Consider the following 57671-nt stretch of genomic DNA (forward strand, 5'->3'; position numbering starts at 1 on the left):
GCATCTGTCGGTTCTTCGGTCAGGGCGGCGGGCTCGGTGCCTGTCCTGGCGGCCCGGTGCTGGGAGGGCCATGCGACCAGGGCCGCGGGAGCGGTCCTCGTGTACCTGGCTGTCATCCCGCCCCAGCTCAACAGTGGTACCGCTGTCCGTGTCGGGCGTGCGGTCACCGACGGCCCGGTCAGCACCTGCCCCAGCATCTGCTCCAGCACGCGTTCCAGGACGCGTTCCAGCGTGTGTTCCACGCCCGTAGGACGCTCCGCCCCCGTGCTCACCTGCCCGCCCATACCCCGACCCCCTACCACCCTTAGAACTATCAAACTGTTCCCATGTGTCGAATATACGTTCGACCCCGGGTCGTCGCATCACCAGATCCAAATCTGTGGACAACCGTCGACGCCCAGGCCTGCGGCCCGAGATCCATCGCCGGTTCGCTGCTGCACCCGCCGAGGCAGAGATGCACCCACCCAACCTCCTCCGGAACACCGAGACCATGGTGTTATCTGCCCTCAATGTGGACGTAAGCCGCACCCTCTAGCGTTCCTGGATGCCTCACTCCCGGAGCATCGTCGACACGGTGATTCCGGCCGCCTCGATCCCGGTGGCCGTAGTACGTACTGCGCCGACACCGGCCGCCCGCCGGCAAGCCGGCACCGCCCGCCGGGTCGGGGCGGTCGACGGGCTGCGCGGGCTCGCGCTGCTCCTCGTCGTCGCGTTCCACCTGTTCGGGCACGGGCGCGTGTCGGGCGGCGTGGACGTGTTCCTCGTGCTCTCCGGGTACTTCGCCACGGGCACGCTGCTGCGCCGGGCCGAGGACGGCACGCTGCGGCTCGGCGCGCACTACGCGCGCACGCTCGCCCGGCTGCTCCCGGCCGCGCTCGTGGTCCTGGCCGCCGTGACGGTCACGCTGTTCACGCTCACGCCGCGCATGCGCTGGTCATCGGGGCTGCGTGAGGTCGGGGCGTCCGCGACCTTCTGGGAGAACTGGGAGCTGGTCCGCTCCGCGCTCGCGTACGGCGCCGCCGGCCCCGACGCGAGTCCGCTGCAGCACTTCTGGTCACTGTCGGTACAGGGCCAGTTCTTCGCGGTCTGGCCGCTGGTGGTGCTGGGCCTGGTCGCCGCCGCACGCCGCACGCGGCGCCGGGCCCGTGCCGAGCGGTCGCGGGCCGGCCAGACTCCGGCCGGGCACGGAGGGGCCTGGCATCCGTCGGGTGGACCGCCGCCGCCGGCTCGCGGCCTCCTGACGCCCCGGCAGCTCGTCACCGTCGTGACGCTCGCCGCCACCCTCGCGTCGTTCGGGTACGCCCTCTGGCTCGTCACCGTGGACCAGCCGGTCGCCTACTTCAGCACCTTCACGCGGTTCTGGGAGATCGGCGTCGGCGCGCTCCTCGCCCTGGCCCCGCGCCTCTCGGGCACCCTGCCCGGTCCGGTCCGGGCGAGCCTCGGGTGGTCCGGCCTCGCCCTGGTGGTCGGCTCCGGCTTCCTGGTCGACGGCGCCGTCGCGTTCCCCGGCCCGTGGGCCCTGGTCCCGGTCGCCGGGGCCGCGCTGGTCCTCGCGACGGCCCTGCCGGACACGCAACCATCCACCAAGGCCCACTCCGCCAGGACCCGCTCCGGCAACACCCAGCCCGGCAACACCCAGCCCGGCAACACCCTGTCCCGCAGGCCTCCGACCGGCGTCGTCCCGCCAAGCAGCACCCCGTCCACCAGCACCCCGTCCACCAGCACCCCACCCGACACCACCCCACCCCGCAGCACCACCACCCCCCGCTGGACCGCCGCAGCACTGCTCGACAGCGCACCCCTGCGGTTCGGCGCCCGCATCTCGTACGCGCTGTACCTGTGGCACTGGCCCGTCCTGGTCTTCTGGCTGCTGACCACGGGCGACCACCGGGCAGGGCCGCTCGCGGGTGCCGGCATCCTCGTCGTGTCGACCGCGCTCGCGTGGCTCACCACCCGCTACGTCGCCGAGCCGGCGCTCGCCCACACCGCGACCGCCCACACCGCGACCGCCGGCACCCGGCGACCGGCACCCGCCGGCGCGACGCCAGGCACCAGCCCCACAACCGGTCCGGACACCAGCCCCACAACCGGTCCGGGCACCAGCCCCGCACCCGACACCAGCCCCGCACCCGCTCCCGCCGGCGGCCGGACCCACCCACCGCGCACCACGCCGCCGGCCCGCTGGATGCCGGTGGCACTCGTCGGGGCCGCCGCACTCCTGCTCGGCGGCACCCAGCTCGCCGCCACCGCCCACGACGCGACGGTGCGGCACGACGTCGCCGACCTGCGCACTCCCTCGCCGGACCACCCGGGCGCCGCCGCGCTCGCCCCCGGCGCCGTCGACATCCCGCCGACCACGCCCTTCCGGCCCGCGACCTGGGTCGCGTTCGACGACCACCCCGGCCGCCCGGAGTGCGCGCAGAGCGCCGACCGGCCCGAGCTCCTGGAGTGCACGGTGGTCGCGCAGGACGACCCGACCGCCGTCGTCTACCTCGCGGGCGCGTCGCACGAGCTGCAGTACGAGGACGCGTTCGCGGCGCTGGCCCGGGAGCACGGCTGGGAGCTGCGCGAGATGCTCAAGCACGGGTGCCGGCTGGCGACGTCGGGCGCGGGCGGCCTGGCCTACCCGTCGTCGTGCGCCACGTGGAACGAACGGGCGCTGGACGCGCTCACCGCGGCCCGCCCGGACGCCGTCGTCGTCGTGGGGACGCGGACCTTCGAGGACGGGTCGCCCGAACGCGTCATGCCCGGCCAGGTCGGCGCGTGGCGCGTCCTGGCCGACGCCGGGGTCCGCGTGGTGACCGTCCGCGACAACCCCCGGTTCGAGTGGTTCGTACCCGTCTGCATGGAGGACGAGAGCATCCCGGACGCGTGCGGGCGGGCCCGCGCGGAACAGCTCGCGGCCGTCTCCCCCGTGACGACGGCGGACGACGTACCCGGCTCGGTCGTCCACCTCGACCTCACCGACTCGATCTGCGGGCCGGTCATCTGTTCGGCGGTGGTCGGCAACGTTCTCGTATATCGCGACGACGATCACCTGACCAGTACCTATGTGCGTACACTCACGCCCGTGATCCACGAGCAGCTGCGGTCGTCCGCCCCGTGGCTGTTCGCCGATACACCCGCCCCATAACCCCGACCTCTTTGGTAGGTTTTCGCGCGTGCCCGCCCTGACTGACTCCGCCGCCCCTCCGCCCCGCACGAAGCGCGCCCGGATGGGTGTCCTCGACGGGCTCCGGTTCCTCGCCGCGGCGGCGGTGATGCTGTTCCACTACACGGCGCTGGGCAACCCGTCGTGGGGCGTGCCGCCCACCCAGGTGTTTCCCGGGCTGTCCGACCTGACGGCGTTCGGAGCGTTCGGCGTCGACCTGTTCTTCGTCATCTCGGGCTTCGTCATCCTCCTGACGGCGTGGGGCCGGGACGTGCGCTCGTACGCCATCTCGCGCATCACCCGTCTCTACCCCGCCTACTGGGTGGCCGTGCTGCTCACCGGCTTCCTGCTGCTCGTGCTGTGGCCCGACCGCCGGGACGACATCGAGCTGACCACCGTGGGCGTGAACCTGACGATGCTGCAGTCGGCGTTCGGGATGCCGCACGTCGACGGCGTCTACTGGACGCTCTGGGTGGAGCTGCGGTTCTACGTGCTGGTCGGCGTGCTCCTGGTCGCCGGGCTCACCGGCGCACGCGTGCTCGCCTTCGCCGCCCTGTGGCCCGCCGCGGGCGCGATGGCGCACGAGGCCGGGCTGGACCTGGTGGCGAACCTGCTCGTCTGGGACTACGCCCCGCTGTTCGCCGGCGGGATGGCGCTGTTCCTGCTCACCAAGGACCGCCGCTCCCTGATCGCCTGGCTGGTGCTCGCCGAGAACGTGATCCTCGGCGCCGCGTGGTCCGGGCGCGAGACCGCGAACATCATCGTGTCCAACACCGGCCACGCCGTGCCCGACGCGCTGTCCGCGGCAGCGGTGGCAGGCTCCTTCGCCCTGGTGGCGCTCGCCACGCTCACGCGCCTGCGGCACGTCTCGGCGGCCTGGCTGACGACGGCGGGCGCGCTGACCTACCCGCTCTACCTGGTGCACGAGTACTGGGGCTGGTGGGTCATCCACCTCCTGCACGACGCCCTGCCACGCTACGTGGTGCTCGCGGTCGCCGTCGTCGTGGTGCTCGCGATGGCCTGGCTGATCCAGCGGTTCGTCGAGAAGCCGCTGGCGCCGGTGCTCCGGGACGGCCTGCGGGGTGCGTTCGCGCGGCTCGCGCTGATCGACCCTCCCACCGTCCGCCGCGGCGACGCGACGCACGGGGCCGGCCCGGGACCGGACGGCCGGGCCGGCGAGGCCGGGGCGGTGGAGCCCGCGGCGAGCGAACCTCCGACGACCGGGGCCGTCCCGGCAGTCACCGGCAGCAGCACCGGCAGCAGCACCGGCAGCAGCACCGGTACGGTCCGCGAGACCGCGGGAACCGCCGCGCGCTGACCGCGACGTCTGTTTCACCCCGGTTAAAAGGATGCCGGACCCACTGGCGATCCCCGCCAGGACGCGTAGGTTGCCCTACGGGTCCCACCCGGGGGCCCGCTTTCATCCAGGAGAGTGATCCATGCGCATCTCCCACGCCCGGCGAGCCGTCGCCGTCGCCACGGCGACGACGCTCGCACTGACCGCGCTCGGCAGCGTCGCCGGAAACGCGGCCGACGAGCCGGAGTCGACACCCGTCCCCATCGTGACCCCCGACGGGGCCTTGTTCTCCTACGTGGTCAACACCGACCGGGCCGGCGCCCACGACACCGCCCTCGCGGTGAAGGCGGTCACGCGCGCCGACGGCGTCGTCGTGCAGTCCTGGCCGCAGATCGGCGTGATCGTGGCGCACTCCGCCAACGGTTCCTTCCGGGAGGACGTGGTGGCGGCCGACCGGTTCGGTGTCATCGAGTCCGTCGGGGCCACCCGCACCGTCTCCCCCACCGAGGGCACCCCGGGCACCGACGCCCCCGCAGGCACCCAGCGGGAGAAGTCGGTGGTGGGCCAGGCGAAGAAGGAGTCCGTGGGCGGCACCGTCGACGGTCCGTCCCGCGCCGCCGCTGCCGACGACCCGGGCGAGGTCACGCAGTGGGACATGCAGATGATCAAGGCCGACCAGGCCCTGGAGGTCAACGACGGCTCGGCCCGCGTCACCGTGGGCGTGCTCGACTCCGGCATCGAGGCGTCCCACCCCGACCTGGCGAGCCAGGTCGACGCCGACCAGTCTGTGAACTGCACCGACGGCGGCCGGCCCGACCTGTCGGCCACCGGCTGGCTGCCCACCACGTCCGACCACGGCACGCACGTGGCCGGCACCATCGCCGCCGCGCAGAACGGCACGGGCATCGTGGGCGTCGCCCCCGGCGTCCGGCTGGCCTCCGTCAAGGTCGTGAACGACGACGGGTTCATCTACCCCGAGTACGCGGTCTGCGGGTTCGTCTGGGCGGGCCTGCGGCACATGGACGTCACGAACAACTCGTACTACGTGGACCCGTTCATGTACTGGTGCGAGGACCAGCCCGACCAGCGCGCCGCGAAGGAGGCCGTGCGCCGCGCGGTCGAGTTCTCGACGAAGCGCGGTGTGGTGCACGCCGCCGCCGCGGGCAACGCCGCGACCGACCTGGCGAACAACACCACCGACACGAGCAGCCCGAACGACTCGACGGCGGTGCAGCGGGTCATCAACTCCGGCTGCGAGGACATCCCGGCGGAGCTGGACGGCGTCGTGACGGTCTCGTCGCTGACCCAGACGGGGGCCCTGAGCTCGTTCTCGAACCGTGGCCTGGACAAGATCGACGTCGCCGCGCCGGGCAGCTCGATCCTGTCCACGACGCTCGACGGCGGCTGGGGCCTGAAGAGCGGCACCTCGATGGCGTCCCCGCACGTCGCGGGCGTGCTGGCGCTGCTCAAGTCGGCGCACCCGACGTGGGGCCCCGCCCGCCTGGAGGCGGCCGTCCGCGCCCAGGCCGACGACCACGAGTGCACCACCGCCTCGGGCCCGGCGTGCGTGGGCACGCCGTCGAACAACAGCTACTACGGCGAGGGCATCACCAACGCCCTGACCGCAGTCACCCCGTGACGACCCGCTGAGTGCGGGACGTTCGCCCTCCTGGCCACACGCCAGGGGCGAGCATCCCGCATTCAGCGGTCCGGCGTCAGAAGCGGGTGCGGATCTGCGGGGTGTCCGGGCGGTTCTCGAACAGCCACTTCGCCTTGGCACGGAGGGCCTGGTGGAGCGGGCGGGCCAGGGTCGTCGCGAAGGTGGCCGTCATGTGGTCGTCGTCGCGGTAGACCAGCACGTTGCCGACCACGCCCTCGCACATGGCCGGGCCGCAGATGAAGCGCGTCAGGTCCAGGTGGACCGCCGAGCGCGGCGACCCCTTGGCCTCGTGGACGGGGTTGACCGCCGAGAAGGCGTCGACCCGGGCGCGGGCACAGCCCGCACCGTCGGGGTGCTCCTCCACGCACGCGGGCACGTCGAACTCGAACCGGGGGTTGTCCCGCAGGGTGATCACCCGGATCCCGGCCTTGGCGAGCTGCTTCCAGGCCCGTGTCTCGGCCGGGTGCACCTTGTCACCCGGGGCGATGGTCGAGGTGCGGGTGCCGATCACCATCACGGCGTCGGGCCGCATCTGCTTCAGCCTCGCCATCGCGTTGACCCGCCAGCTCCAGCACATGTCGCTGACGTCCGCCTGCTCCCCCACGGGCGGCGCCTGGAGCCGGCACCCGCGCCGGGCCATGAGCAGCACGCGCCAGCCCTCGTCGGCGCCCACCTCCGCCATGGCCGGCGCCCACTGGATCGTGTGCGAGTCGCCCACCATGACCACGACCCGCCGGGGGTCGGGCGCGTCGGACAGGAGGCACGTCTCGGGCACGTCCGAGCCCGCCGTCTCCTCGTTCGACTGGATGCAGCCGTCGTCGTCGATCTCCGGCCGGTCCTGGGCCGCGACGGCCGCCGCGGGCAGCACCGGCACGTCCTGCGGCACGGGCTGCGCATAGCGCGGGTCCAGGGCCAGGGCACCCGGGTAGTCGGTCGCGCCGTCGTCGCCGGCGGCCTCCGCCACGGCCTCGGCCTGGGCCAGCAGCTGCGCGTCCTGCCGTTCCAGCAGCCGCACCCCGACGACGGCGCCGCCCGCCACGAGGGACACGCAGACGGCGGCGGCCACCAGTGCCCGCACCCCGCCGAACGCCTCCCGGAAGCGCTGCGCCGGGTCGGCCACGAGCTTGGTGGTGAGCCAGGAGAGCAGCACCGAAGCGGCCAGGATCGCCGCGGCGCCGAACCAGTCCACGCGCTCGAGCCCCGTGTGGTGCAGGTAGGCGATGAGCAGCGGCCAGTGCCACAGGTACAGCGCGTACGAGATGTCGGCCACGAACCGCAGCGGTGCCACCTGCAGCAGGCCGCGCGGCCCCCAGCCGGCGGTGCCGCCCGAGCCGAGCAGCACGAGCAGCGCCCCGCCGACCGGCCACAGCGCCCAGGCGCCCGGGAACAGGGCCCCGCCGTCGAGCACGAACCCGCTGGACACCACCAGGCCGAGCCCGGCCCAGCCGAGCAGGGGGCGCACGGCGCCGGGCAGGCGCAGCCAGGGCAGCGCCAGGGCGAGGAACCCGCCGATCCCGAGCTCCCAGAACCGGGCCCACGAGTGGAAGTACGCGACCGGCTGGTCCACGCCGTGCAGCTCCTGGGCGAACACGAACGACGCCACGCTCGCCCCGGCGACCACCACCAGCAGCAGGCCGCGCGCGCTGATCCGCACCAGGCGCGCCAGGGCGACGACGACCAGCACCGCCACGGGCCAGGCGAGGAAGAACTGCCCCTGGACCGACATGGACCAGAAGTGCTGGAGCGGGCTGGTCTGCGGGCCGGCCGCCCCGTAGGCGAGCTGGCCCGAGATCATCTCCCAGTTCACGTAGTACAGCGCCGAGGCGATGATCTCCCTGCCGGTCTGCACCCAGATGCCGCGCGGCATGACCAGCCAGGCCAGCACCGCCGTGGCCGCGAGCACCAGGAGCGCCGGGGGGACCAGCCGCGCGAACGTGCGGCCGTAGTGCTCACCCAGGCGCAGCTCGCGACGCTCGGCACGGCGCAGCAGCGAGCCGGTCGCCAGGAAGCCCGACAGCACCAGGAAGACGTCGACGCCGCCGGAGACCCGGCCGTTGCCGAACAGGTGGAACGCCACCACGAGCGCGAGGGCGAGGCCGCGCAGGCCGTGCAGCTCGGGGATGTGGCCGGACCGGCCGCGGGGCGCGGCGTGCGCGGGTGGGCGGGCGGCGCCGTCCGGCGCGGGCTGCGTGCCCGACGTGCCCAGAACTGCCGGCCCGAACACGGGCTGCGGCGGGTTCGAGACAGCGCTCACCTGGGGACCTCCGGATCGTTCTACGGGCCAGGGCGCCGCGCCGTGCGGCAGCCGGTCTGGCCCAGCCATTCTGCGGCACGATGCGGCCGCGACACAGGAAAGCCGCCGACGCGGGGTCGGCGGCCTTCCGGCGCTGCGGAGCGTATCAGGGCCAGATCACGATCCGGCCACCGGTGCGGGGCGGTACCCGCGGGTCAGTACTGGTGGGCCGCCCCGCCGATCATGCCCGCCGCCACCGTCTTGTTCGTCGCCTCGTCCACGAGGATGAAGGCGCCGGTCTGGCGATTGGCCTGGTAGGAGTCCACGAACAGCGGCTGGGTCACGCGCAGGCGGATGCGCGCGATCTCGTTCAGCTTGATCTCGGTCGCGTCCTCGTCCCGGTGCAGCGTGTTCACGTCGACGCGGTAGTTGATGTTCTTCACCATCGCGCGCGCCCACCGGGTGGTGTGCTTGATCGCGTACTTCTTGCCCTGCACCAGGGAGGCCGACTCGTCCATCCAGCAGATCTGGGCGTCGACGTCCTGCGTCACCGTCGGGGCGTTGTTCGGCCGGCAGATCATGTCGCCGCGCGAGATGTCGATCTCGTCGGCCAGGCGCACCGTCACGGACATGGGCGGGAACGCCTCGTCGACCGGGCCGTCGGCCGTGTCGATCGACGCGATGGTGGTCTCCAGGCCGGCCGGGAGGGCCAGCACCCGGTCGCCCGGCTTCATGACGCCGGACGCGACCGTGCCGGCGTAGCCGCGGTAGTCGCGCGTGTCGTTCTGCTGCGGCCGGATCACGTACTGCACCGGGAACCGCACGTCGACCAGGTTGCGGTCCGAGGCCACGTGCAGGCGCTCCAGGTGGCTGAGCAGCGGCGAGCCGTCGAACCAGTCCATGTTCTCCGACCGCGTCACCACGTTGTCGCCCGCGAGCGCGGACACCGGGATGAACGTCAGGTCGGGCACGCGCAGCCGGGAGGCGAACTCCGTGAACTCCTTGCGGATGTTCTCGAAGACGGCCTCGTCGTAGTCGACCAGGTCCATCTTGTTCACGCAGACCACCACGTGCGGCACGCCCAGCAGCGTGGCCAGGAACGTGTGCCGGCGCGACTGCTCGACGACGCCCTTGCGCGCGTCCACGAGGATCAGGGCCACGTCGGCCGTCGAGGCGCCGGTGACCATGTTCCGGGTGTACTGCGTGTGGCCCGGGGTGTCCGCGATGATGAACTTGCGCTTGGGCGTGGCGAAGTACCGGTACGCGACGTCGATCGTGATGCCCTGCTCGCGCTCGGCGCGCAGGCCGTCCGTCAGGAGCGACAGGTCGGCGTAGTCGTTGCCGCGGTCCTTGCTGACCTGCTCGACCGACTCGAGCTGGTCGGCGAAGATCGACTTGCTGTCGAACAGCAGGCGGCCGATCAGCGTCGACTTGCCGTCGTCGACCGAGCCGGCCGTGGCGAAGCGCAGCAGGTCGCCGCTGACGACCTCGCGCTCCGAGGAGCCGGCCTCGGGAAGAGTCGTCGTCATCAGAAGTAGCCTTCCTTCTTGCGGTCTTCCATGGCTGCCTCGCTCACCTTGTCGTCGCCGCGCGTGGCGCCGCGCTCGGTCAGGCGCACGGCCGCGACCTCCTCGACGACGTCGTGCAGCGTGGTCGCGGTGGACTCGACGCAGGCGGTGAGGTTCGCGTCGCCGACGGTGCGGTAGCGCGTGGAGAGGACCTTGGCGGTCTCGCCGTCCTTGAGCGGGGTGAAGTCGTTGACCTCGTAGAGCATGCCGCTGCGCTCCACGACCTCGCGCTCCTTGGCGAGGTAGAGGTCGGGCAGGTCGATGTCCTCGGCCTCGATGTAGGACCAGATGTCCAGCTCGGTCCAGTTGGACAGCGGGAACACCCGGATGGACTCGCCCTGGTGGACGCGGCCGTTGTAGAGGTTCCAGATCTCCGGACGCTGGTTCTTCGGGTCCCACTGGCCGAAGTCGTCGCGGAAGGAGAACACGCGCTCCTTGGCGCGGGCCTTCTCCTCGTCGCGGCGGCCGCCGCCGAACAGGGCGTCGAAGCCGTGCTTCTCGGCGGCCTCCAGCAGCACCGGCGTCTGGATGCGGTTGCGGGAGCCGTTGGGCTCCTCCTGCACCAGGCCGCGGTCGATGCCCTCCTGGACGGAGGCGACGACGAGCTGGACTCCCGTGCGCTCCACCCACCGGTCCCGGCAGTCGAGCACGGTCTGGAAGTTCAGGCCGGTGTCGACGTGCATGATCGGGAACGGCACGCGGGCCGGCGCGAACGCCTTGACCGCCAGGTGCAGCATCACGATGGAGTCCTTGCCGCCGGAGAACAGCAGGCAGGGCCGCTGCATCTCGGCGACCACCTCGCGCATGATGTGGATGCTCTCGGCCTCCAGGCTGCGCAGCTGGCTCAGGACGTGGCTCTTCACGGCTGGGCACCTTCCTTGCTATCTACCCCGACCACGGACGCGACACCGACGGTGTCGAGCAGCTCACGCAGGCGCGGAGCCAGTGCCGGGGGGCATACGAACAGGTCAGGGAGCCAGGGGTTCTCCCGGTTGTACTCGAGCTCGGATCCGTCCAGGCGGGTGCAGACGAGCCCGCGGGACCGGGCGACGGCGACAGGGGCCGCGGAGTCCCACTCGTACTGGCCGCCCCCGTGGACGTAGGCGTCCACTGTACCGTCGGCGACGGCGAGCACCTTGACGCCCGCCGAGCCCATCGGGACCAGCTCCACGTCGGGGCGCTCGGCGAGCGCCGCGACGAACTCTGGCGGGCGGCTGCGGCTCGCGGCGATGCGCAGCGGCCGGTCACCGGCGAGCACGGCGGCGCTGTCGTCACCCGGCACGAGGCCGTCCGCGGTGGTCAGGACCTGGCCGCGGGCCGGCAGTGCGACCGCCCCGGACGTGAGGCCCGCACCGCGCTGCCAGAGGGCGACGTGGACGGCGAAGTCGTCCCGCCACTGCCCGGCGGGCGCCTCGGCGTCGGGGCGCTCCGCGAACTCGCGGGTGCCGTCGAGCGGGTCGATGATCCACACACGATCTGCACGAGTGCGGGACGCGTCGTCCTTGGCCTCCTCGGAGAGGACGGCGTCGTCGGGCCGGGCGGCGGCCAGCGCGGCGGCGAGCCAGGCCTGGGCCGCGGCGTCCCCGGCGTCCTTGACCTCCTTGGCGACGAAGGATCCGCCGGCGGCGTCGACCTCGGCACGGAGGGCCAGGAGCACCTCGGCCGCTCCCGAGGCGAGCGCGTGGGCAAGGGCGTCGTCGTCGAGCGACGCCGGAGGGAGCATGGGAGAGGGCGAGTTCATCGATCTCCAGGTCTGCGGAATCTTCGGGAAGTCCGTGGCGGACGGCGCCCTGGCCCAGGAGGGGTGGCCCGACCCGTCCGGGCGGCAGCCGGGTGAACCCCGGCGAACGCGCCGAGGCTACCATTCGTGCATGCGATCCACTGCCAGGGGAGCCGTTCAGTGCTGATCGGCAACCTACGAGCATCATGGGACATAAAACCGACCGGAGTAGTCGGAATTGTGCCCGGCAGCACGACAGGCAGGGGCGACACCCGTGACCATTGACCCGGCTCTGATCCTCGGCGGCCTCGTGGTCGGCTTCATCGTGGGCCTCACCGGCATGGGCGGCGGGGCCCTGATGACCCCGATGCTCATCTTCGTGTTCCGCGTGGACCCGCTCGTGGCCGTCTCCAGCGACGTCGTCGCGAGCCTGTTCATGAAGCCCGCGGGCGCGTTCGTGCACCTGCGCCGCAAGACCGTCAACCTCCGGCTCGTGCTGTGGCTGTGCGTGGGCTCGGTGCCCGCGGCGTTCTCGGGCGCGCTGCTCATCCAGTACCTGCCGTTCGGCGACTCCCTGGACTCCGCGCTGAAGATCGTGCTCGGCTGCGCGCTGCTCCTGGCCTCGGCCGGCCTCGTCGTGCGCGCCGTGCTGCAGATGGTCCGCAGCCGCTCGGCGCTCGGCGAGGGTCCCACCCGGCCGTCGGCCCCCGAGCTGGTGATCCGCCCGGTCCCCACCGCGATCCTCGGCGCCGTGGCGGGCCTCCTGGTGGGCATGACGTCGGTGGGTGCCGGGTCGGTCATCATCGTGGTGCTCCTGCTGCTGTACCCGGCGCTCAAGGCGTCCCAGCTCGTCGGTACCGACCTGGTGCAGGCGGTCCCCCTGGTGGCCGCCGCCTCGCTCGGCCACCTGCTGTACGGCGACTTCTCGCTCGGCCTGACCACGTCGCTCCTCGTGGGCGCCATCCCGGGTGCCTGGTTCGGCGCCCACGTGTCGTCCCGGGCGCCGGGCGGCATCATCCGCCGCGCCCTCGCGATCCTGCTGCTCGCCTCGGCGCTCAAGCTCCTCGGCGCGAGCCTCCCGGTGGTGCTGGGTGCCGCCGGGGCCGCGCTGGTCGTCGGCAACCTGGTGTGGTTCTGGGTCAAGCGCCGGTTCTCCGGCGGCGCACAGACACCCGCTGCAGACTCGGTGGTGGACGAGATGACGGACGAGCCCGCCGCCCGCCCGGCCGACGACCCCGACCCCGCAGAATCGAGACCCCGCAGATGACCGACTCCCCCGCCCGCGTCCTGACCGACGACGAGCTGGACCTCCTCGAGCTGGCCCTCGGCGGCGCGCTGTCGCCCGCGGCCCTCGCGGCCGCCCTGCCGGACGCGCCGCCGGAGGTGCTCCTGACCGACGCCGAGAACACCCCGCTGGCCCGGCTCACGGCCGGTGGGGGCTCCGCCGTCGTGCTGGAGCCGCTCAAGCCGCTGGCGGGAGCGATCGGACCCCAGTGGGACGACGCCGTGCGGCGTCCGGCCCGCGACGTGCGGACGGAGGCCGGCGACGCGGGCGCCCTCGGCCTGCTCGTCACCGAGGCCCCGACACACGAGGACGCGGCGACGGCGGCCGCGCTCGCCTCCGCCGGCACCGTGCTGCTGCTCGTGCCCGTGGCGCGGCGGGCCCCGGAACCGGGCGCCGTCGGTGCCCCGGGGCTGGTCCGGGCCGCTGAGGGGCTGGCCGGCGACCTGACCCGGCGCTCTGGTGCACACGTGGTCACCGTCGCCGTGCCGTGGCCGGGCGGGAACGAGCCCGACGGCATCACGCTCGCCGACGTGGCCGCGGCGTACGGCGCCGGACGCGTCGAGACGCTCGCCGCGCACCGCTCGCCCGCCACGGCCCGGGCCGTGGCCGACCTGCCCCGCGTGCACGACGAGGCGGTGCGGGCGCTGTACCCCGCTGCGTCGGCCGCCGAGGTGAACCGCGCCGCCGCCGGCGCGCACCGGCGCGGCGCCGTCGTCTTCTTCACGGGCCTGTCGGGCTCGGGCAAGTCCACGGTCGCCCGGGCGCTGGCCGCCGAGCTGGACGACGACGGCCTGCGGACCACCCTGCTCGACGGCGACGCGGTGCGCCACCACCTCTCCAAGGGGCTCGGCTTCGACCGGGAGTCCCGGGAGCTCAACGTGGAGCGCATCGGGTACGTGGCCTCGCTGGTGGCGGGGCACGGCGGCATCGCCGTCGCCGCGCCCATCGCCCCGTTCGCCTCGGGCCGTGCACGCGTGCGCGCCCTGGCCGAGGTCGAGGGCGCGCACTACCTGCTCGTGCACGTGAGCACGCCCCTGGAGGTGTGCGAGGCGCGGGACCGCAAGGGCTTCTACGCCAGGGCTCGGGCCGGCGAGATCGCCGAGTTCACCGGGATCTCGTCCCCGTACGAGGAGCCGACGGACGCCGACGTGGTCATCGACACCTCCCACGTGCCCGTCGAGGAGGCCGTGCGGATCGTCCGCGCGGCCCTCTCGGCCCGGCTCGGCGAGCAGGACGGCGAGCAGGACGTGGACGCGCCGACCGCGCAGGGAGGTGTGTGACCCGGGAACGAACCACCCGGCCAGGAGACGCCGTGGCGCACCGCGTCACGGGAGCAGCACCAACGCATGTGAGGAACCAGCAGATGAATGACAAGCGCACGCCCGACCGGCGTCGCGGCTACGGCGAGGGCAAGGGCATCGGCGCCCGGTTCCGCGGCCAGTTCGGGCCCGTCACCGCGCACCGCACCGGCATCGACGACCTGCAGAGCAGGCTCACCGACCTGCTCGTGTCGAACGCGCGCGGCTCCCGGCCCACGGCCGAGGCCATCGAGGAGGTGCGCGGCCTGGCCGTACGCAACCGCACCCACGACTGGGCGGGCGTCTCGCTCGGGGCCGTGGCCACCCTCTGGCACGAGTTCGGCGACGCCGCCTCCGGCGCGTGGCTCCCCGTCATGCTCGCCGAGGCCGGCCGGTTCGAGGACGCCGCGGCCCTCCCCCGGCGTCGCGTGGCGGGCGGCCCGCCGGCCTTCGCCGAACCGGTCGTGGCGACCGCGCTCTGGGCGCTGGGCCGCGAGGACGAGGCCCGTGACCGGATGACGCAGCTCGTGGCGGCGTTCCCGGACCTCGACGAGCGGTTCATCAGCGCCTGGGGCACCGACGCGCGGGCCGACCAGTTCCGCGCCCTGCGGCGCGCGGCGGACCCGGAGGTCCTGCCGGTCTTCTTCCACCTGCCGTTCTCGGGCGGCACCAGCATGATCGTCTCGCTCAAGCGGACCATCCCCTGGGCCCGGATGATCGAGATCAACCGGCGCTTCGGCGAGCTCCAGGTCGAGCGCGCGCTCCAGTACTCCGCACAGGACCTGGCCCCGTTCCAGATGGTGCACCAGCACCACCCGTTCGGCTTCACGCTGCCGGGCCGCCGGCTGTCCTACTTCACGGTGCTGCGCGACCCGGTGTCCCAGATCCGCTCGGGGTACTTCAAGCGGCAGGCGTCGGAGCACATCATCGGCACGCGCGACAACTCGCCGACGTTCGACGACCACATCGCCTACACGGTCGAGAACGGTCTGACCAACATGCTGTCCCGCCAGCTCGTCACGACGCACCCGGAGATCCGCGCGCGGTACGCCGCCGAGTACCGCGGGCCGGGCGCGTACCGCCCGATCGCCGACGAGGAGGACATGTACTGGCTGGAGGCGACGGCGGACCTCGGCGAGGCCCGGCTCGAGCGCCTGTGCCGGGAGACCCTCGACGAGCAGTTCCACCTCGTCGGCACCATGAAGCACCTGGCGGCCAGCCACCTCGCGGCCGTCGCGAGCGTGGGTGTCCCCGTGGCGGAGCGCGTGGGCCACCAGGGCAAGTCGGGTCAGCCCAAGGAACGGGTCGAGGAGCCGGCGTCCATCGTCCGCCTGCGCGAGGCGAACGCCGTCGACCAGCTCCTGTACGAGGAGTACACGGCCCGGTTCGAGAAGGAGCACGACGCCCTGATCGACGCGGTCGAGCGGGTCCAGGCCGTCGAGAACGCCTGACCCGGGAACGCGCGAGGGCCCGGTGACCGAGTCGGTCACCGGGCCCTCGCGCTGTCGGGACTGTCGCGTCAGCCGCGGCCCGGGCCCTTGCCCGGCCCCTTGCCCGCAGGACGCTGGGCGCGGACGAACTCCTTGTACTCCTCCGCGACGACGTGCGCGGGGCCGTCCATGACGAGCTGCCCCTGGTGGATCCACAGGACCCGGTTGCACATCGCCTCGATGGTCGAGATCGAGTGGCTCACCAGGAAGACCGTGCCCGCGTTCTCCCGCACCTGCTCGATGCGCGCCTTGGACTTCGCCTTGAACGCGGCGTCGCCGGTGGCCAGCGCCTCGTCGATCATCAGGATGTCGGGCTGGGCCGACGACGAGATGGCGAACCGCAGGCGCGCGCCCATGCCGGAGGAGTACGTGCGCATCGGCATGTACACGAAGTCGCCGATCCCGGCGAACTCCACGACGTCGTCGAACCGCTCCTCGACCTGCTTGGGCGTCAGGCCCAGCGCGAGACCGCCGATCATGATGTTCCGCTCGCCCGACAGCTGCGGCATCAGCGCGGCGTTCACGCCGAGCAGCGACGGCTCGCCCGAGACGTGCACGCTGCCCGACTTGGCGGGCATCAGCCCCGCGATGGCCCGCAGCAGGGTGCTCTTGCCCGAGCCGTTGACGCCCACGATGCCCACCGACTCACCGTGCCGCACGGTGAAGGAGATGCCGCGCACCGCGTGCACCTCGCTCACCGCGCCGACGTGCTGGCGGCCCGAGCTGATCAGGCGGCGCAGGAACGACTGCTTCTCGTTCACCTCGGTGATGTGGGCGTCACCGGCGGCCTTCTTGCCCCGGGCGCCGATCACGCGGTAGACGATGTGCAGGTCGTCGACGACGAGGCACGGGTCCCCGAGCTTCGTCTCGGGCGCCTCCTCGTCCAGGTCCTCGGGCTCCAGCTCGAGGTCGAAGTCCATGTGTGCCTCGGCCTCAGTCACGTCCGTACCTCTCCTCGGCGCGCCAGAAGACGATGAAGCCGATGACGAAGAACAGCACCGCCCAGACGCCGCCCATGATCCACATCGTGCCGTCCTGCGGGATGGTCTCCTCGCTCATCAGCGTGGACCGCACCAGGTACAGGTACACGGAGACGGGCTGGTAGTCAAACAGCAGCTCGACGGCGGTCTGCCGCCACCCGCCCAGGTCGAGCTTGTCGTGCACGTAGTTCGTGACCGGGAAGATGACGCCGGACGCGTACATCACCAGGCGCATCACGAAGCTGATGATGTTGTCGAGGTCCGGCGTCGTGGCCACGAGCCGCGCCATGAGGAACGCGACGCCCATGTTGAACAGGCACAGCAGCGCCACGGCCGCGGGCAGCAGGAGCCACCACCACGTGATCCGCTCCGGCTCGTACCCCGGGATCAGGCCGCTGAGCAGCACGATCGCGCACATCACCACGATCGCGGGGATCAGCGTGGCGAGCTGCGAGAGCACGGACGACAGAGGCAGCACCGCGCGCGGGAAGTGCAGGGAGCGCAGGAGCTGGGACTTGCTGCTGATCGACTTGGCGCCGCCGGTGACGGAGGCCTCGACGAACCGGAACATGAACACGCCGATGACGATGTACGCCACGGTGTTGTCCACGCCGCGGCTCACGCCGAGGATGAGGCCGAAGATCAGCACGTACACGGCGGCGTTCAGGATCGGGTTGAGGACCGCCCAGAGCTGCCCCAGGTAGTTGTTCTGGTTCTTCGCGTAGGCGGTGGACGACGCCATGACCCGGATGAAGGGCCAGCGTCGCGCGACGTCCCGGATGTACTCGCCCAGCGACGGGCGGACGTTCAGGGGCTTCAGACCATACTTCGCGGCGAGCGCGAGCCGCTCGGCCGATGTCGTGCTCGGCACGATCGGCGGCGGGGGCTGCTTCTTGCCACCCTTGGCGGGCGGCGCCTTGGGCGCAGCCACATCGGTAGTCGGATTGCTCACGATGCGCAGGGATTCCTGTCTCTGTGGTGGGGCCGGGAGCGCACGGCCACCTCAAATCCTAGTCGGACCAGGGATGCTATCGGCCCGCACCGAAACCCTACTGCATCCATCGGATTCGTCTCCAGCCGGTCTTCGCGCAGGTGAGAGGCCCGCGTCCGCGCTCGCCCTCGGCCGGGCCGCGTGGCGCGCGCACACCTTCCCCACGCGTGTCGCACGCGGGCCCCACGCGCGCTCCACGCCGGGTGCCCCGCACGGCCCCGACGGGCCGCGTCCGCGCTCCGCACCGGGCGTGCGCCGCGCGCGCGAGCGCGTGAGAGACTGCACGGCGTGCTGACCGCCCGCCCAGTCCCGGCCGATCTGCCTGCCCGGCCGGCGCGGCCCGCCGGGGCACTGGTGGAGTCGCCGCTCCAGCTGCTGTGCACCATCGAGGCCCACGCCGCGGGATACGGCGGCGCCCCGACCCGGGTCCACGTGCGTGACGACGTGCCCGCCCTGGACGTCGCCCTGGAGGCCGTGCGCGGTTTCGGGCTGCCGGACGGGCTGGAGACCGACCTCGCCGGACGCCGCGCCGCCCTGTCCGCCCACGAGCCCGTCTGGCTGGTGGGCGATGCCTTCTCGGGCCTGTTCCAGGCCACTGCGCTGCTGCGGCGCGGCCTGGAGCGTGTGGTGCTGGCCGACGACGGTCTCGCCACCCTCGACCTGGCCCGCCGGCTCGCCGCCCGCGAGCCGCTGGTGCGCATGCGGGCCGAGACCGGCGGACCCCGGCGGCAGCTCGGCGCCGCGGCCGCCCGTCGTCTGCGCCGGCTCGCCGCCGAGGGACGGGTCACCCTGTTCACCTCGCTCCCCCTGGACCCCGCGGTCCGCGCACAGCTCGTGGCCCAGGGTTTCGGCGTCGTGCGCAACGACTTCGCGTGGCTCGCCGGCGTGCCCGTCGGCGACGCCCCCGCCGAGCCCACGGTGGTGATCGGCTCCGCGCTGGCCGCGGACGGGCTGGTCGACCCCGACGCCTATGTCGCCTGGGTCGGCGGCCTCGCGGCCGACGGTCCCCTGCGCTACCTGCCGCACCGGCGCCAGGTGCCGGACCTCCTGGACCGCGTCGGCGCTCTGCCGGGCGTCACGCTCGACTCGGCGCAGGCGCCGGTGGAGCTACGCTTGCGCGGCATGACGGCACCCCAGCGGGTCGTCAGCCTGCCGTCGACGGCGGCGGTGCTGCTCACCTCGATCCTCAGCCCTCGCGGCGTGGCGGTGACGCCGCAGCCCGTCGAGGACGGCTGGTGGACGTCCCGCGCCACGCCCGGCCTGCGCGCCCACCTCTCGGGCGTGCTCCGCCTCGCCGCCGACGCGGCCGCGCTCCACCGGCCCGGCGGCACGCCCCACCCCGGCGCCACCCCGCCCCTCATCGACCAGAACAACCCGGAGGACCACGGATGACCATCCGCGTGCTCGCCGTCGCGGACAGCGACTCGTACCTCAAGTGGGCCTGCGCCACGCTCGATCGCATCGGCGCGCCCGAGGACGAGGGGCTGGCCCGCTCGGCGGTCCTGGTCCGCACCCCGATCGTCCCCACCACGAACCAGATCGCGGCCGCCGTGGCCGGGTCGTCCGTGGTGCGGCCCCCGGTGCTGAGCCTGCGCGAGCTCAAGGAGCACGTCCGCGAGGCCCGGCCCGACGTCGTGCTGGTCGCCGCCACCGGCCCCGTCGCCGAGATGGTGGCGCGGATCGTGGTCCGGGCGGACCCGGCGAACCGGCCTGCTCTCGTCACCGGCCTGCCGGGGATGGCGCTGCCCGCGACTCCGCGCGGGACGGCCTGGCGGCGCTGGTGCGACGCGTTCGTCGTGCACAGCCGCCGTGAGATCGCCGCCTACCGCGACGCGTTCGCCGCGCACGACGCCGCTCCGCGCGTCGTCCTGGGGCACCTGCCGTTCCTGGAGCGGCTCACGGCCATCCCTTCCCGGCCCACCGAGCGCGTCGTGTTCGCCGCGCAGGCGAAGGTGCCGAACGACCGCGACGACCGCGTCCGGCTGCTCGACGGCCTCGCGCACCTGACGAACGAGGGCTTCGAGGTGATCGTGAAGCTGCGCGCCCGCAAGGGTGAGCGGCAGACGCACAACGAGGCGCACCCCTACGACGAGCTCTGGGACGCCGAGCACGAGCGCCTGGGCCACCGCAGCGACGCGGTGCGGTTCGTGGACGGCCCGATGGCCGAGTGGCTGCAGCCCGGCACGGCGCTGGTGACCGTGAGCTCGACGGCGGCCCTGGAGTCGCTGGCCCTGCACCTGCCGACCGCGCTCGTCGACGACTTCGGCGTGGACGCCACGCTGCTCAACGAACCGTTCGCCGGCAGCGGCTGCATGATCTCGCTCGCCGACGCGGGCAAGGCCTTCCACGAGGGCGGCCCGGTCCCCGACGCCGGCTGGCTGGACGAGAACTACCTCCACGCGGCCGAGTCCGAGCTGCCGGACGCGATCGCCGAGCTCGCCCGGCTGCGCGCCGCGGGCGAGCTGACCCCGCTGCCGGACGTCGAGCCGTGGTCCGCCCGCCGCCACGCCAAGGTCGTGGCGCAATCGGTGCTGCCGCCGTCGGTCTACGGAGCGATCCTCGCGACGGGCCGACCGGTCAAGCGCGCCCTGGACAAGGTCACGGGCACCAGCTGAGGCGCCCTGCGCCGAGAAGCCCGGAGCCCCGCTGTCGTCCGACAGCGGGGCTCACGTCTGACCGCAGGACTGCGCCCGACGGCGGGGCTCAGGAGCCGTCGTCGACCCGGACCCGCTCGGTCAGGCCGCGCAGGAACCCCGCGCCCCACGCCATGTGCATGACGGCGATGGTCGCGGGCAGGCGCAGCGCCGCGGCCGCGTCCAGGCGCGGGCTGCGGGTCGCGGCGTGCGCCGACGCCACGCAGACGCCCAGCGCGTACGCGACGGGCGGCACCAGGCCGGCGACGACCAGCCCGGTCAGGCCCGCGAACGCGCCGACGACGGCGGCCGCGACGGAGACGCCGAGCACCACGACCACCGTCGGGGGCGCGAGGTAGCGGATGCTGGCCGTGTCGGGGTTGTTGCGGATCACCTCGCGGCGCCACATGCCGGTGCGCCAGAACTGCTTGGCGACCTCCCGCAGGGTGCGCCGCGGCTTGTAGTCGACCACCAGCGACGGGTCGAACCACAGCAGGCTGCCGCTGGTGCGCAGGCGCAGGCACAGCTCCCAGTCCTGCGCGCGCACGTAGATCGGCGAGTACCCGCCCACCCGCTCCAGCGCCTCGCGGCGGAAGGTGCCCAGGTACACGGTCTCGGCCGGCCCCGCCTCGCCGCCCGTGTGGAACGACGCCGCGCCCAGGCCCGCCGGGTGGCTCATCGCCCGGGCCACGGCCCGCTGCGTGGGGGTGTCGCCGACGGGCAGCATCTGCCCGCCCACGCCGTCGGCGCCCGACGCCAGGAGGGCCTCCACCGCACGGCGGACGTACGTGGGCTCCACCACGGTGTGGCCGTCCACGCGGACGAAGATCGTGTGGCCCTCGGGCATGAGGGCCAGGCCGGCGTTCAGGCCGAGCGGCTTGGAGCCGGTCGGGTTGTCCACGACGGTGACCCGGCCGGTCTCGACCGCGAGCTTGTCCGCGATCTCCCGGGTCCGGTCCTTCGACGGGCCCACCGCGAGCACCAGGTGCAGCGGATGGGGGTAGTCCTGGCCCAGGACCGAACGCACCATCGACTCGAGGTACGGCTCCTCGTCACGCACGACGGCGACCACGGTCGCCCGCGGCAGGTTGGACGACTCGTCCCGCTCGCTCACAGCTTTCCTCTCCGTACGGCGAAGGCGGGCACCCGGCGTGGGGTGCCCGCCTTCTCCTAGCTGGTGCTGTCCGGTGCCGACGCTCAGGCGTCGACGCGGCGCAGACGCGACATCGGCGAGAACTCGCCCGGCATGACGCGCTTCTGGCCGTCACCGAGGGCCTTCTCGAGGATGCGGATGTCGCGCACCAGGTTCTCCAGCCCCTTGGGCTCGAGCGAGGAGGCGTGGTCCGAACCCCACATGGCACGGTCCAGCGTGATGTGCCGCTCCACGGCGACGGCGCCCAGCGCCACGGCCGCGAGCGAGATCTGCAGGCCGGTCTCGTGGCCCGAGTAGCCGACGGGCACGCCGTAGCGCTCCTGCAGCGTCGTGATGGTGCGCAGGTTCGCCTCCTCGGGGGGAAGCGGGTAGGTCGACGTGGCGTGCAGGATCACGAGCTTGCTCGTGTCCAGGATCTCCACGGCGGCGTCGATCTGCTCCAGCGTCGACATGCCGGTCGACAGGATGATCGGCTTACCGGTGTCGGCCAGCGCACGCAGCATCTCGTGGTCCGTCACCGAGGCCGAGGCGACCTTGTGGGTCGGCACGTTCATCTTCTCGAGGAACTCGACCGACGGGGCGTCCCACGGAGAGGCGAACCACTGGATGCCCTTCTCCTTGGCGTACGCGTCGATCTCCGTGTACTCCGGCTCCTCGAACTCGACCTTGTACTTGTACTCGAGGTACGTCATCTCGCCCCAGGGCGTCTGACGGATCTTGTCGCGCTGGTCCTTCGGCGTGCTGATCTCCGGCGTGCGCTTCTGGAACTTCACGGCCTGGCATCCGGCCTCGACCGCGACGTCGATCAGCTTCTTGGCGATCTCGACGTCACCGTTGTGGTTGATGCCGATCTCACCGATCACGTACACGGGCTGGTCGGCGCCGACCTGCAGGTCGCCGATCGTGACCGGCGCGGGCTGCGCGTTCGTCGCGCTCATAACAGGGTCCTTCCGAAGGGGTCGAGCACAGGGTAGTGCTGTTACGTGTCGTCGGGACTAACCGGTGACGACGGGGGTCTGGGCGGCTGCCGAACTCGCGGCGACTTCACCCGGACGCGCAGCGAGTATACGGTCACAGATCTCGCGAACCGCGCCGTTCCCGCCCTCGCGCGACAGCACGAGGCGGGCCTGAGCCTTCACTTCCGGGCGGGCGTCGGCGACCGCGACCGGCCAGCCGACGACGGCCATGGCGGCCAGGTCGTTCACGTCGTTGCCGACGTAGGCGACGCGTGCGGGGTCCAGGTTCTGCTCGGCGATCCAGGCACGCAGGGCGGACGCCTTGTCCTCCACACCGTGCATGACCTGCACCTTGAGCTTGTCGGCGCGGGACGCGACCACCTTGTTGGTCTCGGTCGACAGGATCAGGATCGGCAGGCCCGTGCGGCGCAGGCGGGACACGCCCATGCCGTCGCCGCGGCTCACGCGCACCTGCTCGGTGCCGTCCTGGTCCACGTAGGCGTGGTCGTCCGTGTGCACGCCGTCGAAGTCGGTGACGAGCGCGTCGACGTCCAGCGGGCCGGGCGCGGCGTCGACGTCCTGGTCGACGAGCTGGCGGGCGAGCCAGAGGTCGCGCGGCTCGTCGATCTCGATGGCCCACTCCGAGGCGACCGGCTGGATGCCGACGTCGCCGAAGAAGCGGGTGCTTCCTGCACGGAACCCGTCGGTCCTCATCACATAGAAGGCACCGGTCTCGCGGAAGTGCGGCGCGCGCTCCTGCCGGCGGGGGCGGTAGTCCGTGGTGTGTCCCACCGGGCTCGCGACGCCGTCGTCGATGCGCCACTGGAAGTCGTGCGTCTCCGCGACGGCCACCACGACGTCCTTCTCGCCGCCGGCCACGCGGCGGATCGCGGTGTCGAGGTCCTCGGGGTCGATGAAGGGCGAGGTGCACTGCACCAGCACCGTCACGGGCGGGATCTCCTGCGGCGGGAGGCCGCCGTCACCGGCCTCGACCCGGTCCAGCACGTGCAGCAGCGCCGACTCCGACGACGCCGTGCCGCCGGCGATCTCCGCGGGACGCGCCACGACGCGCGCCCCGTGCGACCGGGCCTCGGCGGCGATCTCCTCGTGGTCGGTCGAGACGATGACCTGCGCCACCGACGGCGCGGCCAGCGACGCCTGGACCGCGCGGCCGACCAGCGTGATGCCGTCGACCCGGGCGAGGTTCTTCAGCGGGACGCCCTGCGAGCCGCCCCGGGCGGGGATGATGACGATCGCCGACGGGTCGGCCTTGACTGACATGTGCAGCGGATTCCTCGTAGTCTCGGGAGTGCGGGTTCCGGGACCGGCACGGTCCCGGCCCTCTGCTGACCTCAGGGTAGTGCACCAGCCCTCACGACCGTCCCGGTGGGTGACGGTCCTTGTATCCTCTGGCTTTCACCCAAGTTTTCACCCGAGCAAGCCCGCCCCGCACGATCAGGAACCCTGTGAACACGACCGCGACCGAGACACGCCCCGGGCCTGCACCGCTCCCCGCGCCCGCGCCCCCCGCCGCCTCCTCGACCCGTACGTTCCTTCCCGAGGTGCAGGCGCTCCGCGCGCTCGCCGTGCTCCTGGTGGTGGCGAACCATCTGCGTCCGGACCTGATGCCGGGCGGTTACGTCGGCGTCGACGTGTTCTTCGTCATCTCGGGCTTCCTCATCACCGGGCACATGGTCAAGGAGGTGCGGGCCACCGGCCGGCTGCGCCTGGGGCACTTCTGGGCGAACCGCGCCCGGCGCATCCTGCCCGCGAGCCTGCTCGCGATCCTCGCCGTCGTGGTCACCGCGCCGTTCGTGCTCCCGCTGGCCGAGCTGCGCGCCCTGGGGCGCCAGGCCCTCGGCTCGATCTTCTACGTGCAGAACTGGATCCTCGCGGCCGACTCGGTCGACTACTCGGCCTCGGAGAACGCCGCGACGCCGTTCCAGCACTTCTGGTCGCTCGCCGTGGAGGAGCAGTTCTACCTGCTGTGGCCCCTCGTGGTCACGCTCGCCGCGCTGGCCGCGACCCGCATCGCCCGACGGCGGGGCAGCGCACCGCTGGCCGCCTGCCTGACGGTCGCGTTCGCCCTGGTCATCATCCCGTCGTTCGTGTGGAGCGTGGTGCTGGTCGGGCAGGGTGACCCGTCCGCGTACTTCGTGACCACCACCCGGCTCTGGGAGCTGGGCGTGGGCGGCGTGCTCGCCGTCCTGCTGCGCTACACCGACCGCCTGCGGCTGCCCCGCGCGCTGCTCGCCCTCGCGGGCCTCGGCGCGATCGCCTGGAGCGCCTTCGCCCTGACCGCGGCGTCCCCCTTCCCGGGGGCCAACGCGCTCCTGCCGGTGCTCGGCACCGCCGCCGTGATCGCCGCCGGCCGCACGAGCGGCGTAGGGTCGCTCAGCTGGCTCGTGGACCTGCGACCCGTCCAGTGGGTCGGCAACGTCTCCTACTCGCTGTACCTGTGGCACTTCCCCGTCGCCATCTACTTCGTCGCGTGGGCCGGGCGGCACGCGAACAAGTTCGAGGTGATCGCCCTCCTGGCCGTGATGTTCGCGCTGTCCTGGGCGTCCTACAACTGGGTCGAGCAGCCGTTCCGCAAGGCGGCGTGGGCCCGGAAGAGCGATGCGCGGGCCCTCGTGGCGGCGCTGGTCGCGATGCTGCTGGTGGCCGGGAGCGCCTCGGTGTTCTGGATCAAGCCCGCCACCCAGGAGCAGGAGTGGGACCAGGGCGCTGCCGCCGTCGAGCAGGCCCGGGCGGCCGGGAACGACAGGTTCGGCGCCGGTGCCACCCGCGACGGCAGCTACGCGCCGTTCATCACGGACCAGCCGGCGATCCTGCCCAACCCCGGCGCCGCGGACAAGCCCCTGTGGCTCGTCGACAGCAAGGACTGCGACCAGGACCGGCCCGAGGACGACACGGCCATGTGCGAGTACGGCCACCCGGACAGCCAGACCGTGATCGCGGTGGTGGGCGACTCCCACGCGCGCATGTTCGCCCAGCCGATCATCCAGGCCGCCGAGACGAACGGCTGGAAGGTCGTGACGTTCCTGCGCAACTCCTGCCCCTTCTCGTTCACGCCGCGGACCATCCCGGGCGCCGACGACTGCGTCGCGGCCAACGAGCGCACGCTGGAGAAGATCACCCGGCTCCAGCCGGACGCCGTCGTCTCGGCCTACTACGAGGGCTCCGAGTTCCAGGCCGACGGCGAGGGCCGGCACGGGCGGACCGGGCTGGCCGCCGCGTACGACGCCCTGGCCGGCACCGGAGCGCGCGTGTTCGCGATGAAGGACACCCCGCTGCCCCGCGAGGACGTCTTCGCCTGCGTCGGCAGCCACTACTCCGACCCGGGGGCCTGCGCGGTGCCGCGGGCCGAGGCCTTCGCGGGCCGCGGTCTCACCGAGGAGGCGGCCGAGGCGGCCGCCGCCGACGTGACCGTCGTCGACCTCACCGACCGGTTCTGCGACGAGACCACGTGCCCCGCCGTCCTCGGCGGCGTGAGCGTGTACGCCGACCTCAACCACATCTCCGACGTCTACGGGCCGACCCTCGCACCGGACTTCGCGCGGGTGCTCGCGCCCGTCGCGGGTTCCTGACCCGTCATGGCGCCGGTGGCGGCGAGGCGGGTGAAGATCCTGCGGGTGCCGGGCGAGGTTCCGGGCGGACGGCCCGCTTTGCCAGGATCGGCGCCGTTCCGTGTGCTTGAATGACTGCCGGACGGCGCTGGCCGGACGATGTCCGCGCGCGCCTCAGCCCGATTCACCCCGACCGAGGGAACCGGTTATATGAGCATCACCACGCGGCCACGCGTGTCCGTCATCGTGCCCGGCAAGGACGCAGGTGAGTACATCGGCGACCTGATGACCAGCCTGACGAAGCAGGTGGACGATCCCCGCGAGCTGGAGGTCGTCGTCATCAGCGACGGGTCGACCGACGACACCGCGGCGATCGCGCGGTCCTTCTCGGACCGCCTCCCCAACCTGGAGGTCGTCGAGAACAAGGTCCCGGTCGGTGCGGCGAGCGCGCGCAACCAGGGCATCGCCGCGACGTCGGCCCCGTACGTCGCGTTCGCGGACGCCGACGACTGGCTGGCCCCGCGACGCCTCGCGCACCTCATGGACGCGATGGACACGCTCAAGGTCGACTTCATCCGGACCGACCACACGGCGGTCCGCGCCCGCCGCCGGGACGTGACGTGGGCCCCGCAGGCGCGGCGCGGCATCGTCCTGGACCCGCGGGACTCGATCCTCCCGGTCAACTACTCGACCATGGTCGACTACCCGTACAGCTGGGCCGGCATCTTCGACCGGTCGATCAGCAAGGACGGCCTGCTCACGTTCCCCGAGGGCCTGCACACGGCCGAGGACCGGCCCTGGATCTGGGACCTGTTCCTCCGCTCCCGGGCGTACGCCACCATCGACGCGCCGACCCTCTGCTACCGCCGCACCGTGTCGACGTCGCTCACCGCGACGTTCGACCGCCGGCAGCTCGACATCATGCCCGCGCTGCGCCAGACGTTCGACATCGTCGAGGCGGACCGCGAGGCCGAGAAGTTCCTGCCCAAGCTGACCCGGACGGCGCTGGCGCTGATCGCGCACCACATGAGCCGCCGCGCCAACATGTCGCACGACGTGCGCCGGGACCTGCGGCGCGGAGCTCGCGACCTGTTCGCCGGCCTGCGGCAGGACGTGCTCGCCCAGGAGGCCAGCCAGATGTCGCGCAAGCGCGAACGGCTGCTGCACGGGCTCCTGCCCGCCGACCTCCCCCACGACAAGACGCTCAAGGCACAGCAGGAGGTGCAGTCATGACCCAGCTGGTCGTCGCCTCGACGCTGTTCGGCGCCGCCACCGCGGCCGCCGCCGCCGACGCGGGCCTCCTCGGGGAGCCCGACGGCGAGCGCGTGCTGCTCGTGGTGAACAACGCGTTCGCCCCGGAGCTCACGCCCGCCGCCGACGAGATCGAGGGCTCCGCCCCGGTGCTCGCCCGGTTCGACCGCGTGGTGCACCTGACGGACCTGATCGCGCCCATCCACCCGGCCGACTGGAAGCCGGGGCCGCGCGAGCGTCCGCTGCTGGAGCGGCTGCTGCGGAACTACTGGGGCCTCGGTGACGGGCAGGTCGACATCGTCGCCGAGTCCGTGTGGGTGAACCCCGCCCAGTCGCTGGCCCGCATCTTCCACAACGGCGGCATCACGGTGTACGCCGACGGCCTGATGAGCTACGGACCGACGCGCAACGACCTGCCGCTCGACATCGTCCAGCGGCTCGACGGCCTGCTGCACCTCGACCTGGTCCCGGGCCTGCGTCCGGTCCTGCTGAGCGAGTACGGCGTGCAGCCGACCGTCATCCCGAGCGAGGCGTTCCGCAAGGTCGTCGAGGAGATCGCCGCCAAGTCCGCCCCCACCGCGGACGAGGCCCAGCCGCCCGCCGCGATCGTCGTGGGCCAGTACCTCGCGGCGCTCAGCCTGGTCACGATGCAGGAAGAGGCGGACATGCACGCCCGCATGATCCGCGCGGCGGCCGACGCCGGGGCGCAGGTCGTGCGGTTCAAGCCGCACCCGTCCGCGCCGCCCGGGTTCCTCGCCCCCGTCGAGCGGGCCGCGAAGGACGCGGGCGTGACGCTCGAGGTGGTCACCGACCCGCTGCCGGTCGAGGTCATGCTGGCCTCGTCCGACGTCACCGCCATCGTGGGCTGCTTCTCGACGGCGCTCGTCACCGCGCGGTCGATCTTCGGGGTGCGCTCCGTCGCGGTGGACACCGGGGAGCTGCTGAAGCGCCTCAAGCCCTACGAGAACAGCAACCGCATCCCGGTGACCGTCGTCGACGCCCTGCACCGCACGGACGGGGCGTTCGACTCGCCCGAGAAGCTGCAGCAGCTCCTGGACACGGTGTCGTACTGCATGCAGCCGAAGTCGCTCTCGGACCGGCGTGCTGCCGCCGTGGCGTGGCTCAGCCAGGCGAACCCGCACGACCGGGCCCGCTACATCGCGAACCAGCGGCTGACCATGCTCGGCCTGCCGGGCGCGCCCCGGCAGAACCCGATGGTCAAGGCGACCCTGGACACGGCGCGCACGGCGCTGCGGCACCCGGCCATGAGCTGGGTCGACGAGCGGACCCGCCGGTCCCAGCTGCGCAAGAAGGTCGTCCGCAAGATCCGCGGCTGACGCCCGTGCCCGGCCTGCCACCACAGGCCGGGCACGCAGGCCGTCTCAGGGCCGGACGACGCCGATCCCGCTCACGCGGACCTCCTTGCCGCTGTCCAGCGACCGGAGCACGACGCGGCCCGACCGCGCTCCGCCGAGGTCGACCTGGAACACCCGCTGGTCGCGGTGCGTCGCCGAGGACAGGTCGAGCACGCCGTACCGCGTGCCCCCGACGTAGACGGCCACCCGCCCCCAGCCGCGCCCCGTGGGCGCCATGACGTGCACCCGGGTGATGTTCCGGGCGGCGTAGACCTTGATGTCCTGGCCCGCCGCCGTGGTCCGGTAGGCGTGCCCGTTGTAGTAGCCGGGGCGGCTGATCCGCTGCCACCCGTACACGTCCCAGTCGTCGTGCAGGACGTCGCGCGTCGTGGTGGTGATGACGCGCACCGGGCTGCGCCGCCCGTTCGCCATGACGGCCCGGACCCCGTAGACCGCGTTCTCCCCCGGCGGCGTGTACACGGTCGTGGCCGTGCGGGCCGTGGAGGCGAACTCGTACCAGTACGGGTCGTAGGGCCGGGTCGACGTGAAGTGCCCGCTGCGGCGCAGCACCTCGTACCGCACGGCGCCGCGCACGGCGTCCCAGGCGAACGCCGTCTCGGGGCGCCACTGCACGGGCGTGCGCAGCGAGCTCACGGCGTGCGGCCGCGGGGACGCGGGCAGCCGCACCGCGCCGTGCCGCCGGTACTCCGCGAGCACCCGGTCGTGCACGGCCGAGCGCAGCGCGGGCAGCCTGGCGTTCAGCCGGTCACCGGGGCACGCCGTCCGGTTGGTGTGCCGGTGCCCGAGGATCGTCGGGACCGTCACCACCGTGCCGGGCGCGGCCTTGGCCGTGCTGGTCCCCTGCCCCGTGCGGAGCCGCGTGGTCTGGGTGGGGTGCACCCCGTACTCGAACGACTTCCAGGCCAGCACCCGCTCCAGGCCGCGCACGAGCGCCGCCGTCGGCTCCGCCGTCACGAAGTTGCCCATGGCCGAGACGCCGATGGTCCCGGTGTTGTAGCCACCCGCCTGCGCGCCGATCGGGTTGTGCAGCTGCGCCTCGCGGCGCCCCTCGAAGACGCGCCCGTACCGGTCCACGAGGAACTGGTAGCCGATGTCCGGCCAGCCGTTCGAGCGCGTGTGGTAGGCGTGGATCCCCCGCACGATCGCCGCCGACTGGTCGGACGAGTACGTGTTGGTCCCGGCCGTGTGGTGCACGTAGATCGCCTTGAGCGTGCCCGACGTCTCGGGCCACGGCGAGCCGAGGGACTCGTCGGCGCCCCACATCCTGCGCGACACCACGGGCGGCTTGGGCTCCCACCCCGTGGCCGCGGCGGCCGAGGCCGCGGGCCCCGCCGCCGCGCCCACGTTCCGGTCGGCGGGCGAGCTGCCGGGATCGATCACGTCCACGCGCATGCCCGACGGCGGACGCCCGCTCACCGTCGCCGCCCGGGCCTGCACGGCGTCCGCCCCCGACGTGACGAACGGCTCCGTGCCGGCACGGGACCCCGGTACCTGCGCCTCCTCGACGCCGAGCTCCTGCCATGCGCTCCACCGGCCGGCCTCCCGCACGCGCAGGGCGACGTCGGTCACGGTCTCGCCCGTGGCGCCGTCCCACGTGACGCCGGCGACGAGGAAGTCGCGCGTGGCCGTGCGGGCGGCGAGGGCGGCCAGGTGGCCGGGCGGGGCGGGGTCGGCGGCGTCCGGGCCCGCTGTTTCCGGGCGCGTGGCCTCCGTGCCCGTGGAACGCTCCGTGGCGCGCGGTGCGGCGTCGCCGGACTCGTCGTGCGCATGGCCGACGGGCGGGTCGTCCGCGCTCGGCTCGGCCCGGGCCGCCGGGTCGACCCGGGTGAGCCGCACGCTCTCGATCTCGGGCGAGACCGGGCTCGCCGCCTGGACCGGGAGTGGCACCACGGGGAGCACGAGGCCACCCAGGGCGAGGCCCGCGGTCAGCGCAGCCGAGGTCACGTACCGTCCGAACGTCCGTCCGTCGCCGCTCATGGACCGAAAGTAGCCCTGCGGGGGCGGGGCCGCGCCGGAAGTCACCCTCGGGCACCGCATGGCGAAAGACGGCCGCCTCATGGGCCGCGCGGACGGACCCAAGGACCGACCCGAGGATGGTCCCCGCGGATGCCGGACCCGGTCCCCTGAGGCACAGTGGCACACGGGGGTACGAAGATGTCGCACCGGGATCACAGCAGTCACCGCACGACCGGCGGCAGGGTCAGCCGTCTGGTGGCGGCCGCCGCAGCAGCCGCCGCGCTGGTGGCCGGGCCCGTCGCCCCGGCCTCCGCCGCGGGCGTCCCGGAGTCGTTCACGGTCGACGGCTCGGGCTTCGGGCACGGCGTGGGCATGGCGCAGTACGGCGCCTACCAGATGGCTCGCGAGGGCCGCACCCAGGGCCAGATCCTCGGCCACTACTACCAGGGCGCGCAGAACACCGTGGCCACCACGCCACGGGACATCGACGTGCAGGTCTACGGGCCCGACCCGTACGGGTTCTCGGGCTACGGCGACACGGGCGCCACCCGGATCGACGTCAAGGGCGGCTCGTGGCTGCTGCAGGCCCAGGGCCGCGCCGTCGCCCGCGGCAGCGGCCCGGTCGACGTCTCGGTGTCGCGGGGCGACCTCGTCGTGCGGGCCGAGGGACGCACCCACCGGTACGACCGGATGTGGCTCGTGTGGTCCGGCTCGCCCTACTACCGGCAGGACGCCGCGCCGGCGGTGGCGCACGTCCGGGGCGCCCATGGCGCCTACCGGTGGGGCAGGCTGCAGCTCAGCGCCTCGGCGGGCGTGCCGAACGTGGTCAACCGGATACCCCTCAACGGCGCCTACCTGTACGGGCTCGCGGAGATGCCGGCGTCCTGGGGCGCGCACGGCGGACGTGCCGCGCTGGAGGCGCAGGCGGTCGTGGCCCGCTCGTTCGCGCTGCTGCGCAGCGGCGACTGGAAGGCGCGATGCCGCTGCCACGTGGTCGACGACGTCCGTGACCAGCACTTCACCGGCTACGACAACGAGGTCTCGTCGTACGCCCGCTACTGGGCCGACGCCGTCCGGGCCACGACCGCCTCGCTGACCCGCGCCCGGGTGCTGACGTGGTCGGGACGGCCCGTGGAGGCCCACTACTTCTCGTCGAGCGGCGGGCGCACCGCGCACTCGGAGGACGTGTGGTCGTCCGAGGTGCCCTACGAGCGCTCCGTGGCCGACCCGTACAGCAAGCGGGCGCCCGGCAACGACTACCGGTCCTGGGGCCGCCTGCTCACCCAGGAGTCCGCCCAGCGGCTGTTCGGCCTGCCCGCTGTCGCGTCGATCGAGGTCACCGACCGGTACCGGAGCGGACAGGCCGCCGCGCTGGTCGCGACGTCGCCGTCCGGGGAGACCGCCACGGTGCGCGGATCGGCCGACCGGATCCGCTCCGTCGTCGGCAAGCACACCCGCGCAGGGACCCTGCCGTCCTCCTGGATCGCCCGAATCCGGGCGAACTGACCAGGGGGTGGGGCTGCCCCTTTTCTCACCCGCTGTTTACCGCGACAAGGCCGGGACCCCGGCTTAAATTTGCCGTGAACTCCTCCAGTTGAACGGCACATCATTGGCTACGCTCACCCAGCGATACCACTTCTTCCTCTCCCGCGTGCACGGCCGGCTCGGGCACCCCGGACGAGCCGAGCGAGCGCTGACGCGGGCGACCTCCGGTCCGGCGGCCGACCCGGGCTGGCTGCACCGGCTCGCCACGGCCCGCCGTCGTGCGAACGACCACGCCGGGGCCGCGGACGCGCTGGCCCGCGCCATCGACCGGCGCCCTGACGCCCCGCCCCGCTGGTACTACGAGCTGGGCCGCGCCTCCGAGCTCGCCGGGCGGATGGAGGACGCCGACGCCGCCTACCGGCGGTGGACCGCGCACGATCCACTCCCGCGGGGCCTGGACGCCGTGCTGCTGGACCGTGGCGTCCTGCAGTTCGTGCCCCGGCGCGACGCGGTCCGCTTCGTGCTCGGCCGGCTGGCCGAGCTCCGTGCGGCCGCCGGGGCGCGGCAGGTCGTCGAGGACCGGTCGGACACCGTCTGGACCTACTGGGCGCAGGGCTTCGACCAGGCACCCGACGTCGTGCGGATGTGCCGGTCGACGATGGCCCGGCACCTCACGCGCCCGGTGGTCGAGCTGGACGACGACAACGTCAGCAGCTTCGTGACGCTGCCGGACGACATCGACGCCCTGGTCACCGACCGCACCGCCCGGTCCGACCTGCTGCGCCTGGAGCTCCTCGCGCGGTACGGCGGCACGTGGCTCGACGCCACCTGCTACCTGCGCGGTGACGCGGGCGCCGAGCTGGCGGACCACGCGCGGCCCACCGGGTTCTTCGCGCCCGCCAAGGAGCGGACCTCGATCGGCACGTGGAGCATCACCGCCCAGCCCGGCCACCACCTCGTGACCATGACGCTCGAGGCGCTCTACGCCTACTGGCGCAAGGACGGCAAGCTGCCGCACTACTTCACGTTCCACCACCTCTTCGAGGCGCTCGCGCTCACCGACCCGAGATTCGGCGAGCTCTTCGCGGCCACTCCCCGGCTCTCGACGGCGCCGTCGCTCCGGCTGCGGCACTGGATGAGCCGTGACATGACCGACGAGGACTTCGAGCGGGCGCTGTCGCGGGCGACCGTCCACAAGCTGTCGTACAAGGCAGGCTCCGAGAACACCGGGCCACGGAGCGTGCTGGGGCGGCTGTACGCGGCGGAGGCCCAGGCTGCCGGCGCAGACTCCGGGGGCACCGGTCGACCGGGTGCGCCCTGACTCAGCGCCCTGACTCAGTGTGACTTGCGGACCAGCCCGCGGAACCACTTCTCGCCACGGGCCGGGGCGGGCGCCTCGGGCTCTGGTTCGGGCGTCGGTTCGGGCGTCGGTTCCGGGGCGGGCTCAGGAGCGGGCTCGGGTTCGGGCACGGGCAGCAGACCGAGCTTCTGTGCCCGGTTCGCCGTCGTGTACCGCCCGATCTCGGCCGGCTCCAGCCCGTCCAGGAACGCCGCGACCTCGGTCCTCCGCTCGGCGAGCCGCTCCGGGTACATGCAGAACGCCACCGCACCGATCAGGTGCGCGAGGTCCCCGGTGTCCGACCAGCGGCCGTCCTCCCGGAGCACGGCGTCGACGACGGCCCACGGGAGCCGCGCCGGGTTCGCATAGGGCCGGAGCCGTTCCTTGACGGTCTTGGCACCCACCGCGACCACGGGGACACCGTCGGCCCGCGCCCGTAGGAGTGCGGGCGACATGGTCCCGACCACGACCACGGGGCGTATGGCCGCGAGATAGACCTCCGCGAGGGCCGGCTGCTCGACCGGCGTGAGCCGGACTCCCTCAGGCGCCAGGTCGCCCAGGCGGACCGCCAGGTTCGCGGGGACGACCGGGTCGGCGAGAACCAGCACCTCTGTCACGCCGTCCACCGCGGCCGCCGTGCGGACGGCGTCGCGCCAGAGCGCCGTCTCCTGGTCCCGGGTCAGGATGCCGCCCGCGACGAACGACTCCGCGAGCACCAGCGCGACACCCTCCGCCGGGACCGGCAGGTCCGCGGCGGACGCGACGTCCTGCGCCAGCTTGCCGACCGCGTCGGCGGGGATCGCGACCGCAGGGACGCCCTGCCCGGCCCGGTGCTCGTCGCCGTCGGGCCACGGCGCGAGTCCTGCGACGTGCTCCCGGTACAGGTGCCGGCTGGTCCGCCGGGCCTGCGGCCACCCGATCGGCTCGCGCGCCGGGCCGTACCCGGCGACGTCCGTGACGAGGCGGACCACCTCGCACCCGTAGAACGCCGACATCAGCCACTCGACCGGCTGCTCGGACTGGGGACGGTCGCAGACGAGCTCCACGGTGTCGTCCCCGATGCCCCAGGTCTGCCGCAGCAGGCGGGCCAGGACGGGGCGGTCGTCACCCCGCGGCGACCAGCGTCCCGGGTCCGCGGGCCGGACGAGCTCGTCGAGCACGACGACGTCGTCGAACCGTGCCGTGGCCGCCGACATGCCCGGACGCTCGTGCGGCAGGAGTGCCGTCTCCGGCGCCGGCGCACGCCCGAACAGGACGAGCACCCTGCGGCGTGGTCGGTCGAGCAGCCCGGCGTCCACGGCGGCCGCTGCTGCGAGCAGGGACTCGGCCGAGGAGACCAGGACAAGCTGTGTTGTGCTCATCGTGTCGGTTGCTGCTTTCTCCGAGGGGCTGCGGCATCCACGGACGGCGTCGTCCTGCGGGGGCACCCGATTGTGGCAGATGCCCGGACCGTGGGCCGACGCGACGCATCACGGTCCGGTATCGCTCAGAGCTCGCGCGCGTCCGACTCCAGCAGCACCGGGATCCCGTCCCGGACCGGGTAGGCCAGCGGCCGCTCCGGGTCGGTCGAGTGCAGCTCGGGCTCGCCGCCCGGCCCGGTGCCGTCCACGAGGGTCGCGCCCGTCACGGGGCAGCGCAGGATCTCGCGCACCCAGGGCTCCAGCTCGATGCTCATTCGGTCTCTCCTGTCCCGGACCCGTCCGGCTCGTCGGTCCCGGCGCGCACCAGCGAGAGCACGTCGTCGCGGACCTTCTCCATGATGTCGTGGTCGGCGGCCTCGACGTTGAGCCGCAGCAGCGGCTCGGTGTTGGACGCCCGCAGGTTGAACCACCACTGCGGGTGCCCGTCCCAGTGGGACACGGTGACGCCGTCGAGGGTGTCGACCTCGATCCCGGGGTAGGCGACCCGGTAGGCGTCCAGCACGCGGTTCGTGGCCTCGGCGGCGTCCGGGACCCGCGAGTTGATCTCGCCGGAGGCGACGTAGGGCTCGTACATCTCGGCGACCTCGGACAGCGGGTTACGCTGCGTGCCCAGTGCCGCCAGCACGTGCAGGGCGGCCAGCATGCCGGTGTCCGCGAAGAAGAAGTCCCGGAAGTAGTAGTGGGCGCTGTGCTCGCCGCCGAACACCGCCTCGTTCGAGGCCATCTCGGCCTTGATGAACGAGTGCCCCACGCGGGTGCGCACCACCCGGGCGCCGGCGGCCGAGAGCAGGTCGGGCACCGCGCGCGACGTGATCAGGTTGTGGATGACCACCGGCGCCCGCCCGGCCGCCTTCTCCTTCTCGACCTCGCGCAGCCCCACCAGGGCGGTGATCGCCGACGGCGAGACCGGTACGCCCTTCTCGTCCACGACGAAGCAGCGGTCGGCGTCCCCGTCGAAGGCCAGCCCGATGTCGGCGCCGTTGGCCACGACGGCCGTCTGCAGGTCCAGCAGGTTGGCGGGCTCCAGGGGGTTGGCCTCGTGGTTCGGGAAGGTGCCGTCCAGCTCGAAGTACATCGGCACGACGTCCAGCGGCAGCTCCGGCAGCCCCGCAGCGGTACCGAGCACGGCCGGGGCCGTGAGGCCCGCCATGCCGTTCCCGGCGTCGACGACCACCTTGAGCGGCCGGATGCCCGAGAGGTCCACCAGGCCCCGCAGGAACGCGGCGTACTCGCCCAGCATCTCGCGGTCGGTCACCTGCCCAGGGGCCGGAGCCGGGGCGCCGGTGCCGGCCTCGGCGTCGTCGAGGAGCGCCTGCGCGACCTCCCGGATCCCGGCGAGGCCCGTCGCCTCGCCGACGGGCCGCGCGCCCGCACGGCAGAGCTTGATCCCGTTGTACGCGGCCGGGTTGTGGCTGGCCGTGAACATGGCGCCCGGCAGGCCCAGGACGCCGGAGGCGTGGTACAGCCCGTCGGTCGAGCACAGCCCGATGCGGACCACGTCCACACCCTCGGCAGCGAGGCCGGCCGCGAAGGCGTCCACGAGGTCGGGTCCGGAGTCCCGCATGTCCCGTCCGACGACGACGGCCGGGCGGGAGTCGTCCGACGCCTCCGGGCGCACCACCACCCGGGCGAAGGCCGTGCCGATCGCGCGTGCCACCTCGGGCGACAGCTCCTCGGGCACCAGTCCCCGGACGTCGTACGCCTTGATGATCCTGTTGAGGTCGAGAGCCACGTCGTCAGCGTACGCGAGCACCGGGGCGCACCGGGGCGCACCGGGCGCACCTCACCCGGCGTACGGGCCTCAGGTGCCGGAGGTGTTGTCCGCCCGGTGAGCGAGCACCGCCTCGAGCAGGACGGCGGCGCGTGCCCCGAACCCGTGCTCGGTGCGGACGTGCTCGGACAGCGAGCGGAGCATCTCCTCGTCGTACCGTGCGGCACTGCCCTCGGCCAGGAGCGCGTGCAGCTCCTCGGGCGTCGTGAACCGGGCCAGGCGGCCCTCGGGCAGGACGGGGCGCACGATCTCGTCGAGCCCGTACACGTCGTCGGTCAGGAGCCGGCCGCCCGACGCGAGCACGTCGAAGACGCGGTTGGAGACGAAGCCCAGGTCACGCATGTCGGGCCAGTGGTCGTTCAGCGCCCAGGCGGCCGACCGGTAGTAGCGGCGGAGCACCTCGTTCGGCACGTACGCGCCGGCGATCGCCTCGGGCGGCAGGAACCGTTGCCAGCCCGACCCGTAGACGGCGACCGGCACACCCGACCGCACGGCCTCCACGGCGACCGGACGTGCCTTGCCCCGGGTGTTGCCGACCAGGACGGCCTTGCCGACGACGTCCTCGACCGGCTCGTCGTCGATGTAGAACCGGCTCGGATCGGTGCACTGCAGCAGCGGGGCCACGGGCAGCTCCCACCGCTGCGAGACGTCGCGCGCCCAGGTGAGGCTCGCGGCGAACCGGAGGTCGTAACCCGCCAGCTCCCGCGCCGCGACGTCCTCCGGGTGGCTGATGACCCACACGACGCTCGTCACGTCGCCCGGGAGCCGGGCCGGGTGCAGTCCCCGGAGCATCAGGACGACGTCGTCCCGGTAGGAGGTCGCACGGGCGTCGTTGGGCGCGTAGTCGACCACCACGTGCTGGCCCAGGTCGCGCAGTGCGGCCGCCAGGGAGTGCGCGAAGTGGAAGTCGCCCCACTGCCGGGCCTGGTCGCCGGCGGGCATCGCCGTCTTGATCGCCCAGCGCAGTGCGGGCGGCGCCTCCCGTACCCGGGCGGTGTCCGGCACGGAGGGCCACAGCGCGCGGGTCCAGGTCCCCGGTCGCCCGGGAGCGGTGAGCGCGGCCGTCCCGGTGAACACGGGTGCCACGCCGAAGGTCGCGAAGAGGTCCGCGGATCCCTCCGGGGCCGTCTGCCACGCCGCGCGGAACACCGCCAGGTCGTCCTCCGGCTCCGCGGTGTCGTCGAACGTCCCGTCCCCGGAGCGCGTCACGACCACGTCGCGGGCCACCACGACGGGGCGCTCCTCGTGCCGGGCCAGGCGTTGCGCCAGGTCGACGTCGGCCCACAGGGTGCGTACCCGTGGCTCGTCCCGGACGGCCCGCACGGACTCCGTGCGGGCCAGGAGCGGCACCGGCGCTCCCGGCACCTCGAACCACGGCCGGGTCCAGGGCACGCTGTCCGGGTGCACGCCGTCGAGGAAGGGCACCGGATCCGTGCCGCGCGGCGGGTAGACCACGCCCACGTCCCGCAGCAGCAGATCGCCACCGAGCACGACCGGGTGCACCGCGGCCGCGCCCGACTCGGTCAACACCGCCCGGAGGTCCTGCAGCGTCCCTTCGCGGAAGGCCTGCCGCCCCGACAGCAGCAGCACGTGCTCGCCCCGGGCCCCGTGCACCGCCTCGTCGACGGCGGACGACGCACCCTGCCCGGACAGCACCACCCGCACGTCGAACCGGGCGAGCCGGGCCAGCGCGAGGCCGGCGACGGCGCGACGACGATCACCGGTGACCAGCAGGATCTCCGCGGACGGCGCGGCCGCTGTGTCGTCCGCCGGCACGGCGCGGTCGATCGCGGTGAGGACGGTCAGCACGTCGGCGGTGGTGTCGCAGTCGACGACCACCAGGCTGGTCAGGCCCGGCACGGTCCTCGCCGCCGGGGACTCCCGCCAGGGCGCAGCGGCATCCGCCTGGTCCGCGTGGTCCGCCTGGTGACGCAGCTCGGCGCGGAGCGCCTCGCGCACGTCGGCCAGCGTCACGCCGTCACGCATCCATCGCGCGTCCGGGGCCAGCGGGAGCGGGGCGTCGGCGTCGTCCGCGAGGAAGGCCGCCAGGGGGCTGCGCCCGTCCGCAGCGGGCAGGTCGAGCCGGCCCGGGTCGAAGAGCGGCGACGGGGACGCCTTCCACGAGTCGCCCACGCCCTTGAGGTAGATGACGAGCGGGTCGGTGTCGTCCCGCTGCCATGCCTTCGGCCGGTACCGGGCCGGCACGAACAGCGGGTGCGGCCACCAGCCCTTCCGCCGCCCCTGCGCGAGGTAGTGCCGCGCGGCGTCGGCGGGGTCGGCGAACGTCGTGCCCGCCTGCGCCCCGTACCACTCGACGTCGAACACCCCGGAGTCCAGCACGCGGCGCAGCGCCGGGTCGGCGGGGGCCGCGGGTTCGGGCGTGCCCGCCTCAGCGACGCCCTTCTGGTCCGCGCCCGGGCCGAGGCGGCGCCGGACCGCCCGGACGATCCGGCCGAGGCGGCGTCTGGACGCCTTGCTGATCCTGCTCGGGTCGAGTGCCACGTCGAGAGCGTAACGAGCGAAGGGCCTACGCGGGCGCTGACACCGCGAGCTCGGCGGCGAGCATCTCGGGGCTCGGCGCGAGCTCCGGCGGGAGCACGTCCCGCAGCGTCACCCAGCGCCGCGACCCGGACTGCTCGAGCTGGACCCGGACCGTCTCCGCGGGGAACGTCCGGATCAGCTCGGCGGAGCGCCGGTTCAGCTCCGCGAGCAGCTCGGCGGGCATGTGCTCCGCGAAGCCGAGGTGGTGGTCCACGATCGCGAGCACCGTCCGGGCGAGCTTGGGCAGGAACCGGTCGGACTCCCGGTCCTCGTCGAGGATCCCGTGGATCTCGGCGAAGGCCCGGGTGAAGTCGAGGCGGCGCTCGTCGTAGATCTGGGTGAGCGAGGTCGTCACGCCCCGCCGGTAGCACACGCCGCTGTGGTTGGTGACGACGTAGCCGGTGCCCTGCAGGTGCAGGCGCCACACCCAGGCCCGGTCCGTCGCCGTGCGCATGCCGTCCGAGAAGGTCAGCAGGCCGTCGTCGGCGATCGCCCGGTCGTAGACGCCGGCCCAGCCGTAGGGGTAGTCGACCATCGTGGGACGGTCGGTGGGCAGGATGGACTCCCGGGGGTCGAGCACCTGCTCGCGCACCGGCTCCATCGCGCGGACGACCCGGCGCTGACCGTCCTGGACGGTGACGTGGTCGTGCCGCAGGATCGGCACGCCGAACGCCTCGATCGCGTCCGTCACGTCGCGCAGGTGGTGCGGCGCGTACCAGTCGTCGCCGTCGAGATAGGTGATGTACCGGCCGTTCGACCCGGCCAGGCCCTGGTTGCGTGCCGTGGCGGCCCCCACCGGCTCCCTGTTGCGCAGCACCGTCAGGTTCGGCAGGCGGTCGGCATAGCTCTCGGCGATGTCCGGGGTGGCGTCGCCGGAGCCGTCGTCGACCACCACGACCTCCAGGTCGTGCGGGTCGTCGAACTGCCGGGTGAGGCTGGTCATCGCGTCGTCGAGGTAGAGCTCGGTGTCACGGACCGGCATGACGACCGAGACGCGGGGCGTGCTGGAGGGCATCGGACGGCTGCTTTCTGCTGGGGTGCACGGCTCCGCGACAGCGGCGTCACGGACGCACCCAGATTCTTGCAGACGGCGGGGCCGCACCGGTGCCCCCTGATCCGGCCGGTCCGGCGGGCTATCCTTGCGCGGTGCTTGCCGTAGCCCAGTTCCACGCCCCCCTGCCGCTGACCAACACGATCCAGCGGTACGACTGGGGGTCGGTCGACGCCATCCCCCACCTGCTCGGCGCCGAGCCGGACGGGCAGCCGCAGGCCGAGCTCTGGCTCGGCGCGCACACGAGTGCGCCGTCGGTCACGGTGATCGAGGACGACGACGTCACGCTCGACCGCCTGGTCCGCGAGGCACCCGTGCAGACGCTGGGCCACCGCGTGGCCGAGCAGTTCGGGCCGCGCTTGCCGTACCTGCTGAAGGTGCTGGCCGCGGGCAAGGCGCTGTCGCTCCAGGTGCACCCCTCGCCGCGGCAGGCCCGGGAGGGCTTCGCGCGCGAGAACAAGGCCGGGATGGCCCTCTCGTCGCCGAAGCGGTCCTTCAAGGACGACCAGCACAAGCCGGAGATGATCGTCGCCCTGTCGCAGTTCGAGGGCCTGGCCGGCTTCCGCACGCCGCGCACCATCCTGGACGTGCTGGACGGTCTGGCCGGTGACCTGGTCGAGGGTGTGCGCGCGGCCCTGCTGCGCGACCGCGGCCACGACGGCATGCGGGACGCGTTCAACCACCTGCTGTCCGCGCGGGCCGACGAGGCCTGCGCCGCCGACATCGAGGCGACCCTCGACTCCGTGCGCGCCCGCCTGGCGGCCGGGTCTCCGTTCGAGCGCGCCGACCGCACGGTCATCGACCTCGCCGACCAGCACCCCGGCGACCCGGGCGCCATCGCGTCCCTCATGCTCAACCGCTTCTCGCTGGAGCCGGGCGAGGCGGCCTTCACGCCGGCCGGCGTGGTGCACGCCTACCTGTCGGGGCTGGGCGTCGAGATCATGGCCTCCTCCGACAACGTGCTGCGCGCGGGCCTCACCACCAAGCTCGTGGACGAGGAGAACCTGGTCGCCTGCACCACGTTCGCGCCGCAGCAGCCGTTCACCCCCGAGGTGAGCACGGCGGGCAGCCGCGGCCAGGTGCACACCTACCGCGTGCCGGTCACGGAGTTCGCGCTCACGACCGCGGACGTCGACCCCACCGAGTCGGTCTGCCTGCCCGCCACCGGCCCCCGCATCCTGCTCTGCCTGGACGGTGAGCTGACGCTCGACGCCGACCGCGCCGAGACCGGCGCGCAGCGCCTGACCCAGGGCGACTCGGTCTTCGTCCCGCACGACGCGGGCAACCTGACCCTCTCGGGCGCAGGCCACGCGGTCTGCGCCTGGGTCCCGTAGGCCGTTTCAGGCCGAGGTGTCGTCGTCCGCGCGCAGGACGCGGAGGTGGCCCCGGCGGGCCGTCTCCGTGACCGTGGGCGGTTCGGCCGGGCGGCGTACCCGGCCCGCCTCACGGACGGCGTCGGCCAGGGCGGACAGGTCGTCGGGGCTCGGCCCGGCGTCCTCGAACTCGGGCATGAGGCGGACCACCTCCCACCCGCGCGGCGCGGTCAGCCGTTCGGCGTGCTCCGCGCACAGGTCGTAGCTGTGGGGCTCGGCCAGGTGCGCAAGCGGACCCAGAACCGCCGTCGAGTCCGCGTACACGTACGTGAGCGTCGCCACGGCCGCATTGGTGCAGGCCGAGCGCGAACACTGTCTCACCGATCTCACGCGCCGAGACTACGCCCTGACCGGGCACGACGCGGCGAACACGCCGGATGCTCAGGGGGGTGAGGACGCCCGCCCGACGACGGCGCGCCGCGCACCCCGCGCCAGCAGCAGCCCCGCACCCGCGAAGGCCAGGTCGACGAGCGTCAGCGCAACCCGGCTGACCAGCACCGCGAGTCCCGTCGCCGGCCCGGACAGCGCCCCGGCGAGCACCGCCGCGAGCACCACCTCGCGCACGCCCGCCCCGGCCGGCGCCAGCACGAACAGGAACCCTGCGGTCCAGGCGAGCGCCCAGCCACCGGTCGCCAGCGCGAACGTCCGGGCGGACGGCGTCATCCCCAGGCCGGTGCACAGCACCCAGAGCTGCAGCCCGGCGACGAGCCACCCGGCCACCGACCAGACGGCGGCGCGCCCCAGGCCGCCCCAGGTCATCGGGTGCTCCGGCGCGGGCCGCCCGGCGACCCGCAGGGCCAGCCCGATCAGCCGGTTGAGCACGGGCGGGGCGAGCACGACCACGACGGCGGGCGCCGCCCACACCACCCAGGACCAGGCACCCCACGCCGTCGACGAGACGAACGGCAGCGCGACGGCGCCCACCGCGGCACCCGACGCGACCGACACGGCCACGGCGACCAGCATCGACGTCGCCGCCCGGCTGCGCGGCACGCCGTTGCCCGCGCCCACCTCCGCGGCGGCGACGACGTTCCACACGCCGCCCGGCACGTACTTGCCGAGCTGGCTGACCCCGAACACCGTCACCGCGGGCCCGAGCCGCAGCGGCGAGCCCAGATCGGCGAGCACCGCGCGCCAGGCCAGCAGCGTGCACCACACGTACACCACACCGAGCACGACGACGGACGCGGCCTCCGCCACGGAGAGTCCTGCGGCCGCCCGGGCCAGCTCGGCACGGTTGCCGACCACGTACCAGACCGCCAGCCCGAGCGCGACGACGAGAAACCCCCACCGCACCCACCGGGACCGCACCACCCGGCCGGCCCGCGCCACCACGCCCCCGCCGGTCGCCGGCCCGCCCGGGGTGCTCACAGGGCGGTCCTGGCTGCCAGGGCTGCGATCAGGGGTTCCGTGACCGTCTGCGGGCGGATGCGGTCCCGGCCCCGTGCCGCGCGCTCGCGGGCGGCGGCGAGCGTGGCGGGGTCGCAGAGGGCGACGAGCCGGGCCGCGAGCGCCCCGGGGTCGGCGGGCGGTACGAGCTCGGCGTGCTCCCCCACGACCCGGCGCTGCGGCGGGGTGTCCGAGGTGACGACGACGCAGCCCGCGGCGAGCCCCTGGTACACCTTGTTCGGCACCACGCGCACGCCCTTGGGGGTGTCGCTGAAGATGCCGAGGCAGACCTGGTGCCGGGCGACGAGCACGGGCAGCTCGTCGGGCTCGACCCAGTCGTGCCAGGTCACGCCGGGTGTCCCGGCCAGGATCTCGCGGGCGCGGGGCAGGTCCTGGCCGGTGCCGACCATCGTCACGTCCAGGGCGGCCCCGGCGGCGACGGCGTCGCGCACCGCCTCCGCGATGACGGGTGCGCCCTGGAGCGGGGTGTAGAGCCCGAAGAAGACGACCGAGAGCCTCCCGGCGCCGGCCGTGGCCTCGCCCGGCGCCGCGGAGGCGGCCGCCGTCCGCCACGCGTCCGGTGCGCCGACCGGGACGACGACGCCCTTGCCCGGGTCGGGCAGCATCCGCCGGTGCTCCTCCGTGTCGGTGACCACGACGTCGGCGCACGCGACCGCCAGCCGGTCCAGACCGGTCAGGAGCCGCACCCGGAGCCCGGCGGCCCCGCGGTCGGCGGCGGTGTCCCCGGCGAACACGAGGTGGTCGAGCACCACCACGGACCGCGGGTACAGCAGCCGGGCCAGGATCACGTCGAAGTGGCCGAGGTAGCCGACGAGCACCGCCGGGGGCCGCCCTTCGGCCCGGCGCAGCCGCACGGCGTCGGTCACGAGGCCGGCCCAGCACCGCACCAGGCGCCCGGCGAGCACGGGCAGCCGCCACGGCTGCTGGAGCATGCGCACCCGTTCGGCGGTGGACAGGCCGAGGGGCCGGTTGAGCTCGGTGACCTTGGTCCCGTGGGCGCGCAGCCCGGCGACGAGGACGGCGATGCGCGGGTGTCGTGCGGCGTCGTAGGTGCCGAACGCGATCACTGCACGCTCGCGGGCACGTCCGCCAGGCCGGGGTCGCCGGGGCCTGCCGGGCGGGCCCGGTCCCCGGAGGGCCGGCCGTTGCCGGGCACCTGCGGGTTCTCCCGTGCGGCGGCCACCGTCGGGTCCGTGACGGCGACCATGCCGTACTGCATCTCCTTGAGGCGCTCCAGCGTGTCCTCGAGCAGCACGCGGTTGGTGCGTTGCAGGTCGGCCAGCACGAGCAGGGCGAAGCTGAGCAGCGCTCCGACCATCGAGGTGGCCCCGAGCACGATCGACTGGAGGTGCTGGCCCGGGGTTCCCGTGGCCAGGAGCAGGGCGTACCGGCCGAACGGCACGGCGGCACCGAGCGCGAAGACGATGCCGAGCGTCACGAACACGACGTGCGGCTTGTACATCACGTAGGACCGGCTGATGGCCTGGCCCGACTTGGCGATGTGCTGCCACATGCTCGAGAAGAGCCGGGACTCCCGCGTCTTGGGGTTGGTGGTGACCGGCACGCTCTGGATGCGCAGCCGCTGGTGACCGGCCTGGATGATGGTCTCCATGCAGTAGCTGAACTGCGTGACGACGTTGAGCCGCAGCAGCGCGCCACGCGAGTAGGCGCGGAACCCGCTCGCGGCGTCCGGCAGGTCGGTCCCCGCGGCGAAGTTGACCACCTCGCTGCCCACCTTCTGCAGCGTCTTCTTCAGCGGGGAGAAGTGGTCGATGGTGCCGGTCTGCCGGTCGGCGATCACGATGTCCGCGTCGCCGAGCACCACCGGCATCACGAGGTCGCCGATCCGCTCCTGCGGGTACTGGTTGTCGCCGTCGGTGTTCACCACGATGTCGGCGCCGTGCCGCAGCGCGTAGTCGACGCCGTCGCGGAACGAACGGGCCAGGCCCATGTTCCGGGTGTGGTGGACGAAGTGCCGCACGCCGAGGCGGCGGGCCACCTCGACGGTGCCGTCCGTGGAGCCGTCGTCGACCACCAGGATCTCGACCTCGTCGATGCCCGGGATGTCGCGGGGGATCGTGGCAAGCACCAGAGGAAGAGTCTCTTCCTCGTTCAGGCAAGGAATCTGCACGAACAACTTCATGGCCCTGTTGCCTTCGGTTACGGGCTCGCGTCCGGCCGACGGCCGAGCCGATGATCAAGCAGCGAGTGCGGTTTCAACCCTACGGCACGCCAGACGAACGAGGGGTGAACATCACTCGTCATGGAACTCCCTTCACCCGGGTGAGATCCGGCGTGAACCGGCGCCTCCGGCGATATCCTGCTCGCGTGACCAGTCCCCGAACGGTCCCTGTCGTCGTGTGGCTGATCGTGCTCCTGCATCTCGTGGTGATGCTCGGCCAGACGGCCGTCTTCCCCAACGTCCGCTCGCCCGACGAGCGTCAGCACGTGGACCTGATCCTCCAGGTGCGGCAGGGCGACGCCTGGCCGTGGCCTGCACCCGGCACGTCGTTCGTCACGCAGGGCGTGGCGGCGGGCGGCTTCGTCCGGGCGGACCGGATCGGCGGGCCGCAGCACCTGGCCGACCGGCAGGACGTCCCGCCGCGCGGCGAACGGCCCACGTACTCGGAGGCCGGCGGCTCGGCGACCTTGACCGTCAAGCGCGGCGAGGGCCCGCGGACGCCGGTGTTCAACCAGCTCGTGCAGCACCCGCCGCTGTACTACCTGCTGGGCGCGGGTGTCGTCGCCCTGGTGCCCGACTGGCAGGACGCACCGCTGGACCAGCTCTGGCTCATGCTGCGCTGGTGGAACGCACTGCTCGCGCTCCCCCTGCCGCTCCTCCTGTTCGCCACCGCGCGCAGGCTGCGCCTGCCCGAGCCGCTGCCCGTCGCCGCCGCCCTGGTGCCGCTCGCGGTCCCGGAGCTGACGCACCTGGAGTCGGCGGTGAACAACGACAACCTCCTGGTGCTGCTCGGCGCCTGCGCCACATATCTGGTGGTCCGGGTGCTGACCGGCGACCTCACGCGCCGCACGGCCCTGCTGCTGGGGCTCGTCACCACGCTGGCACTGCTGACCAAGGGGTTCGCGCTGATGTTCCCCGCCTGGATCGTCCTGGCCTACGCGGTTGCCACCTGGCGGTACCGTGCGCGGGTGCGGGAGGCCCTCGTCGGGCTGCTGCTGGTCGCCGTCGCCGCCGTCCCCGGTGCGGCCTGGTGGGTGCGGAACGTGGTGGTCCACGGCATGCTCCAGCCGCACGGCACGCACGCCACCCCGCCCGACCTGACGCCCGTCCACGGCTGGTCCGACGGCGGCCTCATCTGGCTCGGCCGGTTCGCCGAGCGCATGGTCACCCTGTTCTTCATGCAGGACCACGCACCCGGGCCCATCCACGACGAGTCGTGGCGGCCTGATCTGGACGCGTCCTGGTGGATGGCCCGCGTGGCCCTCGTGGTGCTGCTGGCCGGTCTCGTCGCCGCGCTCGCCCGCCGGACGCTCCCACGCCTCGACGCCCTCGTGCTCCTGTTCCCCGTGCCCGCCCTCGCGGCGATCGTCGCGCGCGGTTCCTGGGAGCAGTTCGCCGCCTTTGCCGACTTCGGGGCGGCCATGCAGGGCCGGTACCTGTTCACCGGCCTCGTGGGGCTGGGGGTCGTCGCCGTGGCGGGCGCGGCCGTGCTGCGCCCGCGGCTGCGCCGGACCGTACCCCTGGCCCTGCTGGTGCTGGCCGCCGCCCTGCACCTGACCTATCAGATCGACACCTGGCGCCTGTACTGGATGCCGGAGGACGGCGGCCTGGACGCGTTCGGCCGGGCTGTCGCCGCCGTCGGCTACTGGTACGCCTTCCCGGCGGCCACGCTCGTCGTGCTGCTGGTCGCCGGACTGGCGCTCGGCGTGGCCGTCACCGTCTCGGTCACGCGGACCGCCGGCGAGCGCGGATGGTCCGGCACGTCCGGCACCACCCGGGAGAACCGCGCCGCCGCCAGCACGGCCGCGACCACGACGACCACGCCCACGGCGCCGACCAGCACGAGCTGAGGCCAGGTCAGGGGGCTCCACCCGGCCCAGCGGGCCGCGGCGTCGGCCACCGTCCGGTCCGGTCCCTGGTAGAAGCCCCAGAACCCGTAGGCCAGGCCGGCCGCCGCCGCGACCGCGCCCGTGCCGACGACCCAGGGCACGGCGGCGCGCAGCCGCGGACCGAGCAGCGTGCCCAGGCCGAGGGCGGTCGCCGCGCCGAGCGCCAGGAGGCCGGCGAACAGGTAGCGGCCCTGCACGGCGGAGATCCAGCCGTGTGCCGCGTAGTCGGGCCACGCGTTGGCCACGACGCCGCACCAGAGCGCCACCGGCTGCAGCAGCAGCACGGCCGTGCCCCGCCGTGCCGGGCCGCGGGCCGCGGCCAGCGCGCACAGGCCCGCGACCACGACGGCGGCGGTCCAGAACACGGCGTCGGGCAGCCGGACCTCCAGCCAGCCGAAGTTGCCGAAGAACGACCGGGTCAGGCTCGTCACCACGGTCCGCACGAAGTACCAGGGGCCGTTCGGCTCTGCGTCGTCGGGGAACCGGTCCGGGATGCCGACGGGTTGCACCGTCCCCAGCACGACCAGGTTGCGCACCCACCACCAGCCGCCGACGGCGAGCGCGACGGCGCCCGCGACGAGCACGCCCGCGGCCCGGCGTCCGCGGGGGCCGGCCGCCAGCGCGAAGGCGGCCACCACCATCGGCAGCGCGAAGGCGGCCATGACCTTGGTCAGCAGCCCGACCCCGACCACCGTCCCGAGCCCCGCCGCCGTACGCCACCGCACGTCGCCCGTCACCACCCGGGCGCACAGGTAGGCCGCGGCCGCACCGCTGAGCGTCACGAGCGCGTCGTTGGTGACGCTGCCCAGGATGTGCCCCACCTGCGGCACGAACAGCGTGAACGACGCCGCCACCAGCGCGGCAGCGCGCCCGCCGTCCGCACGCCGGGCCAGCAGACGGCGGGCGGCCCCGGCGGTCAGCAGCGGCAGGGGAAGCAGGAGCACGACGTCGAACAGCCGCAGCGTCAGGAGCTGGAGGTCCCAGCGGGCCTCGGCCGTGCCGGTCACGTGCAGCACCCCCGCGGCGAGCGCGTAGTAGAGCGGCGGGTGCTGGGTCATCTGGTCGACGACGTCGGTGGGCAGGTGCCGCGTCCCGGTGCCGGGCGGCAACGGGTCGGCGAGGGCGTTCTCCGGGGTCACCGTGCCGCGCTGCGCGTCGGGGACGGGCGGCACGTCGACGAACGGCGGCAGCTCGGCGCGGTCGAGGTGCCGGCCGGGCACGTCCGTGGCCAGCGCCGCCTGCTCCCGCGCCGCGTCGACGGCGGGGCCCACGAGCGCCTCGCCGGCGGCGGGCCAGCCGCCCCCGTACGCCAGCCGGAGCACGCTGTTGACGTGCTGCGGCTCGTCGGGTGCGCGGAACGCGGGCGTCAGCACCGCCCACACCACGCCCACCAGGGCGACGAGCACGGTGATCAGGGCGAGCGCCCGGCGGTACGTCGCCTCGGCGGTGTCGTCGCGCACCGCCTCAGGATATGGGCTCCTGTCCGCGCGGCGCGCGAGAGGTGAGCCGGAGCGGGGCGGATTCGACGTATCGTCGGTACGTGCCTCCGTTCTCACCTCGCGGCCGCAACCGACGGTCCGGTCGCGGCCCCGCCTCGGGCGGTTCGTCTGGTTCCTCCGGCAGCGCCGCGAGCACGCCCGGTGGCCCGGCGGCCGGCATCCCCAAGGCCTCGCAGGCGGACCTGCTGCGGCTGGCCGCCACCCGGCCCGACGGCGATGGCGACGCCGTCCGGCCCCGGCGTCGTGACCGGCGCGGCCGTGGGCTGCGCGGCCCGCTGCTCCCGCCCGGCGCCCCGGCGCACCGCACGCGCGCGCAGCGGTTCGACGACCTCGTGCTCGACGTCGTCGAGGACCTCGACCGCACCTGGGCCGCGCACCTGCGCGGCACGGAGTTCGCGGTCGAGGACGTGCCGCCGTCGGACCCGGCCCCGTGGGAGGACGGCGGCGTGCTGCTCGGCCGCTTCTTCCCCGCCGAGGCCGGCCGCCCCGGGCGCGTGGTGGTCTACCGCCGCCCCGTCGAGGTGCGCGCCTTCGACCAGGAGGACCTCGCCGACCTGGTGCGCGACGTCGTGGTGGAACAGGTGGCGCACATGCTGGCGCGCACCCCGGAGGAGATCGACCCGAACTTCGGCGACCGGTCCTAGCCCACCGCGTCAGCCCACCGCGTCAGCCCACCGCGTCAGCCCACCGCGTCCACTCGCCGCACCCGCACCTCGTCGCCCGAGGCGAGCGGCGCGGCCGGGTTCAGCACCGAGAACAGCGACGGCGCCCCGGCGTCCGACAGCGTCACCGACCAGACCACACCCGGCTGGTCCGCGGGCTGCTCCGCGACCACCGCCACCGTCTCGCCGGGGTCGCCCAGGTCCGCACCGTCCAGCGTGACCGTCTGCCCCGTGGGCACCTCGACGGTCTGCGACCACGCCTCGGCGCCGTCCGGCCCGATGCCGCGCAGCCCGACCTCCGTGCTGCCCTCGACGTCGTCGATGCGCTCCGGGTCACGCTCGTCGGGCACGCCGGCCAGCGCCAGCTCGTAGGAGGCGTCCTGCGGGACGGCGACGACACCGTCGGCCACGACGCCGTCGGACGGCACCGCCTGACCGGGGAGCCAGGCGCGGTCGTACGGGTCGCCGTCGACGACCGCGTCCCGTGCGGGCATGCCCCGGCGGTCCACGGCGGCGCCGGCCACCACCGGCACGTCCGCGTCCACGACCACCGTGTACGCACCCTCGGGCAGCCCGCCCAGCGGCAGGGTGGTGATCTTGCCGGGCTCCAGGGCCACCTCCTCCCCGCCGCGCAGGCGGACGGGGCCGTCGGCGCCGAGCACCGCGAGGCGTGCCGTGCCGGACCGGTCCCCCGGCGCCAGCAGGTCGAGCCGCGGGGCGTGCGGGTCGTCGACGGCCTCGCCCGTGCTGACGACCCCGGACACCGCGGTCGTCGCGGCCGGCGCGCCCCCGCCCACGACGAGGTCCGCCCCCGCGGGCAGCAGCCCGTCGATCCGGTGGTGCTGCACGTACGCGCCCACGCGCCCGCCCTCCGCGGTGACGTGCAGCGCGAGCCGGCTCTGGTCGGGCGCGACGGCCTCCAGCATGGTCACGACCTGCTCCCCCGGCGGCACGACGACGAGCGCCTGGCCACCGAGCGCCACGGGCCCGGAGGCGCCCCAGGCCTCCAGGGCCACGGTGGCGGGGGTGCGGCCGGGGTTCTGCAGCACCAGCCGCCCGCTCGAGCCGACCGCGGTGCTGCCACCCACGAGCCAGTGCTCGACGGCGGGCTCCGCGCACGGTCCGGCGACCATGCCGCGCAGGTCACCGTCGGTCGTCACCGACGCCACGGTGCCCGTGGCGTAGGTCGCGCCGCCCGGGGTGACGCGCAGCAGGCGCGCGTCGGGCACCTGGCCCGTACGCACCGCAGCGGCGTCGCCGACCTCCAGCGGGCCGGTGAGGTCTCCGGTCTCCGCCCCGTCGAGCGTGGTCAGCGCAGGGTCGGCGCCGTCCAGCGCGACGGCGGCCAGCGACGTGCTGGTCTCCACCGGGGTCGCGCTGAACTGGTCGTCGCCCACGTCGGGCTGCTCCAGCTCCGCCGGCTGCGGGCAGACCAGCCCGGTCTCCGCGGCCGCCACGGGGACGGCACGCGCACCGTCGCCCGGGTCGGCCACGGCCGGACCCGGCCCGACCGTGCCGTCGGTCACCGCGAGCGCGGCGACGGCCATCGCGCACAGCAGGGCGCCCGTCGCGGCCGCCGCACGCCGGGCCGCGGGCGGCACGGTCAGCTTCCTGCGCTTCGTCGTCCTGCGCGTCATCGGACCCTCCTGCGTCCCACCGGCAGGGCCAGCAGGGCGAAGACCACCAGTGTGAACGTCGTGAGCACGAGCCAGGCCGTGCGGTGCGGTGCCTCGTAGCGGACCACGAGGTGCCCGGCGTCCGGCCCGAGGTCGAACGCCTGCCTCCCCGCCGTGTCCTCCGGGGGCACCGGTTCGAGCCGGCGCCCGTCGAGGGTCGCGTGCCAGCCGGAGCCCGCGGCCTCCGCGAGCACGACGGTCCGGTCCGCGCCGCCCGGCGCGACGTCCGTGCGGACCTCCGTACCGGCCGACTCCAGCACCTGCCGGGTCACGCCGCCCTCGGCCAGCCGGGCCCAGCCGGGCGCGGGCTCGTCCGCGGGCGACACCCGCCACACCGACACGGCCTGCCCCTCGGTCACCCGGCTCATGCCGGGCACCATGTCGAGCGTGGCCACGAGGTCGCCGACGGCGGCGTCCCGCTCCTCGGCCGCGTCGCCCGACCGCACCTGCACCGCACCGACGCCGAGGCCGGCGAGCTGCTCCGGCACCCCGTCGGTCGTGCCGGACACCAGCTCCGCGACCGCGGCGTCCAGGGCCTCGGCCGCGGCGCCGTCTGACGCACCGTCCGCGGCGGCCCGGGCCGCGACGGCGGCATCGGCGAGCTGTGACCCGTCGGCGCGCAGGAGCGCGTACCGGACCGTGCCGTCGCCCTCCGGGGAGAAGCCGATCTCCAGCACGCGCGCCTGCCGCGGCGGCGCCTGCATCTGCTGTCCGACGGCGGGCACCACCGGCTCGGTCGAGACGTGCAGCAGCGCGCTGCGGCCGCCTGCCGCGACGCTGCCCGAACCGACCAGCCACGCGGCCGCCTGCGTCACGGGGAGCACCAGCCCGGTCACCGCCAGCACCGTCGCCCCCACGCGGACCGCCGCCCCGGGGAATCCGCTCAGGCGGGTGCGCTGCGCCACGACCGCCGTCGCCCCCGCGAGGGCCGCACCGCCGAGGCCGAGGAGCAGCAGGGACAGCCCGGGGCCGGACCACCGGCCGTCGCCCTGCGCGAGCACCGCGACCGCGAGCCCCGCCGCCGCGACCAGCCAGCCCGTCAGGGTCGTGCCCGTGACGCGGCGCGCCGTCGGGCCGACCCGCCGGCGGCCGATGCCCAGCAGCGCGGCCAGCAGGCCGAGCAGCGCCAGGGCCAGCACCAGCCCGCCCGCCACCCAGGGTCCCGCCGCCACCACGGTGCGGAGCGCGACGAGGGCCGGGCCGCCGCCGTCGGGCACGTCGAACCAGGGCGCCGGTGCGGACGGCAGACCGAGCAGCAGCTCCAGGCCCGACGCATCGCCGGGCGCGGGAACGCCCGAGCCGGCCAGCGGCTCGGCCGTCAGGAGTCCCCGGTTGCCGTCGCGCAGCGCCGTCCACCACAGCGGCGCGCCCACCACGAGGGCCGGCACCGGCGTGAGGGCCAGCCAGGTCCGGCGGCGCGGGGCCACGAGCACCGCCCCGGCGAGCACGAGCACGGCGGCGGGCAGCAGCGCGGGCGCGCCCGCGACGACGCAGGCCAGCAGCAGTCCGCCCGCTCCGGCCGCACCCAGCGAGCCGGCGGCCCGCGACGACCGGGGCGCCGCCGGCGCTCCCTCGGGGGGTGTGAGCCGGTCGACGGCCTGCACGCCGACGGCCCGGACGAGCGACACGGCGGTCCACGGCAGCAGCGCGTGCGCCAGCACCGCGCCCAGCAGCCCGCCGTCCAGTGCACCGAGGAACGCCGGGGCGACGGTCCACGCGAGCGCCGCCAGCACCCGCAGCCACACCGAGCGGGTCACGGTGCCCGCCGCGGCCCAGGCGCCCACGGCGGCCAGCGGGAGGGCGAGCAGCAGCACGCCGTCCACGGCGTCCTGCAGGGAGCCGCCCGTGAGCACCGAGAGCCCGGACAGCACAAGCAGCAGGGGGTCCGCCGGGGCGGCCGCGCCGAGCCCGTCGCGCACCCAGCCGGACGTGGCGGCCCACCAGGTGGTCGCCGTCGTGCCGCCCGCCGGGAGCAGGGCCCCGCCGACCAGCCGTCCGCCGGACGCGAGAGCACCGAGTGCGGGACCGAACAACGTCGCGGCCAGGCCCAGGGCGCCCACCACGACCACGGCGAGGCCGGCACGGCGCCGGACCGCCAGGGCCCGCAGCTCGGCCTGCTCCAGGTCGGACAGCGCATCCTCCACGCGGTGGGCCTCGCCGCGCGCGAGCCGCCGGTCGCGGCGCTCCGCAGCCACCTCGCGCCAGGTGCCGAGCAGCGGGCGCAGCACGCTCCGCGGCACCGTCGACGTCCGCGCGATCCGGCGCCGGGCCCGCAGCAGCGGCCCCAGCCGGAAGACCGCCCACAGCGGGGCGAGCAGCTCGTCCCGGGCCCGGTCGGGCCGCTTCATCGCGAGCCGGTAGCCCGCGGCGAACGGCGCCCACCCGACCATCGCCAGCATGGCGAACGGCAGGATCCAGGGCGCCACCGACGTCAGGCGCAGGTAGAGCTGGCTGCGGCGGCGCGCGCCGGATGACCCGGGAGCGTGCAGGGAGACCTGGGCGTGCCGCACCACGGCGTCGGGCACCACCACGACGCGGTGCCCTGCGAGCCGCACCCGCAGGCAGAAGTCGGTGGAGTCACCGAGCTGGCCGTACGCCGGGTCGGTACCCCCGACCTGACGCCACACCGAGGCACGCACCAGCGCGCCCGCGAGCCCGACGGCGAGCACGTCCTCGCGCGCGTCGTGCTGACCCTGGTCGATCTCGGTGTCGTCGATCCCGGTCATGCGGCGGCCCAGCGGCGACACCGTGTGCCCCACCTCGACGAGCACCCCGCGGTCGGAGAGTCCGGGGTCGAGCGGGGCACCGTCCGGCCCCGTCTCCCACCGGCGCTGCTTGCAGCCCGCGACGGCCACGACGTTCGAGTGCTCGACGGCGCGGGTCAGCGCGGCGAGCGCACCGGGCGCGGGGGCGGAGTCGTCGTGCAGCAGCCACAGCCAGCCGTGCTCGGGGGCGCCGGTCGCGGCCAGCGCCGCCTCGACCGCCTCACCGAAGGTGCGGGCGCCGGCACCCGCCACGTACCGCGCGCCGCCGAGCTGCAGGTCCTGGTGGCCCGACGTGGCCGGGGCGGTGTCGACGTCGACCACCACCACGTCGTCCGGCGTGCGGGACTGCGCGCGCAGCGCGGCCAGCGTGGCACCGAGGTAGGGGCTGCTGCCGCGTGTCACGACGACGGCCGTCACCGTGACGGCCACCGGCGCAGGGGCGGCGGTCCGCGCCGGGACCTTGGCCCACACCGGCGCTGCCGCGGCCTCGTCGGGGCCACGGTCGGGGCTGGGAGCCGACAGGCTGTCGGTACGTGGAGCGCTCATCTCGCTTCACATCATGCGGCGCGTCGCCGCCGACACGCCGCAGACGCGCCGGACGCGGGTCCAGGTCTGCGCGGGTGCACGGCCGGGTCGGCGCCGACATCAGGCGGGCTCCGCACCTGTACGGGCGCAGGGCCTGGTGCACTTGCGGCCGGCGGCAGGAGGAACCGCTCCACCGGGGGCGTCAGGTGCGGGCGTCAGGTGCGGGCTGCGGGCTGCCGGCGCCAGCTGCCGACGCCACCTGCGGGCTGCGGGCTGCGGGCTGCGGGCTGCGGGCTGCGGCGCGAGGCTGCAGGCACCAGGCGCCAGGCCGATGACATCGGTCCCCTGCACCTGGCAGCCCTACGAGTTCGGCCGGTCGCCTCGACATCGGTCCGGCGATGGACCGATCTGGCGGCAACGGACCGAAGACGGCGTCCGGAGCGGTGCAACGGACCGAATGAGGGAGCCCAGCCACCCAGGGCGTCCAAGCAGCCAGGGCGCCCACCAGGACCACCAGGCCCACCAGGCCCACCAGGCCCACCAGCCCGAGGATCAGCTCCTAGACAGCCCGCCGCTTGAGCTTGCGGCGCTCGCGCTCCGAGAGGCCGCCCCAGATACCGAACCGCTCGTCGTTCTCCAGGGCGTAGTCGAGACACTCCGCCCGGACCTCGCAGCCGGAGCAGACCTTCTTCGCCTCGCGGGTGGACCCGCCCTTCTCCGGGAAGAAGGCCTCAGGGTCGGTCTGCGCGCACAGGGCGCGCTCCTGCCAGCCGAGCAGCGACTCGTCCGGCTCGGTCAGCTCGAACAGCTCGCCGAAGAGCGGGAGCACCGGGGCCACCGGCGCCGGCTTGTTCTCGGCGTCAGTCGGGAACTCCACGTCCGATTCCAGAATGTTCCACATGACGTGCCCCTTCATGCCGTGTTCCGTGCTCCGGGGCCTCGCCGGACCTGCAGCTTCCAGGCCCCGTTGCGTATGCGCTACGAAAACTGCATACATGGAATTACACGCGTGTCGCCTGGAGTCGTCAAGCGGAATTGTGCTATCGCCCGGCCGTTCCACGAGTAATTCACGAGTCCTTCCGCAGGTCGTGGCGTACGTCTCACCCCTCCCCAGTCTTTTCACCCTCCGGCGCGTCGACACGCCCGGAGCCCTCGTAGGGTGGCCGCATGCAGATCGCGTCCCGCAGCGGCGGCCCTGTGCCCGACGTCGCCTCGCTCCTGGCCCGCCTCGCCGCAGACGGCGGCCGCCCGCGCCTCACCTGGTACGGCGACGACGGTGAACGGGTTGAGCTGTCCGGCGCCGTCCTGGCCAACTGGGCGAGCAAGACCGTCAACCTCCTCGTCGAGGAGTTCGACGCCGCCCCCGGTACCGGCGTCGTCGTCGACCTGCCGGTGCACTGGCGCACGGCCGTGTGGGCGCTGGCCGCCTGGCGCACGGGCGCGACGGTGGCGCTGCCCGACGCCGGGACCGACCCGGACGTCGTGGTCACCGACGCCCCGGACCGCTGGGCGGACGCCGGGGCCGACCTCGTCGTCGTCTCCCTGCCCGCGCTCGCCCGGCGGTACGACGGCGACCTGCCGGCCGGCGCGATCGACGCGGCGTCGGCCGTGATGACGTACGGCGACGTGATCGGCTGGGTGCAGGAGGTCGACCCGGACCGGGAGGCACTGGTGACCGCGGCGGGCGCCGTCGGGCACAAGGAGCTGGTCCCCGAGGCCGGGGACGGCGCCCGCGTGGTCGTGGACGGGCGCGGGGCCGTGGCGGACGTGCTGCGCGACCTGCTGGGGATCTGGGCGGGCGGCGGCTCCGCCGTCCTCGTGTCGGCGGCCACCGCGACGGAGCTGGACGGGGACGAATCACGCCGAACCCGGCTGCTGAGCAGCGAGCAGGCCGAGTGGCGGCGCGGTTAGAAGGCTTCTCCACGAACCCTCTACGGTCCGCCCCCCGGCGGTGCGCCGCCGTGCAACACCCAACCCCTAGGATCAATGGCCGTGACATTTCCTGACCTCAGCGCCCCGGGTGCGACGAATCCCACCAAGGGGCCGTCGCATGCCCGCGTGCTGAACGCGTCGGGCGGCGCCGCCCGCACGGTCGGCCTGGTCCTCGTCGGGGTGCTCGTGTTCGGCGTGGTCGGCGGCGCGACGGCCGTGACCCGGCTGACGGGAAACATCGACACCGCCGGGATGACGGCGCTGGGCTCGGACCGCCCCGAGGTGGTGCTGCCGAAGGACCCGAACGCGGGGACGCCCCTGAACATCGTGGTCATGGGCAGCGACTCGCGCGACGGCGACAACGGCGGCCTCGCCGGCGGCGGGGAGATGGGCGCCCGCTCGGACACCACGCTGGTCATGCACATCTCGGGCGACCGCTCCCGGGTCGAGATGGTCTCGATCCCGCGCGACTCGACCGTGGACGTCCCCTCGTGCACCACCGAGGAGGGAGCGACCACCGCCGAGCTGTACGGCACCAAGTTCAACGCCGCGTTCTCCCAGGGCGTGCAGGCCGGTGGCGGGGTCGCCGACGGCGCCCTGTGCACCGTCAAGACGATCGAGTCGCTCACCGGCGTCTTCATGGACGGTTTCATCGTGGTCGACTTCGCCGGCTTCTCCTCGATGATCGACGCCGTGGGCGGGGTCGAGGTGTGCGTCGAGGAGGCCATCTACTCGGAGAAGGCCAACCACCTGTCCCTGGAGCCCGGTACGCACCTCCTCAAGGGTGTGAAGGCACTCGACTACGCCCGCGCCCGGACCGGCCAGGGCCTCGGCGACGGGTCCGACCTGGGCCGCATCGGCCGGCAGCAGGAGGTCATGGCGTCGCTCGCCCGCAAGGTGCTGAGCCAGGAGGTGCTGACCAACCCCTCCAAGACGCTCGGGTTCCTCAACGCGGTGACGGGCTCCCTCACCATGAACGAGGAGCTGGCCAGCATCGACGGACTCGCCGGGTTGGCCTACTCGATGCGCAACGTACGGCCTGACACGATCACGTTCATGACCGTCCCCAACGTGTACGACCCGAACAACGCGGCGAACGTGGTGTGGACGGACGAGGCCACGACCCTGTGGGACAACGTCAAGCACGACCGGCCCCTGGACTACGACCCGGCCGCGGCGTCGGCATCGCCGTCGGCGTCCCCGTCCGCGGGCGGCACGGACGGCGAGGGCGCCGCGGGCGAGAACGACACGGAGACGGGCACGGAGACGGGCACGGACGCCGGGGCCGGCACGCCCGAGCCCGCGCCGTCGTCCACCGTGATCAAGCAGGCCGGCGAAGAGGCCTTCACCGGCGCTGACACCACCAAGGTCTGCGGTTAGCCATGTCAGATCCCAGGACGTCGAACCGTTCGGCCCGCGAGGCCGACGACGACGTGACGCGCGTCCGGATACCGCCCAGCTTCACGCCCCAGGGCGCGAGCGGGCGGCCGGGCGCGGACGACGCCATCCCGGTGGGTGACACGGGCGAGCGTCCGCGGACCCTCCCGGGCGCGGCGCCGAGCAAGGGCGGCCCCGCGAACGCG

General features: G+C 73.9%; 42 protein-coding genes and 1 pseudogene (1 of these 43 running past the window's edge). 19 read left to right on the forward strand and 24 right to left on the reverse strand.

Annotated features, from left to right (window positions below; all coding sequences use genetic code 11):
- The coding region (locus ACIG47_RS09975; protein WP_397430671.1) for a hypothetical protein at positions 1-242 on the reverse strand (242 nt) is incomplete at its 3' end.
- 302 nt (positions 243-544) lie between these two features.
- Here ACIG47_RS09975 and ACIG47_RS09980 point away from each other — a divergent pair.
- From ACIG47_RS09980 to ACIG47_RS09990, 3 genes are all read left to right on the forward strand, one after another.
- The gene (locus tag ACIG47_RS09980) at positions 545-3133 is read left to right on the forward strand and encodes an SGNH hydrolase domain-containing protein (protein WP_397430672.1); all 2589 of its coding nucleotides are present in this window, start codon (positions 545-547) and stop codon (positions 3131-3133) included.
- 28 nt (positions 3134-3161) lie between these two features.
- Positions 3162-4469, forward strand: a complete 1308-nt coding sequence (locus ACIG47_RS09985; protein WP_397430673.1) for an acyltransferase family protein — start codon at positions 3162-3164, stop codon at positions 4467-4469.
- 121 nt (positions 4470-4590) lie between these two features.
- On the forward strand, positions 4591-6087 hold the full coding sequence (locus tag ACIG47_RS09990) for a S8 family peptidase (RefSeq protein ID WP_397418544.1): 1497 nt from the start codon (positions 4591-4593) through the stop codon (positions 6085-6087).
- 76 nt (positions 6088-6163) lie between these two features.
- Here ACIG47_RS09990 and ACIG47_RS09995 read toward each other — a convergent pair whose 3' ends face one another.
- The 4 genes from ACIG47_RS09995 to ACIG47_RS10010 form a co-directional block, all read right to left on the reverse strand.
- The gene (locus ACIG47_RS09995; RefSeq protein WP_397430674.1) at positions 6164-8362 is read right to left on the reverse strand and encodes an acyltransferase family protein; all 2199 of its coding nucleotides are present in this window, start codon (positions 8360-8362) and stop codon (positions 6164-6166) included.
- 194 nt (positions 8363-8556) lie between these two features.
- Positions 8557-9870 (reverse strand): sulfate adenylyltransferase subunit CysN, encoded by a 1314-nt coding sequence (cysN, locus tag ACIG47_RS10000; protein WP_397418540.1) that lies wholly within the window; start codon positions 9868-9870, stop codon positions 8557-8559.
- Entirely contained in the window at positions 9870-10772 is a 903-nt protein-coding gene (cysD, locus tag ACIG47_RS10005) for a sulfate adenylyltransferase subunit CysD (RefSeq protein WP_397418538.1), read from the reverse strand. Before cysD ends, cysN begins: the two co-directional genes overlap by 1 nt.
- A complete protein-coding gene (locus ACIG47_RS10010) occupies positions 10769-11650 on the reverse strand; it encodes a 3'(2'),5'-bisphosphate nucleotidase CysQ (protein ID WP_397430675.1) in 882 nt (293 codons plus the stop codon). The genes cysD and ACIG47_RS10010 overlap by 4 nt, the downstream gene beginning before the upstream one ends.
- A gap of 253 nt (positions 11651-11903) precedes the next feature.
- On the opposite strand from ACIG47_RS10010, the gene ACIG47_RS10015 reads away from it, so the two are divergent.
- From ACIG47_RS10015 to ACIG47_RS10025, 3 genes are all read left to right on the forward strand, one after another.
- Complete coding sequence (locus tag ACIG47_RS10015) at positions 11904-12896, forward strand: sulfite exporter TauE/SafE family protein (RefSeq protein WP_397418534.1); 993 nt, start codon at positions 11904-11906, stop codon at positions 12894-12896.
- Positions 12893-14194, forward strand: coding sequence for an adenylyl-sulfate kinase (gene cysC / locus ACIG47_RS10020; protein ID WP_397430676.1), 1302 nt, complete (start codon positions 12893-12895; stop codon positions 14192-14194). Before ACIG47_RS10015 ends, cysC begins: the two co-directional genes overlap by 4 nt.
- Before the next feature lie 83 nt (positions 14195-14277).
- Positions 14278-15663 (forward strand): hypothetical protein, encoded by a 1386-nt coding sequence (locus ACIG47_RS10025; RefSeq protein ID WP_397430677.1) that lies wholly within the window; start codon positions 14278-14280, stop codon positions 15661-15663.
- A gap of 68 nt (positions 15664-15731) precedes the next feature.
- Here ACIG47_RS10025 and ACIG47_RS10030 read toward each other — a convergent pair whose 3' ends face one another.
- Both ACIG47_RS10030 and ACIG47_RS10035 read right to left on the reverse strand, forming a co-directional pair.
- On the reverse strand, positions 15732-16643 hold the full coding sequence (locus ACIG47_RS10030) for an ABC transporter ATP-binding protein (protein ID WP_397430678.1): 912 nt from the start codon (positions 16641-16643) through the stop codon (positions 15732-15734).
- Complete coding sequence (locus ACIG47_RS10035) at positions 16636-17634, reverse strand: ABC transporter permease (RefSeq protein ID WP_397430679.1); 999 nt, start codon at positions 17632-17634, stop codon at positions 16636-16638. The genes ACIG47_RS10030 and ACIG47_RS10035 overlap by 8 nt, the downstream gene beginning before the upstream one ends.
- Positions 17635-17961: 327 nt before the next feature.
- On the opposite strand from ACIG47_RS10035, the gene ACIG47_RS10040 reads away from it, so the two are divergent.
- Both ACIG47_RS10040 and ACIG47_RS10045 read left to right on the forward strand, forming a co-directional pair.
- Positions 17962-19065: a hypothetical protein gene (locus ACIG47_RS10040; protein WP_397430680.1), complete on the forward strand. Its 1104-nt coding sequence runs from the start codon at positions 17962-17964 to the stop codon at positions 19063-19065.
- On the forward strand, positions 19062-20288 hold the full coding sequence (locus ACIG47_RS10045; RefSeq protein WP_397430681.1) for a DUF6716 putative glycosyltransferase: 1227 nt from the start codon (positions 19062-19064) through the stop codon (positions 20286-20288). The genes ACIG47_RS10040 and ACIG47_RS10045 overlap by 4 nt, the downstream gene beginning before the upstream one ends.
- An 88-nt stretch (positions 20289-20376) precedes the next feature.
- Here the strand turns inward: ACIG47_RS10045 and ACIG47_RS10050 are convergent, their stop codons facing one another.
- The 3 genes from ACIG47_RS10050 to ACIG47_RS10060 all read right to left on the reverse strand — a co-directional run bounded on the left by ACIG47_RS10050 (position 20377) and on the right by ACIG47_RS10060 (position 23696).
- The gene (locus ACIG47_RS10050; protein WP_397430682.1) at positions 20377-21420 is read right to left on the reverse strand and encodes a glycosyltransferase family 2 protein; all 1044 of its coding nucleotides are present in this window, start codon (positions 21418-21420) and stop codon (positions 20377-20379) included.
- Positions 21421-21503: 83 nt separating this feature from the next.
- On the reverse strand, positions 21504-22397 hold the full coding sequence (locus ACIG47_RS10055) for an N-acetylneuraminate synthase family protein (RefSeq protein WP_397418518.1): 894 nt from the start codon (positions 22395-22397) through the stop codon (positions 21504-21506).
- Positions 22398-22454: 57 nt separating this feature from the next.
- A complete protein-coding gene (locus tag ACIG47_RS10060) occupies positions 22455-23696 on the reverse strand; it encodes a cytidylyltransferase domain-containing protein (RefSeq protein WP_397430684.1) in 1242 nt (413 codons plus the stop codon).
- Between the two features lie 185 nt (positions 23697-23881).
- Between ACIG47_RS10060 and ACIG47_RS10065 the strand changes: the two genes are divergently transcribed.
- The 3 genes from ACIG47_RS10065 to ACIG47_RS10075 all read left to right on the forward strand — a co-directional run bounded on the left by ACIG47_RS10065 (position 23882) and on the right by ACIG47_RS10075 (position 28572).
- Positions 23882-26005 (forward strand): acyltransferase family protein, encoded by a 2124-nt coding sequence (locus tag ACIG47_RS10065; RefSeq protein ID WP_397430685.1) that lies wholly within the window; start codon positions 23882-23884, stop codon positions 26003-26005.
- Positions 26006-26194: 189 nt separating this feature from the next.
- Complete coding sequence (locus ACIG47_RS10070) at positions 26195-27217, forward strand: glycosyltransferase family 2 protein (protein WP_397418512.1); 1023 nt, start codon at positions 26195-26197, stop codon at positions 27215-27217.
- Positions 27214-28572 carry a polysialyltransferase family glycosyltransferase gene (locus ACIG47_RS10075; protein WP_397418510.1) on the forward strand — a complete coding sequence of 453 codons (1359 nt, stop codon included), beginning with the start codon at positions 27214-27216 and terminating at the stop codon, positions 28570-28572. Before ACIG47_RS10070 ends, ACIG47_RS10075 begins: the two co-directional genes overlap by 4 nt.
- A gap of 45 nt (positions 28573-28617) precedes the next feature.
- On the opposite strand, the gene ACIG47_RS10080 is transcribed toward ACIG47_RS10075, so the two are convergent.
- On the reverse strand, positions 28618-30588 hold the full coding sequence (locus ACIG47_RS10080) for an N-acetylmuramoyl-L-alanine amidase (protein WP_397430686.1): 1971 nt from the start codon (positions 30586-30588) through the stop codon (positions 28618-28620).
- Between the two features lie 234 nt (positions 30589-30822).
- On the opposite strand from ACIG47_RS10080, the gene ACIG47_RS10085 reads away from it, so the two are divergent.
- A complete protein-coding gene (locus tag ACIG47_RS10085) occupies positions 30823-32073 on the forward strand; it encodes a SpoIID/LytB domain-containing protein (RefSeq protein ID WP_397430687.1) in 1251 nt (416 codons plus the stop codon).
- A gap of 103 nt (positions 32074-32176) precedes the next feature.
- Positions 32177-33373 carry a capsular polysaccharide synthesis protein gene (locus ACIG47_RS10090; protein ID WP_397430688.1) on the forward strand — a complete coding sequence of 399 codons (1197 nt, stop codon included), beginning with the start codon at positions 32177-32179 and terminating at the stop codon, positions 33371-33373.
- Positions 33374-33387: 14 nt separating this feature from the next.
- Here the strand turns inward: ACIG47_RS10090 and ACIG47_RS10095 are convergent, their stop codons facing one another.
- The 5 genes from ACIG47_RS10095 to ACIG47_RS10115 form a co-directional block, all read right to left on the reverse strand.
- Positions 33388-34752 (reverse strand): hypothetical protein, encoded by a 1365-nt coding sequence (locus ACIG47_RS10095; protein WP_397430689.1) that lies wholly within the window; start codon positions 34750-34752, stop codon positions 33388-33390.
- A 125-nt stretch (positions 34753-34877) separates the two neighbouring features.
- Positions 34878-35066: a Trm112 family protein gene (locus ACIG47_RS10100; protein WP_397430690.1), complete on the reverse strand. Its 189-nt coding sequence runs from the start codon at positions 35064-35066 to the stop codon at positions 34878-34880.
- A complete protein-coding gene (locus ACIG47_RS10105) occupies positions 35063-36544 on the reverse strand; it encodes a phosphomannomutase/phosphoglucomutase (protein ID WP_397430691.1) in 1482 nt (493 codons plus the stop codon). The genes ACIG47_RS10100 and ACIG47_RS10105 overlap by 4 nt, the downstream gene beginning before the upstream one ends.
- A 69-nt stretch (positions 36545-36613) precedes the next feature.
- On the reverse strand, positions 36614-39085 hold the full coding sequence (locus tag ACIG47_RS10110; RefSeq protein WP_397430692.1) for a hypothetical protein: 2472 nt from the start codon (positions 39083-39085) through the stop codon (positions 36614-36616).
- A gap of 25 nt (positions 39086-39110) precedes the next feature.
- Positions 39111-40139 carry a glycosyltransferase family 2 protein gene (locus ACIG47_RS10115; RefSeq protein ID WP_397430693.1) on the reverse strand — a complete coding sequence of 343 codons (1029 nt, stop codon included), beginning with the start codon at positions 40137-40139 and terminating at the stop codon, positions 39111-39113.
- A 131-nt stretch (positions 40140-40270) separates the two neighbouring features.
- Between ACIG47_RS10115 and manA the strand changes: the two genes are divergently transcribed.
- On the forward strand, positions 40271-41509 hold the full coding sequence (manA, locus tag ACIG47_RS10120; RefSeq protein WP_397430694.1) for a mannose-6-phosphate isomerase, class I: 1239 nt from the start codon (positions 40271-40273) through the stop codon (positions 41507-41509).
- Between the two features lie 6 nt (positions 41510-41515).
- Here manA and ACIG47_RS10125 read toward each other — a convergent pair whose 3' ends face one another.
- The 4 genes from ACIG47_RS10125 to ACIG47_RS10140 are packed head-to-tail and all read right to left on the reverse strand — an operon-like array spanning position 41516 to position 45101.
- On the reverse strand, positions 41516-41878 hold the full coding sequence (locus tag ACIG47_RS10125) for a DUF3499 domain-containing protein (protein ID WP_397418490.1): 363 nt from the start codon (positions 41876-41878) through the stop codon (positions 41516-41518).
- Positions 41879-41929: 51 nt separating this feature from the next.
- A complete protein-coding gene (locus tag ACIG47_RS10130; RefSeq protein WP_397418488.1) occupies positions 41930-42919 on the reverse strand; it encodes a lysylphosphatidylglycerol synthase domain-containing protein in 990 nt (329 codons plus the stop codon).
- Entirely contained in the window at positions 42916-44025 is a 1110-nt protein-coding gene (locus ACIG47_RS10135; RefSeq protein ID WP_397430695.1) for a glycosyltransferase, read from the reverse strand. Before ACIG47_RS10135 ends, ACIG47_RS10130 begins: the two co-directional genes overlap by 4 nt.
- Complete coding sequence (locus ACIG47_RS10140; RefSeq protein ID WP_397430696.1) at positions 44022-45101, reverse strand: glycosyltransferase family 2 protein; 1080 nt, start codon at positions 45099-45101, stop codon at positions 44022-44024. Before ACIG47_RS10140 ends, ACIG47_RS10135 begins: the two co-directional genes overlap by 4 nt.
- 650 nt (positions 45102-45751) lie before the next feature.
- Here ACIG47_RS10140 and ACIG47_RS10145 point away from each other — a divergent pair.
- Positions 45752-46159: pseudogene (locus tag ACIG47_RS10145) on the forward strand (glycosyltransferase family 39 protein); the annotation flags it as partial.
- A gap of 623 nt (positions 46160-46782) precedes the next feature.
- Here the strand turns inward: ACIG47_RS10145 and ACIG47_RS10150 are convergent.
- Positions 46783-48489, reverse strand: a complete 1707-nt coding sequence (locus ACIG47_RS10150) for a DUF2142 domain-containing protein (protein ID WP_397430697.1) — start codon at positions 48487-48489, stop codon at positions 46783-46785.
- A gap of 80 nt (positions 48490-48569) precedes the next feature.
- On the opposite strand from ACIG47_RS10150, the gene ACIG47_RS10155 reads away from it, so the two are divergent.
- Positions 48570-49172 carry a metallopeptidase family protein gene (locus ACIG47_RS10155; RefSeq protein WP_397430698.1) on the forward strand — a complete coding sequence of 201 codons (603 nt, stop codon included), beginning with the start codon at positions 48570-48572 and terminating at the stop codon, positions 49170-49172.
- A gap of 35 nt (positions 49173-49207) precedes the next feature.
- Here the strand turns inward: ACIG47_RS10155 and ACIG47_RS10160 are convergent, their stop codons facing one another.
- The 3 genes from ACIG47_RS10160 to ACIG47_RS10170 form a co-directional block, all read right to left on the reverse strand.
- Positions 49208-50827: a DUF5719 family protein gene (locus ACIG47_RS10160; protein WP_397430699.1), complete on the reverse strand. Its 1620-nt coding sequence runs from the start codon at positions 50825-50827 to the stop codon at positions 49208-49210.
- Positions 50824-54177, reverse strand: a complete 3354-nt coding sequence (locus ACIG47_RS10165) for a glycosyltransferase family 2 protein (protein ID WP_397430700.1) — start codon at positions 54175-54177, stop codon at positions 50824-50826. The genes ACIG47_RS10160 and ACIG47_RS10165 overlap by 4 nt, the downstream gene beginning before the upstream one ends.
- 538 nt (positions 54178-54715) lie before the next feature.
- The gene (locus ACIG47_RS10170) at positions 54716-55057 is read right to left on the reverse strand and encodes a WhiB family transcriptional regulator (RefSeq protein WP_397418474.1); all 342 of its coding nucleotides are present in this window, start codon (positions 55055-55057) and stop codon (positions 54716-54718) included.
- Positions 55058-55323: 266 nt separating this feature from the next.
- Here ACIG47_RS10170 and ACIG47_RS10175 point away from each other — a divergent pair, with 266 nt between their 5' ends.
- From ACIG47_RS10175 to ACIG47_RS10185, 3 genes are all read left to right on the forward strand, one after another.
- Positions 55324-56067 carry a TIGR03089 family protein gene (locus tag ACIG47_RS10175; RefSeq protein ID WP_397430701.1) on the forward strand — a complete coding sequence of 248 codons (744 nt, stop codon included), beginning with the start codon at positions 55324-55326 and terminating at the stop codon, positions 56065-56067.
- A 75-nt stretch (positions 56068-56142) separates the two neighbouring features.
- Positions 56143-57468 (forward strand): LCP family protein, encoded by a 1326-nt coding sequence (locus ACIG47_RS10180; protein ID WP_397430702.1) that lies wholly within the window; start codon positions 56143-56145, stop codon positions 57466-57468.
- 2 nt (positions 57469-57470) lie between these two features.
- Positions 57471-57671, forward strand: the beginning of a protein-coding gene (locus ACIG47_RS10185) for an LCP family protein (protein WP_397430703.1). 1374 nt of this gene lie beyond the right edge of the window; the window shows 201 of its 1575 coding nt (coding positions 1-201); it begins with the start codon at positions 57471-57473; its stop codon lies off the right edge, out of view.

Origin of the sequence: Promicromonospora sp. NPDC052451, assembly GCF_044547525.1 — a bacterium.
Classification (GTDB): Bacteria; Actinomycetota; Actinomycetes; order Actinomycetales; family Cellulomonadaceae; genus Promicromonospora.

What these genes read in the sequence shown, in the direction of transcription:
- ACIG47_RS10115 (WP_397430693.1), bottom strand. Translation starts at nt 40,139, where the DNA reads ATGCCCTCCAGCACGCCCCGCGTCTCGGTCGTCATGCCGGTCCGTGAC.
- cysN (WP_397418540.1), bottom strand. Translation starts at nt 9,870, where the DNA reads ATGACGACGACTCTTCCCGAGGCCGGCTCCTCGGAGCGCGAGGTCGTC.
- ACIG47_RS10075 (WP_397418510.1), top strand. Translation starts at nt 27,214, where the DNA reads ATGACCCAGCTGGTCGTCGCCTCGACGCTGTTCGGCGCCGCCACCGCG.
- ACIG47_RS09990 (WP_397418544.1), top strand. Translation starts at nt 4,591, where the DNA reads ATGCGCATCTCCCACGCCCGGCGAGCCGTCGCCGTCGCCACGGCGACG.
- ACIG47_RS10175 (WP_397430701.1), top strand. Translation starts at nt 55,324, where the DNA reads ATGCAGATCGCGTCCCGCAGCGGCGGCCCTGTGCCCGACGTCGCCTCG.
- ACIG47_RS10140 (WP_397430696.1), bottom strand. Translation starts at nt 45,101, where the DNA reads ATGAAGTTGTTCGTGCAGATTCCTTGCCTGAACGAGGAAGAGACTCTT.
- ACIG47_RS10170 (WP_397418474.1), bottom strand. Translation starts at nt 55,057, where the DNA reads ATGTGGAACATTCTGGAATCGGACGTGGAGTTCCCGACTGACGCCGAG.
- ACIG47_RS09980 (WP_397430672.1), top strand. Translation starts at nt 545, where the DNA reads ATGCCTCACTCCCGGAGCATCGTCGACACGGTGATTCCGGCCGCCTCG.
- ACIG47_RS10180 (WP_397430702.1), top strand. Translation starts at nt 56,143, where the DNA reads ATGGCCGTGACATTTCCTGACCTCAGCGCCCCGGGTGCGACGAATCCC.
- ACIG47_RS10070 (WP_397418512.1), top strand. Translation starts at nt 26,195, where the DNA reads ATGAGCATCACCACGCGGCCACGCGTGTCCGTCATCGTGCCCGGCAAG.
- ACIG47_RS10080 (WP_397430686.1), bottom strand. Translation starts at nt 30,588, where the DNA reads ATGAGCGGCGACGGACGGACGTTCGGACGGTACGTGACCTCGGCTGCG.
- ACIG47_RS10095 (WP_397430689.1), bottom strand. Translation starts at nt 34,752, where the DNA reads ATGAGCACAACACAGCTTGTCCTGGTCTCCTCGGCCGAGTCCCTGCTC.
- ACIG47_RS10160 (WP_397430699.1), bottom strand. Translation starts at nt 50,827, where the DNA reads ATGACGCGCAGGACGACGAAGCGCAGGAAGCTGACCGTGCCGCCCGCG.
- ACIG47_RS10045 (WP_397430681.1), top strand. Translation starts at nt 19,062, where the DNA reads ATGACCATCCGCGTGCTCGCCGTCGCGGACAGCGACTCGTACCTCAAG.
- ACIG47_RS10010 (WP_397430675.1), bottom strand. Translation starts at nt 11,650, where the DNA reads ATGAACTCGCCCTCTCCCATGCTCCCTCCGGCGTCGCTCGACGACGAC.
- cysC (WP_397430676.1), top strand. Translation starts at nt 12,893, where the DNA reads ATGACCGACTCCCCCGCCCGCGTCCTGACCGACGACGAGCTGGACCTC.
- ACIG47_RS10060 (WP_397430684.1), bottom strand. Translation starts at nt 23,696, where the DNA reads ATGTCAGTCAAGGCCGACCCGTCGGCGATCGTCATCATCCCCGCCCGG.
- ACIG47_RS10165 (WP_397430700.1), bottom strand. Translation starts at nt 54,177, where the DNA reads ATGAGCGCTCCACGTACCGACAGCCTGTCGGCTCCCAGCCCCGACCGT.
- ACIG47_RS10055 (WP_397418518.1), bottom strand. Translation starts at nt 22,397, where the DNA reads ATGAGCGCGACGAACGCGCAGCCCGCGCCGGTCACGATCGGCGACCTG.
- ACIG47_RS10025 (WP_397430677.1), top strand. Translation starts at nt 14,278, where the DNA reads ATGAATGACAAGCGCACGCCCGACCGGCGTCGCGGCTACGGCGAGGGC.
- ACIG47_RS10100 (WP_397430690.1), bottom strand. Translation starts at nt 35,066, where the DNA reads ATGAGCATCGAGCTGGAGCCCTGGGTGCGCGAGATCCTGCGCTGCCCC.